The organism is Stenotrophomonas maltophilia, assembly GCF_023518235.1.
In the GTDB taxonomy this organism is placed as follows: Bacteria; Pseudomonadota; Gammaproteobacteria; order Xanthomonadales; family Xanthomonadaceae; genus Stenotrophomonas.
In genome coordinates this window covers 2833521-2887128 of the sequence record NZ_CP090423.1, presented here as the reverse complement: position 1 = coordinate 2887128, position 53608 = coordinate 2833521, and the positions used below count along the sequence as shown (strand labels likewise).

At 67.6% G+C, this 53608-nt stretch carries 54 protein-coding genes (1 of these 54 running past the window's edge); 30 read left to right on the top strand and 24 right to left on the bottom strand.

Annotated elements, in window-relative coordinates:
* Positions 1–56: 56 nt before the first annotated feature.
* From LZ605_RS13570 to LZ605_RS13560, 3 genes are read right to left on the bottom strand one after another with little or no spacing between them, the layout of a single operon-like run.
* Positions 57–272, bottom strand: coding sequence for a hypothetical protein (locus tag LZ605_RS13570; protein WP_249842096.1), 216 nt, complete (start codon positions 270–272; stop codon positions 57–59).
* A 55-nt stretch (positions 273–327) separates the two neighbouring features.
* Positions 328–1638 (bottom strand): McrC family protein, encoded by a 1311-nt coding sequence (locus LZ605_RS13565; RefSeq protein WP_249842095.1) that lies wholly within the window; start codon positions 1636–1638, stop codon positions 328–330.
* The gene (locus LZ605_RS13560; protein ID WP_249842094.1) at positions 1635–3680 is read right to left on the bottom strand and encodes an McrB family protein; all 2046 of its coding nucleotides are present in this window, start codon (positions 3678–3680) and stop codon (positions 1635–1637) included. Before LZ605_RS13560 ends, LZ605_RS13565 begins: the two co-directional genes overlap by 4 nt.
* 286 nt (positions 3681–3966) lie before the next feature.
* Between LZ605_RS13560 and LZ605_RS13555 the strand changes: the two genes are divergently transcribed.
* Together LZ605_RS13555 and LZ605_RS13550 are read left to right on the top strand one after the other, a co-directional pair.
* Positions 3967–5112 carry a YncE family protein gene (locus tag LZ605_RS13555; protein WP_249842093.1) on the top strand — a complete coding sequence of 382 codons (1146 nt, stop codon included), beginning with the start codon at positions 3967–3969 and terminating at the stop codon, positions 5110–5112.
* 175 nt (positions 5113–5287) lie between these two features.
* Positions 5288–5977: a hypothetical protein gene (locus tag LZ605_RS13550; RefSeq protein ID WP_249842092.1), complete on the top strand. Its 690-nt coding sequence runs from the start codon at positions 5288–5290 to the stop codon at positions 5975–5977.
* A gap of 84 nt (positions 5978–6061) precedes the next feature.
* On the opposite strand, the gene LZ605_RS13545 is transcribed toward LZ605_RS13550, so the two are convergent.
* Positions 6062–6541, bottom strand: a complete 480-nt coding sequence (locus LZ605_RS13545; protein WP_249842091.1) for a DUF4440 domain-containing protein — start codon at positions 6539–6541, stop codon at positions 6062–6064.
* Positions 6542–6761: 220 nt separating this feature from the next.
* Here LZ605_RS13545 and LZ605_RS13540 point away from each other — a divergent pair, with 220 nt between their 5' ends.
* Together LZ605_RS13540 and LZ605_RS13535 are read left to right on the top strand one after the other, a co-directional pair.
* Positions 6762–7586, top strand: coding sequence for an alpha/beta fold hydrolase (locus tag LZ605_RS13540; RefSeq protein WP_249842090.1), 825 nt, complete (start codon positions 6762–6764; stop codon positions 7584–7586).
* Positions 7587–7595: 9 nt separating this feature from the next.
* The gene (locus LZ605_RS13535) at positions 7596–7769 is read left to right on the top strand and encodes a hypothetical protein (protein ID WP_249842089.1); all 174 of its coding nucleotides are present in this window, start codon (positions 7596–7598) and stop codon (positions 7767–7769) included.
* A 27-nt stretch (positions 7770–7796) separates the two neighbouring features.
* On the opposite strand, the gene LZ605_RS13530 is transcribed toward LZ605_RS13535, so the two are convergent.
* Positions 7797–8477: a hypothetical protein gene (locus LZ605_RS13530; protein ID WP_249842088.1), complete on the bottom strand. Its 681-nt coding sequence runs from the start codon at positions 8475–8477 to the stop codon at positions 7797–7799.
* Positions 8478–8610: 133 nt separating this feature from the next.
* Between LZ605_RS13530 and LZ605_RS13525 the strand changes: the two genes are divergently transcribed.
* A complete protein-coding gene (locus LZ605_RS13525; protein ID WP_249842087.1) occupies positions 8611–9264 on the top strand; it encodes a hypothetical protein in 654 nt (217 codons plus the stop codon).
* A 66-nt stretch (positions 9265–9330) separates the two neighbouring features.
* Positions 9331–10299 carry a polysaccharide deacetylase family protein gene (locus LZ605_RS13520; RefSeq protein WP_249842086.1) on the top strand — a complete coding sequence of 323 codons (969 nt, stop codon included), beginning with the start codon at positions 9331–9333 and terminating at the stop codon, positions 10297–10299.
* Positions 10300–10302: 3 nt separating this feature from the next.
* Here the strand turns inward: LZ605_RS13520 and LZ605_RS13515 are convergent, their stop codons facing one another.
* The 3 genes from LZ605_RS13515 to LZ605_RS13505 form a co-directional block, all read right to left on the bottom strand.
* A complete protein-coding gene (locus LZ605_RS13515; RefSeq protein ID WP_249844916.1) occupies positions 10303–11208 on the bottom strand; it encodes a class I SAM-dependent methyltransferase in 906 nt (301 codons plus the stop codon).
* A 128-nt stretch (positions 11209–11336) separates the two neighbouring features.
* The gene (locus tag LZ605_RS13510; RefSeq protein WP_249842085.1) at positions 11337–11597 is read right to left on the bottom strand and encodes a hypothetical protein; all 261 of its coding nucleotides are present in this window, start codon (positions 11595–11597) and stop codon (positions 11337–11339) included.
* A 67-nt stretch (positions 11598–11664) separates the two neighbouring features.
* The gene (locus LZ605_RS13505) at positions 11665–12081 is read right to left on the bottom strand and encodes a hypothetical protein (RefSeq protein ID WP_107232164.1); all 417 of its coding nucleotides are present in this window, start codon (positions 12079–12081) and stop codon (positions 11665–11667) included.
* Positions 12082–12171: 90 nt separating this feature from the next.
* On the opposite strand from LZ605_RS13505, the gene LZ605_RS13500 reads away from it, so the two are divergent.
* A complete protein-coding gene (locus tag LZ605_RS13500) occupies positions 12172–12456 on the top strand; it encodes a hypothetical protein (RefSeq protein ID WP_249842084.1) in 285 nt (94 codons plus the stop codon).
* Positions 12457–12529: 73 nt separating this feature from the next.
* Here LZ605_RS13500 and dmeF read toward each other — a convergent pair whose 3' ends face one another.
* Positions 12530–13504: a CDF family Co(II)/Ni(II) efflux transporter DmeF gene (dmeF, locus tag LZ605_RS13495; RefSeq protein ID WP_249842083.1), complete on the bottom strand. Its 975-nt coding sequence runs from the start codon at positions 13502–13504 to the stop codon at positions 12530–12532.
* A gap of 50 nt (positions 13505–13554) precedes the next feature.
* Here dmeF and LZ605_RS13490 point away from each other — a divergent pair, with 50 nt between their 5' ends.
* Positions 13555–13839: a metal/formaldehyde-sensitive transcriptional repressor gene (locus LZ605_RS13490; RefSeq protein ID WP_106550496.1), complete on the top strand. Its 285-nt coding sequence runs from the start codon at positions 13555–13557 to the stop codon at positions 13837–13839.
* Positions 13840–13915: 76 nt separating this feature from the next.
* On the opposite strand, the gene LZ605_RS13485 is transcribed toward LZ605_RS13490, so the two are convergent.
* Positions 13916–14287 carry a MerC domain-containing protein gene (locus LZ605_RS13485; protein WP_249842082.1) on the bottom strand — a complete coding sequence of 124 codons (372 nt, stop codon included), beginning with the start codon at positions 14285–14287 and terminating at the stop codon, positions 13916–13918.
* Positions 14288–14356: 69 nt separating this feature from the next.
* Here LZ605_RS13485 and LZ605_RS13480 point away from each other — a divergent pair, with 69 nt between their 5' ends.
* A complete protein-coding gene (locus tag LZ605_RS13480) occupies positions 14357–15682 on the top strand; it encodes a GTP-binding protein (RefSeq protein ID WP_249842081.1) in 1326 nt (441 codons plus the stop codon).
* Positions 15683–15782: 100 nt separating this feature from the next.
* On the opposite strand, the gene LZ605_RS13475 is transcribed toward LZ605_RS13480, so the two are convergent.
* Together LZ605_RS13475 and LZ605_RS13470 are read right to left on the bottom strand one after the other, a co-directional pair.
* Entirely contained in the window at positions 15783–17390 is a 1608-nt protein-coding gene (locus LZ605_RS13475) for an ABC-F family ATP-binding cassette domain-containing protein (protein WP_249842080.1), read from the bottom strand.
* Between the two features lie 241 nt (positions 17391–17631).
* Positions 17632–18531 carry a LysR family transcriptional regulator gene (locus LZ605_RS13470; RefSeq protein WP_249842079.1) on the bottom strand — a complete coding sequence of 300 codons (900 nt, stop codon included), beginning with the start codon at positions 18529–18531 and terminating at the stop codon, positions 17632–17634.
* Between the two features lie 227 nt (positions 18532–18758).
* Here LZ605_RS13470 and LZ605_RS13465 point away from each other — a divergent pair, with 227 nt between their 5' ends.
* Together LZ605_RS13465 and LZ605_RS13460 are read left to right on the top strand one after the other, a co-directional pair.
* Positions 18759–19937 (top strand): serine hydrolase domain-containing protein, encoded by a 1179-nt coding sequence (locus tag LZ605_RS13465; RefSeq protein ID WP_249842078.1) that lies wholly within the window; start codon positions 18759–18761, stop codon positions 19935–19937.
* On the top strand, positions 19934–21118 hold the full coding sequence (locus tag LZ605_RS13460; RefSeq protein WP_249842077.1) for an MFS transporter: 1185 nt from the start codon (positions 19934–19936) through the stop codon (positions 21116–21118). The genes LZ605_RS13465 and LZ605_RS13460 overlap by 4 nt, the downstream gene beginning before the upstream one ends.
* 37 nt (positions 21119–21155) lie before the next feature.
* On the opposite strand, the gene LZ605_RS13455 is transcribed toward LZ605_RS13460, so the two are convergent.
* A complete protein-coding gene (locus tag LZ605_RS13455; protein WP_249842076.1) occupies positions 21156–22772 on the bottom strand; it encodes an EAL domain-containing protein in 1617 nt (538 codons plus the stop codon).
* Positions 22773–23000: 228 nt separating this feature from the next.
* On the opposite strand from LZ605_RS13455, the gene cycA reads away from it, so the two are divergent.
* Together cycA and LZ605_RS13445 are read left to right on the top strand one after the other, a co-directional pair.
* On the top strand, positions 23001–24374 hold the full coding sequence (gene cycA / locus LZ605_RS13450) for a D-serine/D-alanine/glycine transporter (protein WP_249842075.1): 1374 nt from the start codon (positions 23001–23003) through the stop codon (positions 24372–24374).
* 99 nt (positions 24375–24473) lie between these two features.
* Entirely contained in the window at positions 24474–25250 is a 777-nt protein-coding gene (locus LZ605_RS13445) for a lytic transglycosylase domain-containing protein (RefSeq protein WP_249842074.1), read from the top strand.
* A 92-nt stretch (positions 25251–25342) separates the two neighbouring features.
* Here the strand turns inward: LZ605_RS13445 and LZ605_RS13440 are convergent, their stop codons facing one another.
* Positions 25343–26863 carry a hypothetical protein gene (locus LZ605_RS13440; RefSeq protein WP_249842073.1) on the bottom strand — a complete coding sequence of 507 codons (1521 nt, stop codon included), beginning with the start codon at positions 26861–26863 and terminating at the stop codon, positions 25343–25345.
* A 164-nt stretch (positions 26864–27027) separates the two neighbouring features.
* Here LZ605_RS13440 and LZ605_RS13435 point away from each other — a divergent pair, with 164 nt between their 5' ends.
* Complete coding sequence (locus LZ605_RS13435; RefSeq protein ID WP_249842072.1) at positions 27028–29109, top strand: NHL repeat-containing protein; 2082 nt, start codon at positions 27028–27030, stop codon at positions 29107–29109.
* Here the strand turns inward: LZ605_RS13435 and LZ605_RS13430 are convergent.
* Positions 29087–29494, bottom strand: a complete 408-nt coding sequence (locus LZ605_RS13430) for a YciI family protein (protein ID WP_249844915.1) — start codon at positions 29492–29494, stop codon at positions 29087–29089. The two genes, LZ605_RS13435 and LZ605_RS13430, sit on opposite strands and share 23 nt — an antisense overlap.
* Before the next feature lie 720 nt (positions 29495–30214).
* Between LZ605_RS13430 and LZ605_RS13425 the strand changes: the two genes are divergently transcribed.
* From LZ605_RS13425 to LZ605_RS13390, 8 genes are all read left to right on the top strand, one after another.
* Complete coding sequence (locus LZ605_RS13425) at positions 30215–30628, top strand: YciI family protein (protein WP_107232177.1); 414 nt, start codon at positions 30215–30217, stop codon at positions 30626–30628.
* A 63-nt stretch (positions 30629–30691) separates the two neighbouring features.
* Positions 30692–31114: a VOC family protein gene (locus LZ605_RS13420; RefSeq protein WP_249842071.1), complete on the top strand. Its 423-nt coding sequence runs from the start codon at positions 30692–30694 to the stop codon at positions 31112–31114.
* A 34-nt stretch (positions 31115–31148) separates the two neighbouring features.
* A complete protein-coding gene (locus LZ605_RS13415; RefSeq protein WP_249842070.1) occupies positions 31149–31559 on the top strand; it encodes a VOC family protein in 411 nt (136 codons plus the stop codon).
* Between the two features lie 23 nt (positions 31560–31582).
* Positions 31583–31939, top strand: a complete 357-nt coding sequence (locus LZ605_RS13410) for a DUF1428 domain-containing protein (RefSeq protein ID WP_249842069.1) — start codon at positions 31583–31585, stop codon at positions 31937–31939.
* Between the two features lie 45 nt (positions 31940–31984).
* The gene (locus LZ605_RS13405; RefSeq protein WP_249842068.1) at positions 31985–33241 is read left to right on the top strand and encodes an RNA polymerase sigma factor; all 1257 of its coding nucleotides are present in this window, start codon (positions 31985–31987) and stop codon (positions 33239–33241) included.
* A gap of 98 nt (positions 33242–33339) precedes the next feature.
* The gene (locus LZ605_RS13400; RefSeq protein WP_249842067.1) at positions 33340–34989 is read left to right on the top strand and encodes a M28 family metallopeptidase; all 1650 of its coding nucleotides are present in this window, start codon (positions 33340–33342) and stop codon (positions 34987–34989) included.
* Positions 34990–35153: 164 nt separating this feature from the next.
* Positions 35154–36413, top strand: coding sequence for a sensor histidine kinase (locus LZ605_RS13395; RefSeq protein WP_249842066.1), 1260 nt, complete (start codon positions 35154–35156; stop codon positions 36411–36413).
* Positions 36403–37173: a LytR/AlgR family response regulator transcription factor gene (locus LZ605_RS13390; protein ID WP_249842065.1), complete on the top strand. Its 771-nt coding sequence runs from the start codon at positions 36403–36405 to the stop codon at positions 37171–37173. Before LZ605_RS13395 ends, LZ605_RS13390 begins: the two co-directional genes overlap by 11 nt.
* Positions 37174–37252: 79 nt before the next feature.
* Here the strand turns inward: LZ605_RS13390 and LZ605_RS13385 are convergent, their stop codons facing one another.
* Positions 37253–37867, bottom strand: coding sequence for a hypothetical protein (locus tag LZ605_RS13385; RefSeq protein WP_249842064.1), 615 nt, complete (start codon positions 37865–37867; stop codon positions 37253–37255).
* A 309-nt stretch (positions 37868–38176) separates the two neighbouring features.
* On the opposite strand from LZ605_RS13385, the gene LZ605_RS13380 reads away from it, so the two are divergent.
* Entirely contained in the window at positions 38177–39106 is a 930-nt protein-coding gene (locus LZ605_RS13380; protein ID WP_249842063.1) for an oxygenase MpaB family protein, read from the top strand.
* A 110-nt stretch (positions 39107–39216) separates the two neighbouring features.
* Here the strand turns inward: LZ605_RS13380 and LZ605_RS13375 are convergent, their stop codons facing one another.
* Positions 39217–41328: a M13 family metallopeptidase gene (locus LZ605_RS13375; RefSeq protein WP_249842062.1), complete on the bottom strand. Its 2112-nt coding sequence runs from the start codon at positions 41326–41328 to the stop codon at positions 39217–39219.
* A 177-nt stretch (positions 41329–41505) separates the two neighbouring features.
* Between LZ605_RS13375 and LZ605_RS13370 the strand changes: the two genes are divergently transcribed.
* On the top strand, positions 41506–44568 hold the full coding sequence (locus tag LZ605_RS13370) for a bifunctional diguanylate cyclase/phosphodiesterase (protein ID WP_249842061.1): 3063 nt from the start codon (positions 41506–41508) through the stop codon (positions 44566–44568).
* Between the two features lie 47 nt (positions 44569–44615).
* Here the strand turns inward: LZ605_RS13370 and LZ605_RS13365 are convergent, their stop codons facing one another.
* Positions 44616–45497, bottom strand: coding sequence for a LysR family transcriptional regulator (locus LZ605_RS13365; RefSeq protein ID WP_249842060.1), 882 nt, complete (start codon positions 45495–45497; stop codon positions 44616–44618).
* A gap of 96 nt (positions 45498–45593) precedes the next feature.
* Here LZ605_RS13365 and LZ605_RS13360 point away from each other — a divergent pair, with 96 nt between their 5' ends.
* From LZ605_RS13360 to LZ605_RS13350, 3 genes are all read left to right on the top strand, one after another.
* The gene (locus LZ605_RS13360; RefSeq protein ID WP_249842059.1) at positions 45594–46004 is read left to right on the top strand and encodes a DoxX family protein; all 411 of its coding nucleotides are present in this window, start codon (positions 45594–45596) and stop codon (positions 46002–46004) included.
* A 31-nt stretch (positions 46005–46035) separates the two neighbouring features.
* A complete protein-coding gene (locus LZ605_RS13355) occupies positions 46036–46824 on the top strand; it encodes a dioxygenase family protein (protein WP_249842058.1) in 789 nt (262 codons plus the stop codon).
* Positions 46825–46943: 119 nt separating this feature from the next.
* Positions 46944–48593, top strand: coding sequence for a Na+/H+ antiporter (locus tag LZ605_RS13350; protein ID WP_057498198.1), 1650 nt, complete (start codon positions 46944–46946; stop codon positions 48591–48593).
* 102 nt (positions 48594–48695) lie between these two features.
* Here the strand turns inward: LZ605_RS13350 and LZ605_RS13345 are convergent, their stop codons facing one another.
* Positions 48696–48944 (bottom strand): DUF3297 family protein, encoded by a 249-nt coding sequence (locus LZ605_RS13345; protein ID WP_012509930.1) that lies wholly within the window; start codon positions 48942–48944, stop codon positions 48696–48698.
* An 89-nt stretch (positions 48945–49033) separates the two neighbouring features.
* On the opposite strand from LZ605_RS13345, the gene LZ605_RS13340 reads away from it, so the two are divergent.
* Positions 49034–49576: a DUF6630 family protein gene (locus LZ605_RS13340; protein WP_107232295.1), complete on the top strand. Its 543-nt coding sequence runs from the start codon at positions 49034–49036 to the stop codon at positions 49574–49576.
* Between the two features lie 39 nt (positions 49577–49615).
* On the opposite strand, the gene LZ605_RS13335 is transcribed toward LZ605_RS13340, so the two are convergent.
* The 5 genes from LZ605_RS13335 to msrB all read right to left on the bottom strand — a co-directional run bounded on the left by LZ605_RS13335 (position 49616) and on the right by msrB (position 52852).
* Positions 49616–49891, bottom strand: a complete 276-nt coding sequence (locus tag LZ605_RS13335; protein ID WP_249842057.1) for a DUF4031 domain-containing protein — start codon at positions 49889–49891, stop codon at positions 49616–49618.
* A gap of 13 nt (positions 49892–49904) precedes the next feature.
* Positions 49905–50399, bottom strand: a complete 495-nt coding sequence (locus tag LZ605_RS13330; RefSeq protein ID WP_249842056.1) for a hypothetical protein — start codon at positions 50397–50399, stop codon at positions 49905–49907.
* 97 nt (positions 50400–50496) lie between these two features.
* The gene (gene motB / locus LZ605_RS13325) at positions 50497–51435 is read right to left on the bottom strand and encodes a flagellar motor protein MotB (protein WP_249842055.1); all 939 of its coding nucleotides are present in this window, start codon (positions 51433–51435) and stop codon (positions 50497–50499) included.
* 3 nt (positions 51436–51438) lie between these two features.
* Positions 51439–52293 (bottom strand): flagellar motor stator protein MotA, encoded by an 855-nt coding sequence (motA, locus tag LZ605_RS13320; protein WP_008264562.1) that lies wholly within the window; start codon positions 52291–52293, stop codon positions 51439–51441.
* 91 nt (positions 52294–52384) lie between these two features.
* Positions 52385–52852 (bottom strand): peptide-methionine (R)-S-oxide reductase MsrB, encoded by a 468-nt coding sequence (gene msrB, locus LZ605_RS13315; protein WP_249842054.1) that lies wholly within the window; start codon positions 52850–52852, stop codon positions 52385–52387.
* 139 nt (positions 52853–52991) lie between these two features.
* Here msrB and LZ605_RS13310 point away from each other — a divergent pair, with 139 nt between their 5' ends.
* Positions 52992–53363: a classical arabinogalactan protein 4 gene (locus LZ605_RS13310; RefSeq protein ID WP_249842053.1), complete on the top strand. Its 372-nt coding sequence runs from the start codon at positions 52992–52994 to the stop codon at positions 53361–53363.
* Between the two features lie 115 nt (positions 53364–53478).
* A protein-coding gene (locus tag LZ605_RS13305; RefSeq protein ID WP_180868863.1) for a lana protein crosses the window boundary here: on the top strand, positions 53479–53608 show its 5' portion. It continues 53 nt past the right edge of the window; the window shows 130 of its 183 coding nt (coding positions 1–130); its start codon is at positions 53479–53481; its stop codon lies off the right edge, out of view.

Sequence of the window (53608 nt, the reverse complement as noted above, 5' to 3'; positions counted from 1 at the left end):
AAAGCGACACTCAGCTCAAAGCGGCGGTAGGCGAGGCGTGCCAATTACGACACGGCTTAACGCTTCGGCGCTACGCCCGGCCGTGGCCACAAGGCATCGTCGCGCTCCAGGTCGTAGTCGCTGCCGAATGCCAGCGCCGCCTCGCGCGGTGGCAGATCCGCGTAGCAACCCAGCAGATACTCATCCATACCGGCATCGCCATGGTCGATGGCGAACAGATGCAGCAACTCCTTGTCGAACGCTTCCAGCCATGTGGCGTCGATTCGGGTCATGGTCATCCTCCAGTGGGACGGGAGGATGACGCGCCCTCGTCTCAAGATGTTGGATTCAACCCGCCACACTGTCCTCCGGCCATACCCACCCCTCAGGCAGCAATACCTCGGCCCGCGTCAGGCAGAACGGCAGCACCCACAACCGCAGCCCTTCGCTGCCCGGAAAGTCGAACACCGGCAGCGGCTGATTCAGCTTGTCGGTACGCGGGTAGACCAGCGCAACCACACCCTGTCCATCCAGATAGCTGCGCCCATAGGCGTGCAGCTGGTAGAAGTCATCCTGCTGCAGGCCGTACTTGTGGGTGCCATTGGCCTGGCCGGCGTCCAGCAGCTTCCACTTGGTGTCCAACACCAGTACGTCTGTCTTCTGCCGGCTCACCACCATGTCCGGGCGCAGCTGGAACCATTTCGCACCGCCGTGATGCACCAGATGATGCCGCCTTACCTGGGTATCCAGCGCAAGATGCGCCGGTAGCTGCTTCTGGAAGTGCCTGGCCACGTACGCCTCGAACAGCCGTTCCATCGGGAACAGCAACGATGGTGCCTGCTGCGCGCCCACCGCCGATGTGGGCGAGAGCCCTTGCAGGATCAAACGGGTCCAATCCAGCGCTTCGCGATAGGTGCGCATGTTGCGGTCCAGCTGCACCCGCTGCATGTCCTGGTCTGGGGTGTGGCTGACCGGCACCTCAGCGAAGAACGCGAGCAGCTCCCGCGCCAAGCGCTGATGGTTGGTCACCCGGGTCGCGCCAAGCACCCTGCGCAACGCCGTGTGGATCAGTCGGTTCTCCGGCCTGTCGATGCTGAATTCATCATGGGCGGTGTGGAAGCGATCGGCACGAACCAGATTGCGGCGTAGATGCTGGGCAACGAGCAGCCTTCCGCGCAGCGCGGGCAGGTCATCCTCGCGCGTCTGGTACTGGCCGCGCAGCCCGGTGCGGGTGACCGCCACCACCGTGCGCAGGAACTCGCCAACGAACACGTCCAGCAGTGGCATGCTGTCGGCGGCAAGCTGCGCATTGCCGAACCGAAGGTGCGAGAACTCCTGCAGGCAACGCAACATCCTCAACAGCAGGCCGCGCGCCTCACCGGCCCCTGCATCCAGCGCCTTGCCCACCTTGGGCAGGATCTCGATCTGTTGGCCGCCTGGCGCGGTAACCACGCCCACATGGCTGGTGACCTGAACACCGCGGCGGCAACGGCGCACCCATGGGGAGAGCTTGCCGTCGATCAGTTCCAACGACTGCCGTTCCAGCCACCGGTAAACGCCATCGGGTACGACGCGCGCACCACCGGGCGCCGTGCCCGATGATGACGCCGGTACGAGTACGTCGTACTCGTGCAGGGTGAGCGTGGCTGCCGTGCTCACTCGTTGCCCAGCAGCGTGTTGTAGATGCCCACGTAGGCGTCTGGCTTGCTCAGGGCATCCGGATTTCGATTGAAACGCGGCCGTGCACCCTGTCCCTCGGCCGCAGCATTGGCGCCGAACAGGCGTTCCAATGTCTGGTCATCGTTGGTGGTCTCCTGCACAAACTGCAGACTTGAATGCTTCTGGTTGTCGCCAAGCACCAACCGAATCTTCTGCCAGTCGTCGTAGAAGTACTCTTCCAGCAAAGGCAGGATCTGCTTCTCGAACAGCGCGGTCAGGGCGGTCATGCGCTCGCTGTCTTCCTTGATGTTCTTCAGTGGCATGAAGTAAGCATGGCCGATCAGATGCTCGCGATCGTAGAGTGCTTCGATGCGCTGGTTCATTGCAGCGAGCAGCTTTGGGATATGAATGGAGACGTCATCCCTGTTAACGCGCAGACCCCCCAGGGGAGCAAGGTCGCCGTCTTCTGAGTTGGGGAGCACTTCCTCAAACTCGAATCGGCGGCGAAGCGCGGTGTCCAGAGATGCCAGGGATCGGTCGGCCGTGTTCATGGTGCCGATGATGCTGACATTGCGCGGAACGGAGAACAGCTGCTGTGAGTAGGGTAGCGTGACCGAATGGCAGTTCTTCATGCCGGTCCGCTTGTCCAGTTCAATCAATGTGATCAGTTCGCCGAAGATCTTGCTGATGTTGCCGCGATTGATCTCGTCGATAACGATGGCGAACATTTCATCGGGATACTTGCGCGCACGCTCGCAGAGCTTCAGGAACACGCCCGGACGAACTTCATAGCGTACCTGGCCCTGCGCGCTATCCTCGATGACCGGGCGCAGCCCTTCGATGAAATCCTCGTAGCCGTAGGACTGGTGGAAGGTGACAAAGGTGTAGCGTTCGGTCCCGCCTTCAACCGCCGACTTCTCGTCCGCCTCAGCTGTGAACTGATCATCCAGCAGGAACTTGAGCTCGTACGTTTTGCCGGTTCCTGGCGGACCGAAGTAGATGCGATTGAACGCAAGCCTTTCCGCGACCTCGCTCTGCACCGCGGGCAGTCCTTCATCATTGTCGTCTACGTCCGACAGATCAGAGGTGGTAGACGCGTCATTGTCGGCCTGGCCAGGCCAGAAACCCTCGCGCTCTTCGTCGGTTCGAATCAGCTCCTGCAGGGCCTCATCATCGGCATCCAGCGCGGTCGCGATGTTGTCGACCATCTTCTCTGAGATGACCTTGCGAACGAACTTGGAAATGCTTGGCAACTCAGGTCGCCAGGTAACCCGGCAGGCGAGCGAACCTGTCACCAGCCCAACCACCGAAACGGCCCGCCCGCTGCCGGCGTTCTTCCGGCCAAAGCGCAGATGGGTGTGGGTACCTGCGAACCACCAGTCCATTCCCGAGTAATGCACCAGCCGAGCCAGTCTGCAGAACTGTGCTGTTTCTTCCGTGGTCCAACCCTTGCGCATGGTGCGGAAGTCTTCGTTGATATCGAAGTGTCTCAGCACGGCATCCGGCTCAACTTCATCGGGCTGGCCAATGCGCTTTGCCACTTCGTCGTAGCTCAGCCCGAACTCGGCGATGGCGTTCAAACTCCACGCCACCAGATCTTCCATGCCAAGCGACAGCCCTTGGTCGATCGGTAGCACTTTAACAATGGGTGAGGACTGGAACGGGCCACGCAACTTCAGATAGGCCTCACGCATGGGGTTGTTGTCTTGCAACTTCACCGTGTCGATCTTGACGACGAAGCCGTCATGGCCGTTGAGGCCAACGGTGTAGGCCAGTGAAGGCGGCGACGCGGCATCGGGATAAATCTTCGCCCAGTTGTAGCCAGCGAAGTGATTGCCCTGGTTGGTGGCGCGTCGGCGGATACTGACGCGGCCATTGGAGAAGCGCGCCGCCTTGATGCGGTTCGCCCAGTCCTGCGTCAAATCGTAGGCCTGGCGCAGCTTGTTGTAGGCGGTCTGATGCGCGGCATCGGTTTGATCGAACTTCTTCCCTTGCAGCGACTGCAGCAGGTTGAAATGTTCTTGTGTGAAGAATTCGGACATCGGGCCTTCCATTACTTGACGATGCGGGCGGACTCATTCCGCCTTGGGATGATTGCAACACCTAGTGCTAGGCGGCAGCAACGGGTGGAACTTTAGGGCGGGCCCCTGGGCGTTGCGCAGGGATTGCGCGGGCGCCCGGTATAGGAGCCCACCCCGCCCCCCTGTCTCCTGCTACCATTCCCCCCGCTAACCCAGCCAGCCCTTCCGTGCGCACACGCCGGAACGGCCGTCTTCGTACGGCCCAGCGAGCCAGGACACCCTCCCGTGCCCTTTCAAGGATGCTCGCATGTTCCGTCATTCCGCTTTCCGCTCGGCCGCCCTGGCCCTTGCCGTCTCGCTCAGCCTCGGCGCGCCCGCCGCCTTCGCCGATAATGCCCCCGCCGCCAGCGCCACCATGGCCGTGCAGCGCCAGGCCGTGGCCAAGGGCCTGTACGAGCTGGCCTACAGCCCGAAACAGAACGCCGTGTTCGTCGCCTCGTCGGGTGGCTTCGGCGATGACGCCGGCCCGGCCCAGGTGCTGCGCCTGAACCCGGCCACGCTGGCCGTCGAAACCCGCATCCCGCTGGAGCGCAAGGCGTTCGGCGTGGTGCTGGACGACGCCCACAACCGCCTGTACGTGGGCAACACCGTGGACCTGTCGGTGACCGTGGTCGATACCGCGCAGAACAAGGCCATCGGCACCATCCAGCTGATGGAAAAGAAGACCGGCAAGGATGGCAAGGCCGCCTACACCCACGACCTGCGCGAGCTGGTGGTCGACAGCGCCGCCAACCGCCTGTACGTGACCGGCCACAGCAGCCAGCCGGATGTGAGCAGCGTGCTGTTCGTGATCGACACCACCACGCAGAAGGTGATCAACACCATCGACGGCCTGGGCAATGCCAAGGCGCCGGGTCTGGCGCTGGATGCGGCCAACAAGCGCGTGTACACCAGCAACCTGCTGGCCGATCTGGTGGTGGTGGGCACCGATTCGAACAAGGTGGTGGCCCAGCACAGGATCGCCGCCGAGCAGCCGATGAACATCGCGCTGGACCCGGCCGGCAAGCGCCTGTTCGTGACCGACCAGGGATCGGAGATGCTGCGCGGCTACCAGGCCAAGAGCAGCGGCCTGGTGAGCAAGCACCCGGGCCAGCGCGTGCTGGTGCTGGACCGCAGCACCGGCAAAGAACTGGCCAGCATCCCCACCGACGCCGGCCCGCTGGGCGTCCTGCTGGACGCACCGCGCAAGCGCCTGTACGTGACCAACCGCGAAGCGGGCACGGTGACGGCCTACAACAGTGACAGCTACCAGAAGGTGGCCACCTACACCGTGCCGACCCACCCGAACAGCCTGGCGCTGGATGCGAAGAACAACGTGCTGTTCGTGAGCATCAAGAACGGCGAGAAGGATGCCAAGGACGCGAACGAGAGCGTGGCGCGGATTCAGTTGTAATGTGAATCCGCTGAGTTGATGGGCCCGTGCCGTCGGCCGTTGGCCGTGGTGCGGGCCCTTTCTCATTGATGCGGCTCGGATGGCGATGGACCAGGAAGTGTTGCAAATGGGGGGAGTGCTTGTTGAAGCCAGACGGGACGTGTAGCGTCATCGGGCTTTAAGGGGACACTTTTCCATGAGTACGTACACCACGCTCGTCGAGCTCGCATTTGAGAGGCTGAGCAAGGAACTCGGAATTCCGAAGGGATTCGTCGTGGCGCTCTATGAGGAGAAGGACTCGTGGAGCTTCATTTCCAAGCTCGCCCAGCTTGTCGAGGCCGTCTTTACCCGTGCCGTGGTCGATGCGCTGCGCGAGCCGCTGATAATCGATGTGATCAGTAATCTTCCGCAGGAGGTGAGGATCAATCTCCTGCGCAAGATGAACATCATCGACAGCGAACAGAAATCCATGTTCAAGGCCATCGCCGAGATCAGGAACCAGTACATTCATGATCTCTCCAATATCGACGTTCCGCTGGATGTCTACATCAGGAACCTGGAGGACGGTGCGAGGAAGGGATTCTTCAAACGGTTCAAGCCGTACATCGTCGACCCCAGGATGTCCGTTTCAGAGTTCATCCTGGAGTGCAGGCCGCAGGTGTTCCACGTGTGTGTACTGCAGCTGCTGGAGGTCCACGGCACGGTGTCCTCCATCAACAACCGGAAGGATCACGAGGCGTTCCGTCTTCAGCAGGCGGGAAGGCTGCTGCCGGCAAGGAAGAAAGGCGAGATGCTGCCGATGGATCGAGTGGCCGTGAGCGAATATGTCACGCAGGCAAGGGACGTCCTGAAGCGGGAAGGCCTGTTCGTGCCGCAGTTCGAGTAGCGGGATCGAATCGCCTCCGCGCCTGCTCACCCATCCGCGGCCCGGAATGTAGAGCGGGCCCGCGAACCATCGCCATGGCGTCCCTCAATCCGCCGGCCGATGGTCGTAACTGATCACCCGCTCCACCTGCCACTGCCCTTCCACGCGCCGCCAGACCTGGATGAAGCGCGCCTGCCCGGTCCAACGCTCCACGCCCTTCGCATCGCGCTCGTGGAAGCGGTGGTCGCCGATCTCCAGCGCCCGTTCGTCGTGCAGTGGAAACACCTGCAACGAGCTCTCCACCAGTTCGCGGCGCAGGCCCGTGTGGTTGGCGCGGGTGCTTTCGCACAGCGCGGCCACGCTGCGGCGGAAGTCGTCGCGGTTGCTGGCGGACTTGCCGGCCTTGTCATGGAAGAACTCCATGTCTTCGGTGGTCATCGACGCGGCCTTGTCGGCGTCGCAGGCATCGAACGCGGCGGCGAACAACTGCGTATCGGCCTGGCGGATCTGTTCGCGCAGGGTGTCCGGCGCGGTCGGGGCGGCGGCGAGGCCGGCGGCCAACAGGGGCAGGGTGAGCAGCAGCATGGGCAATCTCCCGGAAGTGGTTCACGCAGGCTGGCACGGCCCGCTGCGCCCCGCTGACGTGCTGCGACGAAACCGCCGCCGGGCGCGATGAAACCCGGTTTTGGCGGCACGGCCGCCCGGCCACCCTGTGCACGCCGTGTCACAGTGCGCCGCGATTCCCTCACGGGCGGCATAGGGATGGGGCTCTAGCCTGCAACTCTGCCCTTCCACAGGAGCCCCCATGTCCGCTTCCCCAATTCGCCTGCACGTCCGCCTGCACGTTGAAGACACCGGCGGCGATGGCCGCCCGGTCATCCTGATCCATGGCTGGCCGCTGTCGGCCGATGCCTGGAAATCGCAGGTGTCGATCCTGCGCGATGCCCAGTACCGGGTGATCAGCTACGACCGTCGTGGCTTCGGCCGCTCCGAAAAGCCCGCCGACGGCTATGACTACGACAGCTTGGCGGCGGACCTGGCGGCCTTGATCGAAGAGCGCGACCTGCGCGAGGTGACGTTGGTCGGCTTCTCGATGGGCGGTGGCGAGGTGGCGCGCTACGTGGCCAACCATGGTGAGGACCGCTTGCACAGCGTGGTGTTCGCTGCTGCTGTGCCGCCGTACCTGCTGAAAAGTGACGACAACCCGGACGGCCCGCTGACCCAGGACAAGGCCGATGAGATGCGCCGTGGCCTGGAGAAGGATCGCGAGGCGTTCTTCGATGGCTTCACCCGCGACTTCTTCAGCGCTGACGGCAAGCTGATGGTGACCGAAGATCAGCGCCAGGCCGCGATCGCGCTGTGCCATCAGTCCGACCAGACGGCCGCGCTGGGCTGCATGCAGTCCTTCGCCACCACCGATTTCCGCGATGACCTGAAGAAGATCACCGTGCCGACCTTGATCCTGCACGGTGACAGCGACGCCATCGTGCCGTTTGAGGGCTCGGGCGAGCGCACGCATGAGGCCATTGCGGGCAGCGAGGTGGTGATCCTGGAAGGCGCGCCGCACGGTTGCAACACCAGCCATGCCGACCACTTCAATCTGGCGCTGCTGAACTTCCTGAAGAAGTAAGCTGGCGCCATGCGCAAGACCCAGACCCCACCGTGGAAGAAGCCCAACCCCAAGGGCCAGAAATCCCAGCCGCTGTCGCCCGCACAGAAGGAGGCGGCGCGGCAGCGGGCGGAGGAGAACGGGCGCCCGTACCCGAATCTGGTGGACAACATGTGGGCGGCCAAGCTGCCGCGCGGTGATTGATGGTGGCAGCCGAGCGTGGGCTCGGCGCTACCTCTGGCTCAGTGGCGCCCAGCCGGCGTCGGCCCAGGGGGCTACGTCTGCCTGCTGCACCGACACCGCATTGGCCGGCAGGCCAGACAACCGTGCCAGTTCGGCCTGCAATGCAAGCGCATCCACAGCTGAGGGAATGGCCACCTGTAGTCGATCATCAAGGTGCCGAACTTGTACCGGCAGCACGGCGCGCGCTTCATGGTCGCCGCCGAAGCGGCCGATCGGGTAGCGCATCACGACCGGGCGCGCCAGCGGCGCCAGTGCGGGCTGCCATCGTTGCAGCGCCACCGGCTGCGCCGCCGCCGGAACGCGCACTTCGGCCATCGTAACCGGGTAGCCGCGCAGGCTCTCGACCATCACCTGGAAGCGTGCGCCATCGGGCATTGCCACCACCGTAGCCGCCAGCGCCGCCAGTGCGACCATCGTGCCGGCGAAGTACCAGCGACGCGGGGCGCTGGCGGGAACGATGGCGCTGCGCAGGCGCGGGCGGCGGCGCAGTGCGCGCGCGTACAGGCGGCGGTCCTTTCTGCGTGGACTGCGGCTGTGCGCGGGCAGGTTCAGTGGCACCGGCGGCAGGCGCGCGGCACGCGCATTGATCAGGCGCGACAGCAACCAGGCCACCAGCGCGAATGTCAACAGCGGCAGCAGCATGCGGACCGCCAGGTACAGCGTCACCATCGTGCGCACTCCTTGCACGCGTGCCTCTTTCCGAATGCACATCCTACCGATACGCGCCGTGCGTGTCGCATCTGCTAGCCGACAACACTGGCGCCCTTGGTTAGCATGGCCGCAGTTTGTAACGGATGTAACCATGCGCGCGACTGCCTCCCGTCTTGGCCGCCTGTTCGGGCCAGCGTTGATGTTGTTCCTGTTGCAGGTGCTCGCGTTGCTGGCGCTGGGCCTGGACGCCGGCTACTTCCATCATCGCGTCGCGCTGCTGCTGGAGCCGCTCAGCCCGGCCTGCGGCGGGCCGGATGCGGCGGCGCGGCTGCAGGTGGCCGAGCAGCTGATGGCCCGTGCCGAGGCGCTGGATGATTGGCAACCCCTGCGCTGGATTCCGCTGCTGGGCATCGTGCTGGCACTGTTGGGCGCCATGACGTTGTGCGCCAGCCAGGCGTTGCGCTTGCCCCAACGATGGCGCGCGGCGGGCGGGTCGCTGGCGCTGCTGCATGGCGCCGCATTGGCGTTGGCGAGCTGGACGCTGCACCTGTATGAGAACGCCTGGCGCAGTCTGGCCACCCTGTCACCTGCGACATGCCTGGTGGATCTGACCGAGCATGGCAAGGTGCCGCTGGCGCAGGCGCAGCAGGTGGTGTTCCACATTCTCACCCGCGAGCATGCGCCGCTGCAGCGCAACCCCGACGATCTGGCCCTGGTGCTGACCTCGCTGCTGTTGATGGCGATGGTGGCCAGCCTTGCGCTGTGGCGGGCTGTGGCACGCGGCAACGCATCCGTCGAGGGCTGAGGCCCATCTCGGCGAACGCCTGCATTCGCGCTACAGTCCACGCAGTGTCCTGACAAGGAAGTACCGATGCGTGCGTTGTTGCGAGCCCTGCCGTTGCTGTTGTTGTCACTGGCCGTGCAGGCCGCCGAGGTCGATCGTCGCATTGCGGTGACCATCGATGACCTGCCGTGGGCGCGGGTGGACGCGATCGTACCGGCCGATCTGCAGGCGCGGCACGCCGCGTTGATGGCGCAGCTGCACCAGGCCAACGTGCCGGTGGTCGGCTTCGTCAACGAGAACAAGCTGGAGGTGGGTGGGCAGGTGCAGCCGGCGCGGGTGCAGATGCTGCGCGACTGGCTGCAGGCCGGCTACGTGCTGGGCAACCACACCTATTCGCACATGGACCTCAATGCCAAGGGCGTGGCGGCGTTCCAGCAGGATTTCCTGCGCGGTGAAACCGTGCTGCGGCCGCTGCTGGCCGAGCGTGGGCAGACGCCGCAGTGGATGCGCCATCCCTACCTGCGCGCCGGTCGTACACCGGAAGAGCGCGCGCAGATGGACACGTTCTTCAAGGCGCATGGCTACCGCGTGGCACCGGTGACGGTGGACAACGGCGAATGGGTGTGGGCGTTCGCCTATGCCAACGTGATGAACGAACAACCCGATTCGCCTGCACGCGAGGCCACGCTGGCACAGCTGCGCAAGGGCTATGTGCCGTACATGCTGAACAAGCTGGATTACTACGAGAAGCAGTCGCAGGCGCTGCTGGGCTACGCGCTGCCGCAGGTGTGGCTGATGCATGCCAACGAACTCAACGCGGCCACGTTCGCCGAACTGGTGGCGGCGACCCAGCGCCGTGGTTATCGCTTCGTGTCACTGGACGAGGCGATGCGCGATCCGGCCTATGCGCGCGGCGCCGAAGGCTACAACGGCCGCTATGGCCCCAGCTGGCTGCACCGCTGGGCGATGGCGGAGAAGAAGCCGAAAGACTTCTATGCCGGCGAGCCGGTGGTGCCGGCGTGGGTGATGCAGCTGGCGAAAGTGGATTCGGAGTGAGGCTCAGCGCTTCACAGCCAGTACCCCATCCAGTGCCAGCTCTGCCTTGAAACCGGCCTTTTCCAGCCGCTTGGCCACTTCGCGGGGTACATCGCGGCCGCTGGTGAGCTTATTCGGTGCGCCGGTGTAGTGGAACAGGCGGCCGCCCTTGCGGATGACGCGGGCGAGGTGGTCGTAGAACGCCTGCGAGTACAGTTCGCCGGCAATGCCGAAGCGCGGCGGGTCGTGCAGGATTGCGTCGACGCTGTTGCTGGCCACCTGTTCGATCTGCTGCGAGACATCGCCGTGGCTGAACTGCAGGCGGCCCCCGGCAGCAGCCGAATCCGGATCGGGCGACCACGGGTTGAGCGTGCGCAGCCACATCACATCGGCGTTCTTCTCGAACGAGCGGATCTGGCCGACGCCCGCCTCCAGCGCGCAGGCGGCGAAGTAGCCCAGGCCGCCGCAGGTATCGAGGATGATCTTGCCGGCCGGGGCGACCAGCTCGACCTTGCGTCGCGCATCCTCGAACGGCGACAGCTTCGAGGTGGGCAGCATCTTGATGCCGTCGATCTCGAAGGTCGGCGCGCCCCATTCGGTGGGCACCAGCTTGATGAGTGAGCCGCTGTAGCGCGAGATCGGCGCGAAGTCCTCGCCATCCCAGTAGTACAGCGTGCGGTCCTTCAGCTTGCCCGGCCACGGGAAGTGCTGGTCGCGGAAGCCGAAGCCTTCGGCGTCCAGTGCAACCGTATCCTGGCTGCGCCCCAGATCGAGCGAGCCCTGCCAGTCGGTGGCGCCCTTGTCATGGGCACGGCGCAGGGTGTCGGCGCTGTCACGGGTCAGCAGGGGGCCGGTGTAATGGGGCACGGCGGGTACCGGGGCGGTTCGGGGGAGGGCATGGTACCGCAGCTGTTGTAGAGCCGAGCCCATGCTCGGCTTCACCGTGCCTGCATCCACGCATGGCGTGGATCTACCCCCTAAGGGCCGAGCCTGCGCTCTGTACGGGTACAGGTGAAGCCGTGCGTGCTGCCTGCCCCTGAGATGATGGCGACACCACGTCAGGGCTGCATGCCCTGCAGCGCGTATGAGCGACGGTGGGCATCCTGGGTCTCCGGAGGCTGCCGATGAAAGTCGTAGCGCATGCGGCCGTCTTCCAGCAGCAGCCAGTGCACGGTAACGCGCTCGTGGCTGCCGTTGCCGTGGTCCCAATCCAGTGTGCGCATCACCAGGGTCTGGCCATCGGGCATCTCGCGTACTTCGTCATACGCGCCTTGGGTTTTTGCGGTGCTTGTCGCAACCAGAAGGAACAGTAGCAGCATCGTCCACCGCCCAAAGAGGGCAGTGTGTGTTCGCCCGGCGGAGAGCGGCCATCAGAATCGTTGCAACTTACGGACACTTCACCGCATACACCGGCCCGGCGCCGATCAGCATCAGTGCCATGTAGTCGCTGTCGCTGGCCTTGCCTTTCAGCGTGGCGCCCTTGTTGAAGTGGAAGATGCCGAAGCCGCCGGCCATGCGGATCAGGGCGCTGTCGATCTGTGCGGCGTCATCGCGGAAGTAGCGGCCGATCTCGCTGGTGCTGGCCTTGTGCAGGGCATTCGGGTCGCGCTGCCACTGGCCATCGCGACCGAAGGAGACGAAGTACTGGCCGCCTTCCTTGTCGATGCGGAAATCGGCGGGCTTGCGCGCGCTGGTGGCGAAGCAGCCCTGCAATGGGTCGGCAGAGAAGGGAAGCCCTGCCTCACCACCGCAGGCGGTGAGCAGCAGGAGGGCACCGGGCAGCAGCAGGCGGAGCGTGCGCATGGGATGTCCCTACAGGGCGGGTGCGGCTAGTGTAGGCAGCAGTGGGGCGTGGCCCGTACAGAAATTCGGCAAGGTCAGAGGGGTTTTCGGATGGCGCAGGGCAAGGCACCGTGGTGCGGCGTGGCCAGTTGGCTGGGCATTGCAGTGGGCTGGGGCGCGGGCACGTTGGCGGCGCAGGCGTCACTGGCGGCCGGCGGCAATGGGCTGGCCGCAGGGCTGGGCGTGGGCGTGCTGGGGGCCGCGCTGGTGGGGTGCGGACTGGCGGTGGCCTCGCGCGTGCGCGGTGAGCGCTGGCCATGGATCGGTATTGGCGGCGCGGTACTGAGTGCGGCGCCGCTGCTGATGTACCTGCTGCGGATGCTGTTGAAGCTCTAGGGGTAGTGCCGGCCGCTGGCCGGCATTCGCAGTCCATGGGGTTGCCGGCCAGCGGCCGGCACTACCGATGGGTTCACGTGATGCGGTGGATCTCCACGGTGACGTGCACCAGTTCTTCGTGGATGGCCAGTGCCTGGCGCACGCTGTCGGCATCCAGCTGGGGGTCGCTGGTGACCACGCTGGCGCTGACCGCGTACTTGCCGCGGCCTACCTGCCAGACGTGCAGGTCGGCCAGGCGTGCCGGCCACGGGCCCTGCTCGATCACTTCGCGCACTTCGGCCACCACCGGCGCATCCATCTGTGCGTCCAGCAGGATGCGGCCGCTGTCGCGCAGCAGACCGATCGCCCACACGGTGACCAGCACCGCGCCGACCAGGCCCATCACCGGGTCCAGCCAGGTCAGGCCCAGCAGCTTGCCACCGAGCAGGGCGACGATGGCCAGCACCGAGGTGGCGGCGTCGGCCAGCACGTGCACGTAGGCCGAGCGCAGGTTGAGGTCGTGGCCGTGCGAGTGATCGTGGTGATCGTGATCATGCCCGTGGTGGTCGCCATGGTCGTGCCCGTGCCCGTGGTGGTGATGCGCATGCCCCGGGCTGTCATGCAGCCACCAGGCGCACAGCAGGTTCACGCCCAGGCCGACCACGGCGATGGCGATGGCTTGGTCGTAGTGGATCGGCGCGGGCACCCACAGCCGCTCCAGTGACTGCACCGCCATCAGCGCGGCCACGCCGAGCAGGGCGATGGCGCTGGTGTAGCCAGCCAGGATCTCGATCTTCCAGGTGCCGAAGGCGAAACGCGGGTCGAGCGCGTAGCGGCGCGCACAGCGGTAAGCGAACACCGACAGGCCCAGCGCCAGCGCGTGCGAACTCATGTGCCAGCCGTCTGCGAGCACGGCCATGGAGTTGAACCACCAGCCGCCGACGATCTCCACCAGCATCATGCTGACGGTGAGCCACAGGGCGCGGCGGGTATTGCGTTCGGCCAGCGGGTTGCCGTCGTCGAAGCGGTGTTCGTGACGACGGGCGGCGGCGAGGGCGTCCAGGTGCATGAGGAAACCAGAGGGTGGAAGGATACCCCCATAGGGTATACGATACGCAGATGGCCCATGTACACAAGAATCGAAAGCAGCTGCTGACCCGGGTGCGCCGTATCGGCGGCCAGGTGGCGGCGTTGGAGCAGGCGCTGGACAAGCCCGAAGGGGAGGCCGGTGACTGCGCGGACGTGCTGGTGCAGGTGGCCGCGGTGCGCGGTGCGGCCCACAGCCTGCTGATGGAGCTGCTGCACGAGCATCTGCAGGAGCATGTGGTGGGTGCCGAAGACCCGCAGCAGCGGGCCGCCGAGGCCGAGGTGCTGGTGGAGCTGCTGCGCCGCTACGGCAAGTGATGGGGTAGTGCCGGCCGCTGGCCGGCAATATCAGGTGGCGGCCGGCGTTCATGCGGTTGCCGGCCGGCGGCCGGCATTACCGATGGCGGTGCCGGGCGTTCCAGAGATGCGTTGCCGCCAGCAGCAGGCTGCCGGTGACGGTCATCGGGGTTTCCCAGTCATGCGAGGGCAGCGCCAGCGCGCCGGCCAGCAGCAGGCCCAGCCCGCTGCCGGCGGTGGCCCAGGCCAGCACGGGCAGGGGACGGCGACGCTCGGCGCGCCACAGCGCATAGCCGGTCAGCGGCAGGGCGATGGCCACGAACAGCAGGTGCACCCATTCCGCTTCGGCCCAGGCGCCGAACAGCGGCAGCGCGGCGGCCAGCAGCGGCAGCGCCAGGCAGTGCAGCAGGCACAGGCTGGACAGGGCGACCGCGCCGGCATCGAGCAGGGCGGCGGAGGAGGACTTCATCGGGGGAGGTTCCTTGCGCGGCAATTGTTATACAGTAACATTTCCGTTCCGCAGCCAACCCGCTCCGACATGAACACTGTTTCCCGCGCCGACCGTCGCCTTCCGGTCACCGTGCTGTCCGGCTTCCTCGGGGCCGGCAAGACCACCCTGCTCAACCAGATCCTGCGCAACCGCGAGGGCCTGCGCGTGGCGGTCATCGTCAACGACATGAGCGAGGTGAACATCGATGCGCAGTTGCTGCGCGAGGGCGGCGCTGAGCTGCGCCGTACCGAAGAAACGCTGGTGGAGTTCAGCAACGGCTGCATCTGCTGCACCCTGCGCGACGATCTGCTGCAGGAAGTGCGGCGCCTGGCCGAGGCCGGCCGCTACGACTATCTGCTGATCGAATCGACCGGGATCGGCGAGCCGATGCCGGTGGCAGCCACTTTCGCGGTGCGCGACGAGCACGGTTTCAGCCTGAGCGACATTGCACGCCTGGACACGATGGTGACCGTAGTGGACGGCAGCGCGTTCCTGGCCGACTTCGGTTCGACGCTGCGCCTGGCCGAGCGTGGCCAGCAGGCGGGTCCGGACGATGACCGTGGCGTGGTCGATCTGCTGTGCGAGCAGGTGGAGTTCGCCGATGTGATTGTGGTGAGCAAAATCGACCAGGTGGATGACGAGGTGCTGCAGGACACGCTGGCGGTGCTGCGTGGATTGAACCGTGATGCGAAGCTGCTGCTGTCCCGTTTCGGAGACGTGCCGCTGGCCGAGCTGCTGGATACCGGCCGTTTTGACTTCGAACGCGCGCAACGCGCACCGGGCTGGGTGAAGGAGCTGCGCGGCGAGCACACGCCGGAAACCGAGGAGTACGGCATCGGCAGCTTCGTCTACCGCGCGCGGCGTCCGTTCCATCCCATGCGCTTTGCGCGGGCACTGCAGTCGGGCATGCCGGGGGTGATCCGCAGCAAGGGCTGGTTCTGGTTGGCCAACCGCATGGACTGGGTGGGCGAGCTGAACAGCGTGGGCGCGGCCACCCGCACTCAGGCCGCCGGCTTCTGGTATGCGGCGCGCGAACGGGTGCGTGCCGGCCAGGAAGACACCACGCCGCTGCTGCCGCCCACGCCACTACCGTACAGCGATCTGGGCTGGGCACGGCAGCAGGCCGAATGCTGGAGCGCGCCGCTGCCCGGTGTGGAGGAATTCCCGGACAGCGCCGCACATTCGGCGATGGCCCGCCTGTGGCATCCGCTCTGGGGTGACCGTCGGCAGGAACTGGTGGTGATCGGCGTGCACATGGATGAGCGTGCGGTGCGTGCTGAGCTGGATGCATGCCTGCTCAACTACCAGGAACTACGTGCGGGGCCGTTGCTGTGGCAGCAGCTGCCGCAGGCGTTCCCGGTGTGGAAGCGGTAAGCGGAATGCCGTTGTAGCGCCGAGCCCACGCTCGGCTGCTGCTTCGGTAGATCCACGCCATGCGTGGATGCAGGCATGGCGGAGTCGAGCAAGCTCGACTCTACAACGCGTCGCGCCATTGCCAGCCATCGCTGCGGACGTGCAGCACCTGGGTGGGCTGCAGCGCCTGCAACAGGTGGTGGTCGTGGCTGACCATCACCAGCGCACCCGGCCAGGCCGCCAGCAGTTCTTCCAGTGCCTGCAGCGCGCTCAGGTCCAGTGCGTTGCCGGGCTCATCCAGCAACAACAGCTGCGGGGCAGGGGCGGCGTACAGCACGCTGGCCAATGCGCCCTTCACCCGTTCGCCGTCGCTGAGGCTGGCCGCTGGCCGTTGGATGCGCTGGGCGTCCAGCCCGAGCAGGGCCAGCCGCGTGCGCAGTTCGCCCGGATCGGCAGTCGGGTTCGCCGCCTGCACGGTATCGAGGATGCTGCGCTCGCCGGACATGCCCAGCAGCTGCTGATCCAGCAGTGCCAGCGGCGCGTGGCGCTGCACGTGGCCCGCGCGTGCCGGCAGCTGGCCGGCCAGCACGCGCAGCAGGGTCGATTTGCCGGTACCGTTGTCGCCGACCACGGCGATGCGTTGGCCGCGGCGAATGTCCAGCTGCAACGGTACGCCGCAGCCATGCGGCAGCAGCAGATCCTGCGCCTGCAGCAGGCGTGCGCTGCTGCGTTCACCTTCCACGGCGAACAGCGCCAGTTCCGGCGCCACGTGCACGGCCGAAGCGGCGGCCCGCAGCTGTTCGCTGCTGGCCTGCAGGCGCTCGGCCTGCACCTGCTGCGCGCGTGCGTGCGTGGCCTCGGCGCGCTGCTTCTGGCGGCCGAGCAGGATCGGCGCCTGGTTGGCCTGCTTCGCATCGCGGTTGCCGCGCGCCTGGCGTTGCTGTTGGCGCTGGTGCTGTTCGCGCGCGCTGCGCTGCTGCTGGCGGTGCTGCGCGCGCGCATGGTCGAGCTGTGCGATGGCGGCTTCGCGTTCGGCCGCGCGCGTATCGGCATAGTGCTGCCATGCGCCACCATAGCGATGCAGGCCGCGTGCATCGAGTTCGACGATCTGCTGCATGTGGCCGAGCAGCGCGCGATCATGGCTGATGGCCAGCAGGCCACCGCGCCACTGCTGCAACTGCGCGTACAACTGCTGGCGATGGTGCGCATCAAGGTGGTTGCTGGGTTCGTCCAGGATCAACCAGTCGGCACCGCTGGCCCAGGCGCCGGACAGCGCCACCTGCATGGCCTGGCCGCCACTGAGGCGCGTGGCAGGGTGAAGCGGATCCAGATCATCGGGCAGGCCCAGTGCCTGCCAGCGTTGCAGCAGGCGCTCGCGCAGATCCCAGCGGTCACCGATGCAGGCGAAGTCGGCCTTATCGACGCTGCCCGCTTCGATGCGCGCCAGCGCGGCCAGTTCCCGACCGACTCCCGCCAGTTCGCCGACCGTGCCGGCCGGAGGGTAGCCCGGGGTGGGCAGCAGGAACACACGGCCGCTGCCGCGCACCTGGCCGCTGTCGGGGGTGAGCCGGCCGGCCAGCAGGCGCGCGAGCACACTCTTGCCGGCGCCATTGGCACCGACCAGGCCGGTGGCCACCGGTTCGAAGGAAAAGGACAGATCGGAAAACAGCGCGCGGCCGTCGGCCAATCGATACGACACGCGATCGAGCGTGAGGGAATGCGGGGTCATGCGACCTCCAGGGATGCCGGGTTCTCCCCTGCGCGCAGGGGCGGGAAGAGTCAGGCCGTCTGTTGGGAAGACGGCGGCATCACTGGCGCATTGGTCGCGAGCCTCTGGGAGGAATGAGGGGGCCAGTATAGCGAGGTTGGCTGAATGGCTGCGTGCAGTTGTAGAGCCGAGCCATGCTCGGCTGGTTTTTGTTTGGGTTCCGATTAGTCGAGCATGAGGAGCATACGCGCATGGCCTGCATCTACGGCACGGTGCCCAGGCGTTCGCCGACGAAATCGATGAATACCCGCAGCTTGGGCAGCACGTGGCGGCCGGAGGGCCACAGCAGGTGGAAGGTGCCGCAGGAATGCACGTGTTCTTCCAGCACGGTCACCAGCTGGCCGTCGGCCAGCGCATCACGCACCGAATGCACCGGCACGAACGCCACACCGACATCACGCAGCGCCAGTGCCACGCGCGCTTCGATGGTGTTGGCCACCATGTGGACCGGCAGTTCCTGCGGCACTTCGTCATCGGGCCAGTGGATCGGCCACGCCTCCAGCTTGCCGGTGCTGGGAAAACGATAATGCAGCAGCGTGTGCTGCATCAGCTCCGCCGGCGTGCGCGGAACGCCGCGACGCTGCAGGTAGGCCGGCGAGGCGACGATGCGGCGCGGGAACACCCCCAGCCGTCGTGCGTTCATGCGCGAGTCGCTGGGTTCACCTACGCGCAGCACAGCATCGAACCCTTCCTCGATGACATCGACCAGGCGGTCGCTGAAATCCAGATCGAGCCGGATGTCCGGATACGCCGCCATGAACTCGGCCATCAGCGGCAAGGTCAGATCGCCCACCAGCGGCAGGCTGATGCGCAGCGTGCCGCTGGGCGTGGCATGCGGCTGTGCGAGTTCGGTGCGGGCGGCATCGCGCTCGTCGAGGATGCGCCGGCAGCGCGCCAGGAACAGCTGGCCTTCGGCGGTGAGGGTGATGCTGCGCGTGCTGCGGTGGAACAAGCGCACGCCCAGCGCGTGTTCGAGCCGGGCCACGCACTTGCCGGCGGCCGAGGCGGAGATGCCCTGCAGGCGTCCGGTCTCGACGAAGCTGCGGGTGTCGGCGGCATGCACGAAGGTCTGCAGGTTGGCGAGGTTGTCCAGGACTGACATGGGCGTGCGGGCAATGAAAGCGGCAGGGTAGGGGAAGGGCCCGCCGCCGGCGGCACGGCCACCGCAACGCTGTGGTGCGCGACCGGACGCGGGAGGTTGCGGCCCCGCAGTTCCGGCCATCATGCCGATTGCGGACTACACGGTCCACGATGCGCGGAGCGGTACCCCGCTTTTTGCGACGCGGCGGGCCGCCTAAGGTGGCGGGCCTCTCCCCACGGATCACCGCGATGAATGCCGCTCCTTCCGTTCCAGCCGCGCCGACCCTGCCCTCGGTGCAGCGCCTGTTGCAGCAGGTGCACCCGCAGCGCCTGGTCGGCGCGGTGGTGCGCGTGCGCCAGCACGGGGTGCTGCGCCATGCCAGCGCCACCGGGCTGTCCGATCGTGAAGCGGCCGCGCCGATGCGCGCGGACCAGCTGTTCCGGCTTGCTTCGGTGAGCAAGCCGCTGCTGACCACCGTGTTGCTGCGCCTGGTGGCCGACGGCGTGCTGGACCTGGATACGCCGGTGCAGCGCTGGCTGCCGCAGTTCCGCCCGGCGCTGGCCGACGGCAGCACCCCGCCGATCAGCCTGCGCCAGCTGCTCAGCCACAGCAGCGGGCTGGGCTATCGCTTCCTGGAAGCCGATGCCGATGGCCCCTATGCACGCGCCGGTGTCAGTGATGGCATGGACGCCAACCCGCTGTCCCTGGCCGACAACGTGCAGCGCATCGCGCAGGTGCCGCTGCTGTTCGCACCGGGCAGCCAGTGGCTGTATTCGCTGGGTGTGGACGTGGCCGGTGCGGTGGCCGAGGCGGCGACCGGCGAGACCTTGCAGGCCTTGTTCGCGCGGTTGCTGGCCGCGCCGCTGGGCCTGCGCGACACCGCGTTCGCCACGCGTGATGCGGCCCGCCTGGCTACGCCGTATGTGAGCGATGCGCCGCAACCGCATCGCCTGCGCGAAGGCGAGGTGGTGGCGCCGTTCGAGGGCACCGTGGGCATCGACTACAGCCTGGCGCGCGCCACCGATGCCAGCCGCTTCGCGTCGGCCGGCGCCGGCCTGGTGGGCACCGCCGACGAGGTGATGGCGGTGCTGGAGGCACTGCGTGATGTGCAGGCGTCGGGGCTGTTGCCGCCGGCACTGGTGGCACAGATGGGCACGCCGCAGGTGAGAGAACAGGGGCCGCCCGAGCCGGCCGGCTGGGGGTTCGGGCTGGGCTTTGCGGTCCTGCGTGATGCGGCGGCCAGTGGCACGCCGCAGAGCGTGGGCACCTGGCGCTGGGGCGGTGCCTATGGCCACAGCTGGTTCGTTGACCCGGCACGGGCGCTGAGCGTGGTGGCGCTGACCAACACCCTGTACGAGGGCATGGACGGTGCCTTTGTCGATGAACTGCGCGATGCGGTGTACGCCGATCTGGAGGCTGCGCGATGAGTAGCCATGCGATCGACGCGCGCAGCCCGGCCGGAGAGGCCACGCACCTGCCGTGGGCGGGCCTGCTGGCGCTGGCCGGCGGCGGCTTCATCACGCTGCTGACCGAGACCTTGCCGGCCGGCGTGCTGCGGCCGATGGGCGACAGCCTGGGCGTGAGCGACGCGGCGGTCGGGCAGCTGGTCAGCGTGTACGCGCTGGGCTCGGTGATGGCCGCGCTGCCGATGACCGCGCTGACCCAGCGCCTGCCGCGACGGCCGCTGCTGTTGGCGGCGATCGCCGGCTTCGTGGTGGTCAACACGCTGACGGCGATGAGCAGCAGCTATCCGCTGATCCTGGCGGCACGCTTCCTGGCTGGCGTCTGCGGTGGCCTGCTGTGGTCGCTGGTGGCCGGGTACGCCGCGCGCATGGTGGTGCCGTCGTTGCAGGGCCGGGCGATCGCGGTGGCGATGGTGGGTTCACCGCTGGCACTGTCGCTGGGCGTTCCGGCAGGCACGCTGCTCGGCCAGCAGGTCGGCTGGCGCTGGGCGTTCGCGCTGATGAGCGTGCTGGGTATCGGATTGCTGGCCTACGCGCGCTGGGCGTTGCCGGCGCTGCCCGCTGCCGGGGCCGGGCAGCGCACATCGCTGGGCACGGTGTGGCGCATGCCGGGGGTACGCAGCGCGCTGGCCGTGATGGCGTTGTACGTGCTGGCGCACAACGTGCTCTACACCTACATCGAGCCATTGGCCGTGGACGCCGGCGCCGGTGCGTGGCTGGACCGGCTGCTGCTGGCGTTCGGCGTGGCGGCGATCGTCGGCATCGGCATTGCCGGCTGGGGCGTGGATCGTCACCTGCGCCGGCTGGTCTGGGCGGCGGTGGTGGGCTTCCTGTTGCCGGTGCTGGCGCTGTTGCTGTGGCCGGGTGCACCGGGCGTGCTGCTGCCGGCCACGATTGTGTGGGGGGTGGCGTTCGGTGCGGTGCCGACGCTGTTCCAGACCGCGCTGGCGCGCCGCGCCGGGGCGGCGGCCGATCTGGCGCAGTCGATGCTGGTGACGGGCTGGAACCTGGCCATCGCCGCCGGCGGTGTGGCCGGTGGCGTGCTGCTGCAGGCCGGCGGTGCCGGCGTGCTGGGGTGGTTGCCGTTGCTGCTGCTGGTGGTCAGTGCAGGTTGGCTGCTGGCGCGGCCGAAGGCGTGGTTGTAGAGGATGATCGCGCCCGCAGCCGAGCGTGGGCGCGGCGCTACGCCTCCGGCTCCTGCTCGATCGGTACGCTGCGCGGGTTCTGCATGTGCTCGCGCGCAGCGCCGTACTGCTGCTGCCGCTTGTGATGGAAGGCCACGAACTCGTCGCGTGGCAGCGGCCGCGAGAACAGCCAGCCCTGCCCGAATTCCACATGCCGGCTGTGCAGGTAGGCCAGCTGTGCTTCGGTTTCCACGCCTTCGGCCACCACCCACAAACCCAGCTCCTTGGCCATGTCGATGATGTGCGGGGTGACCGGGCTGGTCGCACTTTCGGTACCGATCGCATCGATGAAGGACTTGTCGATCTTCAGCGCGTCCAGCGGCAGCTGCTCCAGGTACTGCAGGCTTGAGAAGCCCACGCCGAAATCGTCGATGGCCACGCTGTGCCCGGCGCGCCGCGCCGCCGCCAGCATGGTGCGTGCACGATCCAGGTCGAGGAAGCCGCGCTCGGTGGCTTCCATCCAGATCTGCTGCGGCAGGATGCCGCTGCCGGCCATGTGCTTGGAGATCATCTTCAGCGCGCGGCCACTGCTGATGTCTTCGGCGGCCAGGTTGATGGCGATGTGCGCGCTGCGGTCGGCCACCAGCAGGTCGCGCATGTCGCGCACCACGTTTTCGATCACCAGGTCGGTGACGTCGGCGATCATGCCGGCCTCTTCGGCCAGCGGAATGAACAGATCCGGCCGCACCTGGGTGCCATCGGGGCGCTGCCAGCGCACCAGTGCTTCGGCGCCGACGCAGATGCCGGTATCCAGTTCGATGATCGGCTGGTAGTGCAGGTACAGCTCGCGGCGGCGGATGGCCGTGGCCAGCTCGCCACGCAGCGACAGGCGGCGCTGCGACAGCCAGATCACCAGGCCGACTGCGGCGGCGGCCAGCAACAGGCCCAGCGGGACGTACAACCAGGCCTGCTGGCGGAACGTGGCGGCCAGTGCGGTGCGGGGCGTGGTGGCGATCGCCAGCCATTCCTCGTTGCGCGCAGTGGCGTACAGCGTGTTCTGGTCCAAGCCTTCGCCGGGGTCGCGCAGCAGTGCCAGCAGCAGGGTCGGGTCCACGCCGGACTGCTGGGCCAGCAGGCGCCCATCCGGGCTGGCCAGGGCCAGGCGCACATGCGGATCAACGATGACATCGACGAAGCGGCGCGGGTCGACCAGCACATCGTAGGAGCCGTACAGGATGGCCAGCATCTGGCGGCGCCCGCTCGCTTCGGGGCGCACGTCCACCGCGATGCCGGCGCCATCGCTGGTGACATGGTCGGGCTGGGGCTGGTCCACGTCGGACAGGAACGGCCCCCAGGACGTGCAGCGCAGTTTGCCGCCTTCGAAGTACCCCATCTGCTCGATCGACGAGGTGGTCATCACCAGCGTCTGCATGCGCCGGATGTGGTCGGCGCTGCACGGCACGTGGGCACCGGCCTCGACCGACTTCAACGCCGCCAGCGCTTCCTGGTAGGAAAGGTCCGAGCGGCGCAGGGTGCGCCCGGCGATATCGCGCAGGCGTTCCTGCTCGACACTGACCGCACGGTCCCAGGTGGCGTAGGCCATCACAGCGATGGGCACGGCCGCGGCCAGCAGCGCCAGCGCGGTGCCACCGATGATGACGCGCAGGCGGCTCATGGCTGGGGCTCCGGCGGGGCGGTCAGGGCTGGGCACATGGTCGGGCCGGTCCGTGGGCAGGTGCGGCTATCTGAACACGGTGCCGGTCCGGGCGGAATGGGATCAATACGGTATTCGGTCACATTGTGGTGAAAGCGACCCTCTTTGACGCAACAGGCCAGTCTGGCGCTGGCGCTCCGGGCCCCGGAGGACTACCGTCGGACGCTTCGCCCGCCCCTTCCCACGCCCATGACCGAGCCCGCAACGCCCCCCGAGCACCTGCGCCGCAGCCTGTCCAACCGCCACCTGCAACTGATCGCCATCGGCGGTGCCATCGGTACCGGCCTGTTCATGGGCTCGGGCAAGACCATCAGCCTGGCCGGCCCCTCCATCGTGTTCGTCTACCTGATCATCGGCGCGATGCTGTTCTTCGTGATGCGCGCGATGGGCGAACTGCTGCTGTCGAATCTGCAGTACAAATCCTTCATCGATTTCTCCACCGACCTGCTCGGCCCCTGGGCCGGATTCTTCTGTGGATGGACCTACTGGTTCTGCTGGATCGTCACCGCCATTGCCGATGTGATCGCCATCGCGGCCTACGCGCAGTTCTGGTTCCCCGGGCTGGACGCATGGATACCGGCGCTGGCCTGCGTGCTGCTGTTGCTGGCACTGAACCTGGTGACGGTGAAGCTGTTCGGCGAAATGGAATTCTGGTTCGCGCTGATCAAGATCGTGGCCATCTGTGCGCTGATCATCACCGGCGCCGGGCTGGTGGCCTGGGGCTTCACCTCGCCCAGCGGCCATATCGCCTCGCTGTCGAACCTGTGGAATGACGGCGGCATGTTCCCGATGGGCCTGGTGGGCTTCTTCGCCGGCTTCCAGATTGCCGTGTTCGCCTTCGTCGGCATCGAGCTGGTCGGCACCACCGCCGCCGAAACCGCCGACCCGGAGCGCAACCTGCCCAAGGCGATCAATTCGATTCCGGTGCGCATCATCATCTTCTACGTGCTGGCGCTGATCGCGATCATGGCGGTCACCCCGTGGCGCCAGGTGGTGCCGGACAAGAGCCCGTTCGTGCAGCTGTTCGTGCTGGCCGGCATTCCCGCTGCGGCCAGCCTGATCAACTTCGTGGTGCTGACCTCGGCGACGTCGTCGGCCAACAGCGGCATCTTCTCCACCAGCCGCATGCTGTACGGCCTGGCCGAAGAGGGCCACGCGCCGCGCGGGCTGTCGCGGTTGTCGCGCGCGGCGGTACCGGCGCGCGGCCTGCTGTTCTCCTGCCTGTGCCTGCTGGGCGGCACGCTGTTGATCTACCTGATTCCGAACCTGGTGACCGCCTTCACCCTGGTGACCACGCTGGCCACCGTGCTGTTTATCTTCGTCTGGTCGCTGATCCTGGTGGCCTACATGGTCTATCGCCGCCGCTATCCGGAGCGGCACGCCGCCTCGATCTTCAAGATGCCCGGCGGCGTTGCCATGTGCTGGGCGTGCCTGCTGTTCTTCGCCGGCGTGCTGGTGCTGCTGAGCCTACAGGGCGATACGCGCCAGGCGCTGATGGCCAGCCCGGCGTGGTTCGTGCTGCTGAGCGTGGGGTATTGGGTGCGGCGCAGGAACGCGACGTAAGCCGAAGGGTCAGATCCCGTTGGGTTGCCGACCAGCGGCGGCACTTCCTGGGCCCCATTCACCCGGCGTTAGCGGCTGCGGCCGGACCATCCGGCCGCCATGTTTCCCCGCCCTGCCGCCATCGCGCTGTTGCTGCTGTCCAGCCTCTGGCCGGGGCTGGCCGCTGCGCGCACCGTCTACCGCTGCGTGCAGGGCAACACGGTCAGCCTGGCGACGGCGCCGGAACCGGGCTCGCGCTGCACACCGAAGGAGATCGACGACAACGCCATCCAGACCCCGAACCTGTGGGGCAACATGGGGGTGTTCAGTGGCGTGCTGTACGAACGCGAGCAGGACGGCGCACTGGTCTATTCCACGCGCAACCTGCCCGGCTCGCGGGTGTTCCTGAAGTTCACCGTCGCCACCCCGCCGGGGGAGCCTGCCCACGAAGGCCTGGGCAAGGTCGGCGCGCCGCAGCTGGCGCAGCATGCCAAACAGTTCAAGGCGGCGGCCAAGGCCACCGGCGTCGACGATGCCTGGCTGCGTGCGATCGCGCATGCCGAAAGCAATTTCGATGCGTTGGCGGTATCGAGCAAGGGCGCGCAGGGCGTGATGCAGCTGATGCCCGAGACCGCGCAGGAGTTCGGTGTACGCGATCCGTTCTCTCCGCAACAGTCGATCGACGGCGGTGCACGTTACATGCGCGCGCTGCTGCGCCGCTACAACGGTGACCGGCCACTGGCCGCAGCCGCCTACAACGCCGGTATCGGCGCGGTCACCCGCTACAAGGGGGTGCCGCCGTATGCCGAGACCCTGGCCTACGTGGACAAGGTGATGGCGTTGTACGCGCGCTACCGCGAGGCGATGGGCATCCGCAACGAGGTGCCGGCGCGCTAGCCGGGTTCTGCGGGTGGTGTTGTAGAGCCGAGCCCATGCTCGGCTTGCGCCAACAGCCGCCGAGCGTGGGCTCGGCTCTACAGCAGAGCCGATCAGCGCGAGGTGCCGCTGCTGACCAGGTCGTAGCGCTCGACGCGGCCGATGCGGGCGATCTCCGCCTGCACGTCGGTGCGTTGTTTCAGTGCACGCCACGCCGCATCGATCTTCATGTCGCCGGGCAGCGACGGGTAGGTGCGCATGTCCTGCAGGGTGGCCAGTGTCTGGCCACGTTCAACCGGGGACCGCAGCTGTTCAATCAGCAGCGCAGCCGCGGCGTCCAGATCGCCTTCCTCCAGCAGCATCTCGCGCTGGAACAGGCGCGCGTCTTCGCCTTGGGCCAGAATCACCGCGCGCGCGGCCTGCGTGGCTGGCGCATCGCCGCGTTCGCGGGCGGCGGCGAACTGCACCAGCGCCTGCGCCGCCCTGCCGTAACCGGTCAGCCCCGCGATGTCATTGACCGCCGCGGCCCCCTCCTGCGCGCGTCCCAGCGAGATCAGGAAAAAGCCGACATTCAACTGGTGCTCGATGCCGTTGGCACTGGGTGCACCGATGCGCGCAGCCCACCTCGCCGTGGCCAGCGCATCATCGATGCGGCCCAGCCGGCGCAGCGCGGCGGACCGGCTGTTGAGCAGCCACGCCACCCATTGCGCCTCGGCCGCCGATGGCGACTGGCCTGCGGCGGCAGCGCGGGCCATGCCATCGGTCAGCGCCAGCACTTCCTCGCTGCGGTCGAGCATCAGCAGCGTGCTGGCGAAGTCGGCCATGCGCGCATCCAGTGCGCGATCGAGCAGGCCCGACACGCGCAGATCATCCAGGTGCGTCTGTGCCGCCTGGCGTGGATCAAAGCGCGGGTCATCGTGGTCGACATAGGGGTCGAAGCGCTTGTCGCTGCGCAGCCGGATGATCTCGGCCGGGCCCTTGATGCGGGCCAGCGTGGCAGGAATGTCATCGCCGCGACCGTGCTCGGCCTGCAGCGCGGCCAGTGCCAGCCACAGACCGCTGGGTTGCAGGCCGTCGCCCTTCCAGCCGTTGTCGAACAAGGCCTGCAACAGTTCCATGCGCCGCTGCGGCTGGTCGCGCAGGCGGTACTGCAGGTAGAGGACGGACTGCTGCTCGATCGGCAGCGGAGCCTGGGCGTGCTTCAGCGCCTGCAGCAGGTAGGTGGTGGCCGGTGCAGGCTGGTTGTCGGACAGTTCCAGCCATACCCGGGTGAGCAGGATCCGCGCATCGTTCGGCAGGGTCTGCTGCGCGCGCTGCAGGTAGCGGCGTGCCAGGGCCGGCTTCTTCTGCATCATCGCGGTCCAGCCGGCCGCCTGCGCAGCCCGGCCCTGTCGCTCGGCGTCGAAGTCGTCCAGCAGCGGATCTTCCATCAACCGTTCCATGCTGATCAACGCCGCCAGCGTGTTGCCGCTGTCCGACTGCTGGATCGCCTCATCCCAGCGGTTGGCATAGGCCACATGCACCGCATCGGTGGTGATGGACGGCTTCTGCGGCGCCACCGTGATCGATGCCGAAGCGGGTGCGCCGGCCAGTGCGGCCATCAGCACAACGGTGAGGGGGACGAGGCGGGGCATGAAGATCTCCATCCGTGGCAGCCCATTGAACCCGCTGCGCCTGGCAAGGACAAGCACGATGGATGCAACGTTGATGCTTGAGTGCCCGCTCGACCGTGGCGCATCACGCGCGCAGCGTCTATTGTCGGTGCCTCTTCAGGCAGCAGGCAGGGCGGCACGGCACGATGGCACGGTGGCAATGGATGGCGGCAGGTGTGGCGTTGGCAACGGCGGTGGCGTTGGCTGCAACGTGGTGGGAAACGCCGCTGCATACCCTCGCTGAACCGGCAGGCCCGCTGCCGACGCCGCTGGCCTGGACCGCGCAGATCGAGACGCTGGCCGGCGATGGCCATCCTGGTGATCGCGATGGCGCGTCGGCGCAGGCCCGTTTCGCCGATCCCTATGCGCTGCTGCGCGCGGCCGATGGCAGCGTCTATTTCACCGATGCAGGCGACAACAACCGCATCCGCCGCCGCCTGCCCGATGGTCGCGTCGAAACCGTGGCCGGGCAGGGCGAAGGACGCCTCGACGGCCCGGCGTTGCAGGCGAGCTTCAACACGCCCTCGGGCATTGCCGCCGATGCGCAGGGCAACCTGTACGTGGCCGACACCGGCAACCATGCGATCCGCCGCATCGGCAGCGACGGCCAGGTGACCACGCTGGCCGGCGGAGAGCAGGGCTACACCGATGGCCCTGCCGCGCAGGCGCGCTTCGATGCGCCGATGGGCATCGCGGTGGATGCGCAGGGCCAGGTCTTCGTGGCCGACACCTACAACGACCGCATCCGGGTGATCGGCACCGATGGCACGGTGCGCACCCTGGCCGGCGGTGAGCGCCCGGGGCTGGCTGATGGCACCGGTGCCGAGGCGCGTTTCGATACCCCGGTGGCGCTGGCCTTCGATGCGCAGGGCGCGTTGCTGGTGGCCGACCTGTTCAACAACGCAGTGCGCCGGGTCGGCGCCGATGGCACGGTCAGCACGGTGCTGGGTACGGGCGGTGTGATCAATGGCCCGCTGTCGCTGGCCACCACGCATGACGGTGTGCTGTACGTGGGCGATCTTGATGGCCGCATCGTGCAGGTGACGCCGCAGGGCCACCAGATCGCGCTGGTCGGCAATGGTCGCCTGCCGCGCCTGGCCCGCCCCAGCGGGCTGGCGGTGGATGCCGATGGCAGTGTGCTGGTGGCCGACGCGGCGGCCTATCGCCTGCACCGCCTGCGCCCGCTGCCGGTGGGCGAGCTGCCGGCGCCGGCGCTGGTTGGCCCCGCCGCCGATGCCGCGCTGCCCGATACCGGTGGCCGCTGGCCGCTGGCGCCGCAGCAGGGCTGGCATGAAGTGGTCGGCACGCTGGGCGAGGTGCGCGGCAACTTCAAGGGCGAGAGCCGCCATCACCTGCACGGTGGCTTCGATGTGCGTGGTGATGTCGGCCAGACCGTGCTGGCCATCGCCGAGGGCAAGGTCAGCAGCCCGGTGGCGGCGTGGAGCCTGGGCGGGCAGGCCGAGGGCCTGGCGGTGGATCGCCTCAAGTACATCCACATGCGGGTTGGCCGCACACCGCGCGATGAACCGTTCGACGCGCGCTGGCAGGTGCTGTACGACGAGCAGGGCAAGCTGGAGCGGATGCGCGTGCGCCGTGGCACCCGCATCCACGTGGGCGACCGGCTGGGCAGCATCAACAACCAGGCCCATGTGCACCTGGCGGTGGGCACCGGCGGCTTCGAGACCAATGCGGTGGCGCTTGGCTTCCACAACTACGCCGATCACTTCGCGCCACGCATCACCGATGTGGCGCTGCTGGACGACAACGACCAGCCGCTGGCCGCCGGCGCCGACGGCGTGGTGATGCTGGCGCGCCAGGGCCGTGGTGTGCAGATCGTGGTCGAAGCCTGGGACCAGGTCGACAACAACCTGCCGCGCCGTCGCCTGGGCATGTACCAGGTGGGCTACCAGATCCTCGATGCCGGCGGCCAGCCCTTGCAGGGCTACGAGCAGCCGCGCTGGAACATCGTGTTCAACCGCATGCCGCCGCAGATGGAAGCGGTGCGCGTGGCCTATGCGCCGGACAGCGGCATCACCGTGCATGGCAGTGCGGTGACCCGTTTCCGTTACCTGGCCACCAACACCGTGCGCGACGGCCTGATGGAAACCGGGCGCTGGCAGCCGGCGGCGCTACCGCCGGGCGAGTACATCGTGCGCGCCAGCGTGCGCGATTACAGCGGCAACGAAGGTGTGGGCCCGCGCGAGATCAGAGTGCGGTTGCTGCCATAGCGGCGGCCGGGGCGCCACAGCGTTCGCGCTCGGCGTCCATGTCTTCCAGTGGCCGCACTTCGATGCTGCCGAAGCGTGCCCAGGGGAAGTCGCGGGCGATGCGCATGGCTTCTTCGCGGTCGCGGGCCACGATCAGGTTGAAGCCGGCCAGCAGTTCGCGGGTTTCGGCGAACGGTCCATCGAGCACGCGGCTGTGGCCATCGCGCACGCGCAGGGTCTGCGCGGTTTCGACCGGTTGCAGTTTCTGCGCGGCCAGCAGGGTGCCTTCGGCCTGCAGCTGGTCGGCATGGGCCAGGCAGTCGCGCATCAGTGCGTTGAACTCGTCGCTGCTCAACCGCTGCAGCAGCGAGGGGTCGATGTAGATCAGGAGCAGGTACTGCTGCATGGCACGGTCCTGGCGGGGGCGGGTGCCCATGATGGCGCAGGTCTGCGCACGGGCATGTTGCAGCGCGGGAAGCGCGCCTTCGGCGGGTGGCGGCGAACGGCGGAGCCCCTCCGTGGTGGGGTGGGTGGGACGCTGAACGCGGGCTTCCTGCGGGTGGGCCGGGCGGGTGGGATTGGCGGGGACGCCGTGAACCCGTCCATGGGGGCTTAGCCGCGCCATCCATGGCGCGGATACCCCGCCAACCCCACCCGCCCGGCCCCGGACAGATTCCGGCGGCCGATCCACCACGGGAAATCAACAACAAGAGCAAAAAAGCGGGTCGCTGCGCTCGCAAAGCCGGGGCCGCCAGTCAATTGCTGTTGCTGTTGCTCTTGCCTTTTCTCTTGATCTTCCCGTGGTGCGTATCGGAGGCAGGAAACTGTCCGTGGCCGGGTGGGTAGGCGGGGCGGGGGTGTCCGCGGCATGGATGCCGCGGCCAAGCCCCCATGGACGGGTTTACGGCGTCCCCCGACCCGCCTACCCACCCGGCCCACCCACAGGAACCCGAGCTCTCAGCGACCCACCCACCCCACCACGGAGGGGCTCCGCCGTTCGCCGACCTCCGCCGAAGGCGCGCTTTCCGCGGAAGAAAAAAATTCCAACAGACGTGTCGATTCCCGGCCCGCTGGTTCGTTGTACCCAGTGAAGGGCACGCACCACGCGTCCCCACGGGAGACCGAAATGAAAGTGATGGTGATCGTGAAGGCCAACGCCGACTCCGAAGCCGGCCGCATGCCCAGCGAACAGGACCTGTCTGAAATGGGCGCCTTCAACGAGCAGCTGGTCGCCGCCGGCATCATGCTGGCCGGTGAGGGGCTGCACGCCACCCAGCGCGGCCGCCGCATCCATTTCGGCCACGGCGCGCCGAAGGTCGAGTCCGGCCCGTTCGGCCCGGCCGACCAGCAGATTGCCGGCTTCTGGCTGTGGAACGTGCGCTCGCTGGAGGAGGCGGTGGAATGGGCCAGCCGTGCGCCGTTCCGCAGTGGCGGCACGCTGGAAGTGCGTCCCCTGATCGCGCCGGAAGATTTCGGCGAAGCCTTCACCGCCGACTTACAGCAGCAGGAACAGCGTCTGCGTGCACAGCTGCAGGATTGACCCGGATTCCCCGCCGGGCGTGGCCCGGTGCAACCGACCTGAACCACACAACGGAGTAGTGCGATGAAACTGATTCCCTTCCTCGGCTTCAGCGGCCAGACCCACGATGCGATGGCGTTCTACGCCAAGGCACTGGGCGGCCAGGTCACCTCGGAAATGAAGTACCGCGACATGCCGCCCTCCGATGGCGCGCCGGGCTGCAATGAAATGCCGCCGGAAACCCTGGACCACGTGGCGCACAGCCAGCTGGAGATCGGCAACGCGATCCTGATGGCGGCCGACGGCCCCGGCGGTGGCGAGGGCGGCTCGACCACCATCAATGTCGATGTCGACAGCATCGAGGAAGCCGAGCGCGTATTCGCCGCACTGGCCGAAGGTGGCCAGGTGCAGATGCCGATCGCGGAAACCTTCTGGGCCCATCGCTGGGGCATGCTGATCGACCGCTTCGGCAAGCCGTGGATGGTCAACTGCATGAAGCAGCCCTGATCCCTCTGTCTTCCATCCACCAGGAGCGTTACCGATGAGTGCACCACAACCGCAGATGATCTTCGTCAACCTGCCCGTGAAGGATCTGGAAAAATCCAAGGCGTTTTTCACCGCGCTGGGCTACAGCTTCAATCCCACCTACACCAATGACGTTGCGGCCGGCATGGTCATCAGCGAGAGCATCTACGTGATGCTGCTGACCCAGCCTTTTTTCCAGCAGTTCACCAACAAGCCGATTGCCGATGCGCACACCCACACCGAAGTGATCAATGCACTTTCTGCGCCCAGTCGCCAGGCCGTTGACGTGTTGGTGGACAAGGCCCTGGCCGCAGGTGCCAGCGAACCGCAGCCGGCGCGCGACCTTGGCTTCATGTACCAGCGCGGCTTCCAGGACCTGGACGGGCACCTCTGGGAAATTGCACACATGGACGGCGAGCCGGGCTGACCGCCGCCGCAGGGAGAACCCTCATGGCTTACGTGGATGCTTACGTGCTGCCGTGCCCGCAGGACAAGGTGGCGGCCTACCGCCGCCTTGCCCGCAAGGCCGGCGCGGTGTGGAAGGAACAGGGCGCGCTGCAGTACATGGAGTGCGTGGCCGACGATGTGGAGCCGGGGAAGTCCACCTCGTTTCCGCGCGCGGTGAAGGCCAGGGCCGGCGAGACGGTGATCGTGGCCTTCGTGGTGTTCCGCTCGCGCGCCGCGCGCGACCGCATCAACGCGAAGGTGATGGCCGACCCGCGGCTGGCGTCACTCGGCCCCAAGGACATGCCGTTCGATACCCGGCGCATGTTCTGGGGCGGCTTCAAGCCGATCGTTGAAGCGTGAGCGGCGGCGCTTGTGCAGGCCGGGCGTGCGTGCTGTGATCGGCGCATGCTCGAGCCCGCACTGACGCAGCGTCTGGAAACCCTCTGGCGGATGGAGTCGCCAGTGTTGATCGCGCGCCTGGCGCGGCTGCTCGGCGGCGATGTCGGCCGTGCCGAGGAGCTGGCCCAGGACACCTGGCTGGCCGCGCTGGAGCGTTGGCCGGAGCAGGGCATCCCGGACAATCCCGGAGCCTGGCTGATGACCACCGCGCGCAACCGTGCCATCGATGTGCTGCGCCAGCACCAGCGGGTGGTGCAGCAGCACGCGCAATGGGGCGAGGAACTGCATCCGGCCGCGCTGCCGGCGCCGGATGACAGCCAGGCGCTGGAAGACGACCTGGGTGACGATCTGCTGCGGCTGATGTTCGTGGCCTGTCATCCGGTGCTGCCCGCCGATGCGCGGGTGGCGCTGACCCTGCGCCTGCTGGGGGGGCTGACCACGCTGGAGATCGCCCGCGCGTTCCTGCAACCCGAGCCGACCATTGCCCAGCGCATCGTGCGTGCCAAGCGCACGCTGGCGCAGAAGCAGGTGCCGTATGAAGTGCCACGCGCCGAGGCGATGCCCGAGCGGCTGGGTTCGGTGCTGGAGGCGATCTATCTGGTGTTCAACGAAGGTTATGCCGCCAGCAGCGGCGATGACTGGATGCGTCCGGCGCTGTGCGAGGAAGCGTTGCGGCTGGCGCGCATCCTGGCCTACCGCATGCCGGTGGCACCGGTGCTGGGTCTGCTGGCGTTGATGGAACTGCAGGCCTCGCGTGCGGCGGCGCGGGTGGATGCCCGCGGCGCGGCGGTGGTGCTGGACCAGCAGAACCGTGCCCGCTGGGACTGGTTGCAGATCGAGCGCGGCCAGCAGCTGCTGGCACGCGCGCTGGCGGCCGGTGGCAGTGACGATCCCTACGTGCTGCAGGCCCGCATTGCGGCCTGCCATGCCGGCGCGCGCCGTGCCGAGGATACCGACTGGCCACGCATTGCCTCGCTCTATGCGCAGCTGTTGCAGGTGCAGCCCTCCCCGGTGGTGGCGCTGAACCGGGTGGTGGCGGTGCTGCGCAGCGACGGCGCCTTCGCCGCATGGGCGCAGTTGCAGCCGTTGCTGGTCGAGCCCCGGCTGCAGGACTACGCGCCGTTACAGGTGGTGCGGGGCGAACTGCTGCAGCAGCTGGGTCGAACCGATGATGCCCGCCAGGCGTTCACCGCTGCCGCCGCGCTGACCAACAACGCACGCGAACGCGAGCACCTGCTGTCGCGCGCGCAAGGAGCGGGATGACCATTGGGGTCAGATCCCTCTCCCGTCGGGAGAGGGATCTGACCCCCTCTTTCCGAATCCCATTACACTCCGGAAGGATTTCCCTGCTGGAGAGAGCAATGAAGCGAGTAGCACTGGGCGTGCTGGCCCTGTCGGTGTCGAGCGCACTGATGGCGGCCACCCCGAAATTCGATGGCGCGCGGATCTCCGCCGACGTCAAGGAACTGGCCTCTGACGCCTACGAAGGCCGCTCGCCGGCCACCGCCGGCGAGGAGAAGACCGTTGCCTATCTCAGCAAGCAGTTCGCCGCGGCTGGCCTGCAGCCGGGCGGCGACCTGAAGGACGGCAAGCGCCTGTGGACCCAGGCCGTGCCGCTGCGCAAGGGCGACATCGTCGGCACCCCGCAGCTGGCGCTGCACCAGGGCGACAAGACCATTGCGCTTGACCAGGGCAAGCAGATTGCCGTGCGCGCGGCGATGAACGGCGCCAGCAACGTCGACATCAGCAAGGCACCGCTGGTGTTCCTCGGCTACGGCGTGAAGGCGCCGGAGCGCAACTGGGATGACTTCAAGGGCGTGGACCTCAAGGGCAAGATCGCCGTGGTGCTGATCAACGATCCGGACTTCGAGACCGGCCAGGGTGACTTCGACGGCAAGGGCATGACCTACTACGGTCGTTGGACCTACAAGTACGAGGAAGGCGCCCGCCAGGGCGCGCTGGGCGTGCTGATCGTGCACGAGACCGCGCCGGCATCGTACGGCTGGGCCACCGTGGCCGGCTCCAACACCAACACCATGTTCGACGTGGTGCGCGACAACCCGGCCGGCAGCCATCCGCTGCTGGAAGGCTGGATCCAGCGTGACCTGGCGGTGGAGCTGTTCCGCTCGGCCGGGCAGGACTTCGAGGCGCTGAAGAAGAAGGCACAGCAGCGCGACTTCACCCCGGTGGCGCTGACCGGCGCCAGCCTGGATGCGAAGTACGCGGTGAAGACCGAAGTGATCACCTCGCACAACGTGGCCGCACGCCTGGAAGGCAGCCGCCATCCGGATGAGACGATCATCTACAGCGCGCACTGGGACCACATCGGCGTGGGTGAACCGGATGCCCGCGGCGACCGCATCTTCAATGGCGCGCTGGACAACGCCAGCGGCACCGCCTCGCTGATCGAGCTGGCACGTGGCTTTGCCAAGGCCAAGCGCCCGGAGCGCTCGCTGCTGTTCCTGGCGGTCACCGCCGAAGAGAAGGGCCTGCTGGGTTCGGAGTACTACGCCACCCATCCGCTGTACCCGCTGGAAAAAACCGTGGCGGTGATCAACATGGATGGCATGGCGCCGTTCGGTCCGTCGCGCGATTTCGGCATCTACGGTGCTGCGCGCTTCGAGCTGTTGGACCAGCTGAAGGACGTGGCCAAGGGGTGGGACATCCGCTACACCCCCGACCCGAAGCCAGAAGCGGGCCTGTTCTTCCGCTCCGATCACTTCCCGTTCGCCAAGCGCGGCGTGCCGGCGCTGTCGTGGTCGGCCGGCCAGGACTGGGTGGACGGTGGCGTGGCCGCCGGCAAGAAGGCCTCGGAGGACTACACCGCCAAGCGTTACCACCAGCAGGGCGACGAATGGCAGCCGGACTGGGTGTTCGCCGGTGCCGCCCGCGACCTGGAGGTGCTGTACACGCTGGGCAACCAGCTGGCCAATTCCCGTGCCTGGCCGAACTGGAGCAAGGACGAGTCGTTCCGCGCCGTGCGTGACGCCAGCGCCGACCAGCGCAGGTAAGGGAATGCGGGGCGCGCTGCCCCGCCAGCCCTGGTAGCGCCGGGCCATGCCCGGCGTTGCACTGAAGGCTTCCATCCCCGCTTTCCGGCCCTTCGTCGCAACCCGCTTGTTTACCCGGCGGGCCGCCCTATGCTCGGCTCACCCCCTTCCTCCAAGGCGCTGCCGTGTTCGCCAGCCTCTCTCTCCTGATTCGTCACCTGCTGGCCTGGGCCGCCGCGCTGGTTGTTGCCGGCATGGTCTGGAGCGGCATCTTCAGCGGCATGAACGATGGCCCGGGCTGGGTGTTCGGCCTGCTGGCGATGTTCCTGATGATCTCGGCGCTGGGCAGCGCGATCACCCACATCCGCCGGGTCTGGCTGGTGGCCGGACGACTGGATGCGACCACTCTGTCCGGGCGCCAGCGCCGGCAGGTGGAACTGCCGATGGATGCCGGCCACGCCTACGCGGTGGTGGAAGCGGCCATCGCCGAACTGCCGCGTGTGGAAGAGGTGGAAAGCTCGGCCGGCAGCCTGCAGGTGCGCGCCTACGTGCGCCGCGTCGATCTCTGGAACGGCCGCCAGCCCTCGCGCTGGAACCTGCCGGCGCGGCTGGCGATCAAGCGCAACAGCGTGCTGGCCACGGTCACCCCAGGGCAGGGCACCAGCACCGTCACCCTGCTGTTTGAACCCGATGCCGGCTGGTGGGCCGACCTGCTGGCGCTGGACGAGGGCAGCAACTTTGAGAACGCCGAAGCGGTCACCCGCGCGATCAGCCGGCGCGTGGCCGACCAGCGTCGCGACGAGCAGGCGGCCGCCGAACAGACCCAGGTGGAAAAGGAGCTGTCGGTGGCGCGCTTGAACCTGCTGCATGCGCAGGTGGAGCCGCACTTCCTGTACAACACCCTGGCCAACGCGCAGGTGTTGACCCGCACCGATCCGGCGCGCGCCGAACAGATGCTCGGGCACCTGATCCAGTACCTGCGCAGTTCGTTGCCGCAGGTGGATGAATCGGTGTCGACGCTGGGCGTGGAGCTGGATCGCACCCGCGCCTACCTGGAGATCCTGCGCATCCGCATGGGCGCACGCCTGGCGGTGGAGGTGCAGGTGCCCAACGAACTGCATGGCGTGCACCTGCCGGCGATGGCGCTGCAGACGCTGGTGGAGAACGCGATCAAGCACGGCCTGGAGCCGAAGCCGGGCGGTGGCACGATCTGGATCCTGGCGCGTGGTTTCGAGGACCACGTGACGGTGACCGTGGCCGACGACGGCCTCGGTTTCGGCCAGGGCACCAGCGGCACCGGCATCGGCCTGAAGAACCTGCGCGAGCGCCTGCGCCTGACCTGCGGCGAGCAGGCCGGTGTGGCGATCGTCGCCAATTTCCCCAGCGGCGTGGCCGCGACCATGACCCTGCCGCAGTCGCACAAGGAGCGCAGCCATGCCGCTTGAAGCCCTGATCGCCGAAGACGAAGAACTGCTGCGGCAGTCATTGCTGGAACAGCTGGGCCGGCTGTGGCCGGAACTGAAGGTGGTGGCCGAATGCGAGGATGGCGCCAGCGCGCTGGAGCAGCTGGCCGAGAAGCAACCGGACATCGCCTTCCTCGATATCCGCATGCCTGGCATCAGTGGCATCGAAGTAGCGCGTTCGCTGTCCGAGCTGAGCCCGCGCACGCAGGTGGTGTTCGTGACCGCCTACGACCAGTACGCCATCGATGCGTTCGAGCAGGGCGCGATGGATTACCTGCTCAAGCCGGTCAGCGACGAGCGCCTGCTGGCCACCCGCGAACGCATCCTGTCGCGGCTGCCATCGACGCGCCAGGACGATGCGGTGCTGGAACGCCTGCTGCAGCGGCTGGGCCCGGCGCAGGGCGCGGCCGAACGCCCGCCGCTGGCTTGGATTACCGCCAGCAATGGCCGCGAGACACAGCTGATCATGCTGGAAGACGTGGCCTACTTCCGCGCCGACAACAAGTACACCACGGTGGTCACCGCCGCAGGCGAGAGCCTGCTGCGCACGCCGCTGCGTGAGCTGCTGGACGTGCTCGACCCGCAGCACTTCCGCCAGATCCACCGCTCGACCATCGTCAACATGAAGGCGGTGGCCGCGGTGAGCCGCGACGATACCGGGCGCGGCGTGCTGCGTCTGCGCGAGCGTGCCGAGACGCTGGTGGTCAGCCAGCCGTTCATGAGCCTGTTCCGCGGCATGTGATCCACGCCGGCGGCTGAAAGAACAATGCCACCGTGATCGCGCACGGTGGCATTGTGGGTCCCCCCGCTTTCCCGAAGGGTCAGTAGGCAGGCTGCAACGTCAGGTCGTGGTGATGCTCGTTCTCACCGACATGGTTCAAGCGGCCGACCAGTTCGGAGTGCTGCTTCATGCGCCCGATCTCGGTCATGATGCGGATGTCCTCGTGGCGCAGTTCGCGCTTGGCGGTGACCGCCTGCTTGTAATCCAGCACTTCCGGGTAGTGCTCGGCCAGGTCCAGCGCCTCGGCCACGTGTTCGACACTGTCGGCCTTGGAGCTGATGCGGGCGCGGCTGTTGAACGCTTTCATCCAGCGCTCGAAACCGGCCGTGCGGTCGAACATGTTGGCCATGAACCAGATCACGAACAGGATCGACACCCACGAGCCGAACACGATCACCACACGGGTGAAGGTGATATGGAAGTCGTCGCGCCACAGGTAGTTGGCGATCAGGCCCAGGATCAGCAGCGATGCTGCCTGCCAGCCGACGATCGAGGCGATCAGCCATTGGCACTTGGCCTGTGCCATCACCGCTACTTCATCGCGGATCTGCTGCTCGCTGAGATTGCGCCAGTGCGCGACCTGTTTGTCGAACGGGCTGCTGTAGAGCTCGTTGTCGCGAAGCAGAATTCCCAAACCCTTGAACAAAGCAATCATGGCTGGCTCCTTGTGGAACGTGCGTCGATCAGCATTTGACGGTGTGGCGGGTTCAGTTCTAGCACTTCCAGCGAGCGGTGCAATGGGCGCAATGCCAAGCGGGGCAAGGGTTTTGTCTGAATGGGTGAAGATTGATGCGGCGCAGCATCGGGGCCGCAGCCTGCGACAGGATGTCGCAGGGTGAAACGTGCTGCGGCCGCACATGAAACCGTGGCTGAGTGCGGAGGCTCGCCGCCGGCGTCGTGATCGCCCAGAATCGGGGCCGACCGCGCAAGGCGTGGACCTACTTCCGCCGTTTCTGGACCTGTGATGCCCGCTCTGCTGCAGCGACTGTCCCGCCCCGTCACCGCGCCGATCCGGCGCTGGGTGCTGGAGGCATTCCCGCGTGACCAGAGCGGCATCGATTACGACCATCCGCTGGGCGACCCAGGCTGGTTCGGCCCGGACAGCGTGACCTGGCGGCTGCATGCCGAACTCCCCTCGATGCTGGCCGGCGGGTTGTGCGCGCTGATGCTGCAGACCCTGCACCCGCGCGCGCTGGCAGGCGTCTACGACCACTCCAATTTCCGCCAGGACCTGGTGGGTCGGCTGCGCCGCACCACCGCGTTCGTCGCCGGCACCAGCTATGCGCCGCGCGGCGAGGTCGAGGCGCTGGTGAGCAAGGTGCGCCGCATCCATGCGCAGATCCGCGGCCAGACCGCACAGGGCGAGCCGTACGCCGCCGATGATCCGCAGTTGCTGACCTGGGTGCACGTGACCGAAGCGTTTGGCTTCCTGCAGGGCTTCCGCCGCTATGGGCGTGAGGTGCCGGAGCCCATCGCCGACCGCTACTACGACGAGTATCGCCGCGTGGCTGAAGCACTGGGCGCGGTGGATGTGCCGCGCAGCGAAGCGGAAGTGGCGGCGTATTTCTGCGCGCGGCAACCGCAGCTGCGGGTGGATGGGCGCTCGCGGGAAGTGCTGGAGGTGTTGTCCGGCGTGCGCTTGCCGGTACCTGTGCCGGGGCTGTCGCGCGAGGTGTTCCTCGGCGCCGGCGCGGCACTGCTGCCGGACTGGGCCGAGGCCATGCTGGAACGCACGGGCCGCCAGCGTGCGCAGGCCGCAGCGTCGGCGAAACTGATGCAGGGCATGGCACCGCTGTTCCGTCGCGCGCTGCCTGATGGCCTGGCCAGCCGCGCCTGCGCGCGCATGGGCGTGCCGGTGGAGATCCTGCGCGGTTGGCCCGACGTGCGTTGGTAGATGCCGACCCTGGTCGGCACGCATTTCGCGCGGTGCCGCAGAAGCGCCAGCCAAGGTCGGCGCATGTCCCCAATTGAAACGGGCGCCTTGCGGCGCCCGTTCCGGTTACATCACCACACCTTGACCCGCTTGTCCGGGGCCAGGTACAGCTTCTGGCCTTCCTTCACTTCGAACGCCGGGTACCAGGCGTCGATGTTGCGCACGGTCAGTGCGCGGAACTGGCCCGGTGCGTGCACATCGGTCAGCAGCGAGTTGCGCAGCGCCTGCTCGCGGCTCTTGCTGCGCCAGGCCTGGGCGAAGCCGAGGAAGAAGCGCTGGTCCGGGGTGAAGCCTTCCAGGGTCTGGCCCGGCTTGCCCTGCAGCGACAGCTGGTAGGCGTCGTAGGCGGTGCCCAGGCCGGCCACGTCGGCGATGTTCTCGCCCAGGGTCAGCTTGCCGTTCACATGCACGCCCGGGAACGGCTCGTAGCTGCTGAACTGCGCGGCCAGCGCATCGCCGGCGGCGTTGAACTGCTTCAGGTCCTCGGCGGTCCACCAGTTGTGCAGTTTGCCGGTTTCGTCGAACAGCGCACCGGCGTTGTCGAAGCCGTGGCTGATCTCATGGCCGATCACCGCGCCGATCGCACCGTAGTTCACCGCATCGTCGGCAGCGCCGTCGAAGAACGGCGGCTGCAGGATCGCGGCCGGGAACACCAGTCGGTTTTCCAGCGGCACGTTCATCGCATTGATGGTCTGCGGCAGCATCGCCCACTCGCTGTGGTCGACCGGCTTGCCCAGCTTGGCGATGTTGCGCTCGTATTCGAAGCGTTCGGCACGCTGTGCATTGCCCAGCGCGTCATCGCGGCGGATCTCCAGGCCGGTGTAGTCGCGCCACTTCTCCGGGTAGCCCATGCCCACGGTCAGGCCAGCCACCTTGGCCTTGGCATGCGCCTTGGTCTGCGGCGACATCCACGACAGTGCATCGATGCGCTTGGCGAAGGCGGCGATGATGTTCTTCGCCATCTCGTCAGCGCGCTCCTTGGTCTTGGCGTCGAAGTGCTTCTCGACGTAGCGCTTGCCGATGGCCTCGCCGACTGCATGGTTGGCATCGTCCACCGCGCGCTTCCAGCGGTCGCTCTGCTGCGGCGTGCCGCTCAGGGCGGTGCCGTGGAAGGCGAAGCGGGCATCGGCGAACTTCTTCGGCAGGTAGGCGGCGGCGCGGTCCAGCGCGTGGAACGCCAGGTAGTCCTTCCACACCTCCAGCGGCTCGGTGGCCACCAGCTTGGACAGGCCGGCCACGGCCTTGGGCTGCCACACGATGAAGTCCTGCTGCTGGCCCAGCTTGGCCGCCTCCAGGAACGCAGCCCAGTCCATGCCCGGCGCCTTGGCGCTGAAATCCGCCTGGGTCCACGGGTTGGCACCCTTGGTCACGTCGTTGGTTTCTTCCTGGGTGGCGTGCGCCTGCGCGATCTTCGTTTCGAGTGCGAGGATGCGCTGCGCCTTGCCGGCCGGGTCGGCCACGCCGGCCAGCTGCAGCATCTGCGCGATGTAGGCCTGGTACTGCTTGCGCAGCTCGGCCATGCGGCCGTCACCGAGGTAGAAGTCGCGGTCGGGCATGCCCAGGCCGCCCTGCACCAGGTAGGGCGCGTTGCGGTCCGGCTGCAGCAGGTCCACCGACACCCACAGGCCGAACAGGCGGTCGGTGTAGAAGTTGGTTGCGTTGAGCAGGTCGACGTCGGCGCGCACGTCGCCGCCGAGGGCACGGGCCAGGCCAGCCTTGTCGGCGATGGCATCGATCGCCTTCAACTGCGGCTGCACCGGCGCGACGCCGTGCTGCTCGATGCCGGCTTCGTCCATATAGGCGGCGTAGTAGTCGCCGATCAACTTGTCGTCACCGCTGGCCTGGGGGTTGCCGGCGGCGCCTTCGAGGATGGCGCGGGTGTCGGCCAGGGTCTTCTCGGCGATGACATTGAAACTGCCGAAGCGCGAGCGGTCGGCCGGGATTTCGGTGTTCTTCACCCAGGTGCCGTTGGCGAAGCCGAAGAAGTCGTCACCGGCGGCGATGCTGCGGTCCATGCCGCTGGCATCGAAGCCGAAGCTGCCCAGCATCGGCTTGGCGGCCGCAGGGGTGGCATCGGCCGGCGCGGCGGTGCCGGCTGCCGGATCGGCCGGGCGGTCGCAGGCGGCCAGGGACAGGCTGGCAACGATGGCCAGCGCCAGGGTGGGACGGCGCAGCTTGGACATGGACTTCTCTTGCAGCGGGAAAACACCAAGTCTAATCCGCCGCGGGGCGGCTGGCCGCTCCTGCGTGCCGGTCGTGCTGTGCAGCATCTGGCTGAACGCGCGGGCGTGATCTTCACGCCGTCATCGGTGTGGTGCATGCTGGCCGCTGGCGCCCTGCGCGGACACGGGGAGGTGACCATGCGGGGCAGGGTCAGGCGTCAAGAATGGCGTCCGCCGGCCGTTGAGGTCGGGGATGTGGAGGATTCGTTCGCGCATGAAGCCAGCCGACTGCACAAGGACACCCAACCGATGCCCGCGTTGAAACGGGCGTTGGCCCGACCCCTGCGCGCCATCACCTGGGGCGGCGTGCTGCTGGGGGTGCTGCTGGTGGCCGGCTTGACCACGATGCTGGTCAACGACCACCACCGCCGCCTGGAAGCCGCGCAGCGGCAGAGCCGTGCGCTGGCGGTGGGCAGCGAACGCCTGCTGGCGCTGGAGCTGCGCAATCTGGAGCGGGCGATGACCGGCATTGCCGGCGATACCGGCGAGCTGTTCCGCAGCGTGCCGGCACAGGCACCGGCCTTGCTCGATGCCGCCATCGGCGGCGTGCTGCGCCGCCACGCCGAGCTGCACAGTATCGTGGTGCTCGACCGCCATGGGCGCGCACTGACCGCCGGCAGCGGCGACCTGCAGCTGCCGCTGTGGACCGACCCGCAGCGACGCGGCCAGGGCAGCGCGCTGTACATCGGCCCGCCGCTGCGGGCCAGCGACGGCGGCTGGGTGGTGCCGCTGGCCTTGCCGATGAGCGGTGAGCGCTGGCTGCTGGCGCGGCTGCGCTGTGCCGAACTGCAGCGCATTGCCGGTGGGCTGGATGTGGGCCCGAACGGGCTGGTTTCGATCAGCGACGCCGAAGGCTACATGCTGGCCCGTGTGCCCGATCCGCATGGCACGGTCGGCCGCCGTTACGATCTTCCGCGACGTGACCTGCTGGGCCAGCAGACCGTGGTCGAACTGGGCAGCCTGGCCGGCGTGGTGGATGGCGTGCCGCGCATCACCACCATCAGCACGCTCGACCGCAGCCCGCTGGCGGTGCAGGTGGGGTTGGCCGACGAGGACGTGCTGGCGCCGTGGTGGCCGTACCTGCAGGCGTCGGTGGCGATCGTGCTGGCCTACGTGCTGGTGTTGCTGGTGCTGCTGTATGCGGTGCGCCGCACCACGCGCCGCCAGCAGTCGATGGCCGAGGAACTGAAGGCCGGCCATGCCGAGCTGCGGCTGGCCCACCAGGTCGGGCGGGTCTGCACCTGGTACGTGGACGAAGACGCGGCATTGCTGCGCTGGTCGCCGTTGGCGCGCGAAATCTTCGGCGTGCACACCGACGCGCTGCCGGTGGCGGACTTCTTCGCCCGCGTGCACCGCGACGACGCCGCGCGCCTGCAGCAGGCGTTCGACCAGGCCTTCGCCGGTGGTGCGGTGCTGGATGAGGTGTTCCGCCTGGTGCTGCCCGGAGGCGATGTGCGCTGGGTGGGTGCGCGCGGCCAGCGCGTGGAGGTGGCCGACAGCGAGCGGCGCATGATCGGCGCGCTGACCGACCTGAGCGAGCGCTACCAGGCGCGCGAACAGATGAGCCAGGTCGAACGCCGTTTCCGCCTGTTGTTCGACCGCAACCCGGCCCCGTTCTGGGTATTCGATCCGGACACGCTGCGCTTCATCGAAGTCAACGATGCGGCGGTGCGGCAGTACGGCTACAGCCGCGAGGAATTCCTGGCGATGAGCATTCTCGACATCCGCCCCCGCGAAGGTTGGGACGAGGTGAAGGGCGCCATTGCCAAGGCCCGCGTCGGCGAGCTGCAGGACGCGACGGTACGCCTGCATCGGCGCAAGGACGGCAGCGTGTTCGAAGTGCGCGCACATCTGTCCAAGCTCGATTTCGATGGCCAGCCGGCCTGTCTGGTGCTGGCCGAGGACGTCAGCGAACGCCTGGCCTACGAACGCGACCTGGCCTACCAGGCGCGCCACAACCCGGCCACCGGCCTGCTCAATGTGCGCGCGCTGACCGGGCAGCTGGACGAGCGTGATGTCGGCTACACCATCGCCTTCGTGCAGCTGCGCGGCCTGCAGCTGGTGGCCGATACGCTGGGGCGCGAGATCGGCGATGCCGTGCTGCAGTCGATGGCGACCCGGCTCGGTGGGCTGGGTGCCCGCTGCGGCACGCTGGCGTTCCAGCCGGCCGAGGACTTCGTGTTCGCCATCGCCGCCGAGCACGATACCCAGCGCGTGCTCGACGACCTGCTGCAGATCGTGTCGGCACCGATGCGCGGCAAGGATTCGCTGCACCAGTTCGAGCCGCGCGTGGGCGTGGCCGTGCATGTGGCCGGTGATGGCCACAGCGCCGAACAGGTGATCGGCATGGCCGCGCAGGCGGCGCATGCGGCGCGCGCCGAGGGCAACGTGGTGGTGTGGTTCGATGCCGCGGTGACCACACGGCTGGCCGACCGCCTGCGCCTGGCCGGACGTATCCATGCGGCCATCGACAACGAGTTCCAGCTGTACTTCCAGCCGATCCGGCACGCCGGCGACGGCAGCCCGGCGGCGCTGGAAGCACTGCTGCGCTGGCCACAGGCCGACGGCAGCTTCATTCCGCCCAACGAGTTCATCCCGTTGTGCGAGGACACCGGCCTGATCCTGGCCCTGGGCCGCTGGGTGATCCGCGCGGCGGCCAAGGCGCAGCGGCGTCTGGTCGAGGCCGGTTGGGGCGAGCTGCCGATTGCGGTCAATGTCTCGGCCGTGCAGTTCTTCAACAGCGATCTGGTGGCCGAGTTCACCCGCGTCCAGCAGGAGTTCGGCCTGGCCCGTGGTGCGCTGCATGTTGAACTGACCGAGAGCAGCCTGATGCGCAAGCCGGCGCAGGCGATGCAGACCATGCAGCGCCTGCACGAGCAGGGCATCAGCGTGTCGCTGGATGATTTCGGCACCGGTTATTCCAGCATGTCCTACCTGCAGCACCTGCCGCTGGACATCCTGAAGATCGACCGCAGTTTCGTCGCCGACGTGGAAACCAATCCGCGCAACGCCTCGATCTGCCGCGCGCTGCTGTCGCTGGGCCACAGCATGGGGCTGACCATCATCGCCGAGGGCGTGGAGACGCCAGGGCAGCTGGACTGGCTGGCCGCGCACGGCTGCGACCAGGTGCAGGGCTACCTGCTGGGACGGCCGGCACCGCTGGAACGGATCATCGACGCGTTGGATGAAGTCCCCGCCTGATCGGGTTTCGTATTTGCCGGCCGCTGGCCGGCAGACGCCAGGCCCAGCTACACCCCCACCTCCACCAGGTGGTCGATGAAACTGCGCACCTTCGGTGCCAGGTGGCTGCGGCTGGTATAGACGGCGAAGATGCCGATCGGCGCGGCTTCCCATTCGGGCAGGATGCGCACCAGCCGGCCATCGGCCAGTGCGTCGTGCAACAGGAAATCCGGCTGCAGGATCACCCCCATGCCGGCAATCGCCGCTTCGCGCAGCACATCGCCGTTGTTGGCGTGCAGCAGGCTGTGCACCGCCACTTTCACTTCGCCGCCCGGTCCCTGCAGCGGCCAGTGATCGCCGGCCGACCAGTAGCTGTAGCCCAGGCAGGCGTGCGCTTGCAGGTCCTGCGGGACCTGCGGGGTGCCGTGCGCGCCCAGGTACGACGGCGCGGCACACAGGCTCACCCGGGATTCGCCCAGGCGGCGCGCGATCAACGCCGGGCTCGGCTCGCGGGTGATGCGGATGGCCACGTCGTAACCTTCCTCGACCATGTCCACCAGCCGGTCGGATAGCGCCAGATCCAGTTCCACCTGCGGAAAGCGCTGGCGGTAGCCGGCCAGCAATGGACCCATCCGGGCGATGCCCCAGCTGACCGGTGCATTGATGCGCAGGGTGCCGGAGGGCTCCAGCGCCTGCGCGCCGATGCTGGCCTCCAGCGCGTCGAACTCGGCCAGCAGGCGCACGCACTGGGCGTAGTAGGCCGCGCCGGCACTGGTCGGGCTGACCCGGCGCGTGGTGCGGTGGAGCAGGCGGGTGGACAGGCGCTTTTCCAGCGCGGCCACCTGGCGGGTAACGCCGGCAGTGGACATGTCCAGGGCCTGGGCGGCGGCGCTGAAGCCGTTGCGCTCGACCACCGTCACGAACACGCGCATCGCCTCGAGGGTGTCCATTGTTGCGCCTTTTGAAATAAATACGGTCAAACGATCGTATTTATCGGCCGGTGAAGGCGCAATAACCTGTGCCCATTCCTTCCGAGGTGCTTCCCCATGCACACCACGACTGCTCCTGTTTCTTCGCTGGCCCCGTATGGCGCCACCCTGCTGCGCCTGGCCCTGGGCGTGCTGTTCCTGGTGCACGCGCTGACCAAGCTGCTGGTCTTCACCCCGGCCGGAACCGCCGCGTTCTTCGAGTCGATCGGCCTGCCCGGCGTACTCGGCTACCTCACCATCGGCGTGGAGCTGGCCATCACCGCTGCGCTGCTGCTGGGCATCTATGCGCGCTGGTTCGGCCTGGCCGGCGTGCCGCTGCTGCTGGGCACCATCGTTACCGTGCACGGCGCCAATGGCTTCAGCTTCGCCAACGCCGGCGGTGGCTGGGAATATCCGGCCTTCTGGGCACTGGCGCTGGTGGTGCTGTTCCTGGTCGGTGATGGCAAGTGGACCCTGCGTTCGCGCTGATCGCCGCCTGATCCTGCAACTGGAGAATTCCATGTCCCGTCTGCCTTCGCTGTACATCTCGCATGGTTCGCCGATGACCGCCCTGCATCCAGGCCAGGTCGGCGTGCGCCTGGCCGAGCTCGCGCGCGACCTGCCGACCCCGCGTGCCATCGTGATGGCCTCAGCGCACTGGCTGGGCCGGCAGCCGCTGGTCGGCGCGCATTCGCAGCCGCCCACCATCCACGACTTCGGCGGCTTCCCGCGCGCGCTGTTTGAACTGCAGTACCCGGCGCCGGGTGATCCGGCGCTGGCCGAAGAGGTGGCCGGCCGCATCGCTTCCGCCGGCCTGCCGGTGGCGCTCGACCCGCAGCGCGGCCTCGACCACGGCGCGTGGGTGCCGCTGCGCCTGCTGCGCCCGCAGGCCGATATCCCGGTGGTGCCGGTGTCGATCCAGCCACTGCTCGGCCCCGAGCACCAGTTCGCGCTGGGCCGGGCACTGGCGCCGCTGCGCGAGCAGGGCGTGCTGCTGGTCGGTTCGGGCAGCATCACCCACAACCTGCACGACTGGGGCGACTACCAGGACGGCAAGGAAGCACCGTACGTGCGGCCCTTCATCGAGTGGGTGGAACAGCGCCTGGCCGCCGATGACCGCCAGGCCCTGTTCGACTATCGCCGGCAGGCGCCGTTCGCCGAGCGCGCGCATCCAACCGACGAGCACCTGCTGCCGCTGTTCTTCGCGATGGGCGCGGCGGGCGAGGGCGGCTTCGGTGCACGTCGCATCGATGCCGGCATCGATGCCGGCTTCCTGGCCATGGATCTGTACCGCTTCGACGGGGCATGAGCCGGGGCTGACGCACGGCCGCGCCCGTTGTCGCGGGTGCGGCCGCGTGTGGTAGTTTTTCCCGGGTTTCCGGCGCTGGCCTTCGAGCCTCTCCCCGCGCGCCGCTTCCTGGAAGAAGCATGCATACCATCGAAGTCGTCCTGGCGATGCTGGTGGCCGTTGTTGCCAGCGGCTACCTGGTTCGCGTCCTGCCGTTCTCGTTGCCGCTGCCACTGGTGCAGATCGGTCTGGGCGCGGTGATTGCCGGGGTATTCAACCGTGGCCACGCGCTGGAGCCGGAGGTGTTCTTCCTGCTGTTCCTGCCGCCGCTGTTGTTCCTCGATGGCTGGCGCATTCCCAAACAGGGCCTGTTCCGCGACAAGGGCGCGATCCTCGAGCTGGCGTTTGGCCTGGTGGTGTTCACCGTGATCGGTGCGGGCTTCCTGATCCACTGGCTGATTCCGGTGATGCCGCTGGCGGTGTGCTTCGCGCTGGCGGCGATCGTCTCGCCCACCGACCCGGTGGCGGTCGGTGCGATCGCGTCCAAGGCACCGATCCCCAAGCGCCTGATGCACATCCTGGAAGGCGAATCGCTGCTCAACGATGCATCCGGCCTGGTCTGCTTCCGCTTCGCGGTGGCCGCGGTGATGACCGGCACCTTCTCGCTGGCCACCGCCTCGCTGACCTTCGTGTGGGTGGCAGTGGCCGGCCTGGCGGTGGGCGTGGCGGTCACCCTCGGCGTGTCCACCTTCCAGCGCTGGCTGTGGCGCCGCTTCGGCGAGGAGCCGGGCGCGGCGATGCTGGTCAACCTGCTCATTCCGTTCGCGGCCTATCTGCTGGCCGAAGAAATCCATGCCTCGGGCATCCTCGCCGCCGTCGCCGCCGGCATCGCGATGAGCTACGTGGAGCTGACCGGCCGCGTCTCCGGCAGCATGCGCGTGCAGCGTGCCGGGGTCTGGAACATGCTGCAGTTCAGCTTCAACGGCATCATGTTCGTGCTGCTGGGCGAGCAGCTGCCGGGCATCGTCGAACGCGCCACCACCACCATGAACGAGAGCGGCCACCAGAGCGCGTGGTGGCTGCTGGTGTACGTGGTAGTGATCAACCTGGCGCTGATCACCCTGCGCCTGCTGTGGGTGTGGCTGTCGCTGCGCTGGAACCTGCTGCGTGCACGGCGGCGTGGCCTGGAGCGCGGCGAAGCGCCGAACTGGCGCATCGTGGTGGCGACCTCGGTGGCCGGCGTGCGTGGTGCGATCACTCTGGCCGGTGTGTTGACCCTGCCGCTGTTCCTGCCCGACGGCAGTGCCTTCCCGGCGCGCGACCTGGTGATCTTCCTGGCGGCCTCGGTGATCCTGTTCTCGCTGCTGGGCGCCAGCATCGCGCTGCCGCAGCTGCTGAAGGGCCTGCAGCTGCCGGCCGATTCGGGCGAACGCAAGGAAGAGGACCTGGCGCGCCGGCTGTCGTCGAAGGCCGCGCTGGCCGGGGTCGAGCGCATGCGCCAGCAGCTGGTGATGAACCAGAACACCGAGAACGTGCAGCTGTACAACGACGCCGCCTCGCGGGTGAGCCTGCTCTACCAGCGCCACCTGGAGCGCGACAGCGAGGGGCCCGACGTGGACCCGGAGAAGGTGCGGCGGATGGAAATGGGTTACCGCCAGCTGCGCAGCGCCGGCCTCAATGCCGAGCGCGAGGAACTGTTCCGGCTGACCCGGCGCGGGGTGATCTCCGATGAGATCTCGCGGCGCCTGATCCGCAACCTGGACCTGCTGGAGTCGCGCAAGCGCGAATGACCCCTGAATGTAGAGTCGAGCCATGCTCGACTGCTCTTGTCCCAGGCGTCATGAACCCGGAACGGAAAGCAGTCGAGCATGGCTCGACTCTACAAGAGCCGCTTATTCCGGCTTCGTTTCCAGGAAATACGCCTCGACCTTGCCCTTGACCTTGATGGTCATCGGGTTGCCGCGGCGGTCGCGGGCCTTGCCCGCCTGCACGCGGATCCAGCCTTCGCTGACCGAGTATTCCTCGACATTGTCGCGCTCGACGTCGTTGAACCGCACGCCGACGCCGCGCTCCAGCGCCTGCGCATCATGGAAGGGGCTGGCCGGGTTGATCGCCAGGTGGTCGGGAGGAGTATCGCTCATCGCTTCATTCACAGTGACGGCCACCAAGGCCGGCTTCAGCGGCACAGGATAAACCGTAGAATGCCGGCCTGCCCCAAGGAATGCCGACCATGCCCGACAACAGCGACTATTTCGACTTCGAGGAAGACGCCCACGATTTCGACGAGGACGATTTCGAGGCGCGGGTCTGGAACCTGCTGGTGCTGATCAACCCGGGCGACGAGGAACTGGCCCTGCAGCAGTTCAACCGCTGGCGCGAGCACCTGGCCGAGGACGGGCAGCCGCTGGAAGCGGACAGCGACTGGCTGCCGGCGCTGTTCACGGCCATCGCCTGGCAGTCCGGTTTCGAGGTGGAGCGCGATGACCTGGAGTCGCTGCAGTCGGCGGTGAACGAGCTGTCGGCGCGCTTCAACCTGCAGCTGGACTGGGGCGGCGACCTGGACGATGAGGATTTCGCCGCCGATCTGGACGGGGTGCAGCTGATGTCCACCGCCTTTGATCGCCTGCGCGAGCACAACTACACGCTGTGGAGCGTGGATGCCGGCAACGGCGGCTTCAGCGGCGTGATGGCGCTGACCCGTGACGACGACGCGATGCTGGCGCTGTGTTCGCTGCTGAACGTGGAAATCCGGCTGGGCAGCGACCCGTTCTGATCGATGATCCGACGTGCCGGGCCATGCCCGGCGAGCACACTACGGCCGGTACTGTGCCCTGGCGTTGGCGATCACCGCTTTGACCAGCTCGCGGTCGGTGTGCCGGGAAATCGCCCGTGCACCGAGCGCAATGGCCTGCGCGCGCAGCTCGGCGGTGACATCGTAGTGGGCACCGCTGGCCTTGTTCTGGAAGGCCCGCGGTGGGATGCCGAGCTGCGCCGCCATCGCGTGCAGCTCGGCCAGGGTGTCGGCCATCAGGTGCGCCCAGCGCTGTCCGCGCCAGGCATGCACCGCGTCATCGACGTAGACCGTCACCGCCGCGGCCGGTTCAGGCCTGCGGCTTGCTGTCGCTGTCGGCGGCCGGGGCGGCCTCGGCGTCGGTAGCAGCGGCTTCGGCCGCGTCACCCTTGGCGTCTGCGTCGTCCTCGCCCTCGGCAGCTTCGACGCCTTCGAACTCGGCGACCAGCTTGTCCAGGTATTCGTCAGCGGTCTGGCCGGACTCTTCGGCCAGGGTGTCCAGCAGCTTCTGCAGCAGCTCGGAGTATTCCAGGTTGACCTTGCGGCCTTCCTTCTCCTGCACGTTGGCCAGGTGCTTGAGCATGGCCAGCATCGGCACCGGGTTCTCGGCGTTGCCCATGGTCTGGCCGCCGATGGCCAGCAGCCACTCACGGCCCTGCAGGCCGATGGCCGCGACCACCTGGCCGTCTTCGCTGGTCAGCACGGCATGGTTCTGCACCTGCTGCTGGGCGTTCAGACGGAGGAACGGGCGCTTGCCCTGCTGCTTCTTGCGCTTGTCGCGCTTGGCCTTGGAGTTCTGGGACATGAGGTGGGGTCACCTGGAAACGGAAAGACCGCCATTGTAGCGGCCGCGCGCAGGTGGGGTCAGATCCCTTTCCAGGGGAAGGGGATCTGACCCCGGTTCAGTGCGCCTCACCCTGCGCGGCCTGCACGTCCGGATCGGCGGTGGGCGCCGACAGCCCCACCTGCGGGCCGGCGCCGGCCAGGGCGGCCGCTTCGGCGGCCTGGGTCATCACCACGATGCTGATGCGGCGGTTGATCGGGTTCTGCGGGTCGGCCTTGTCAAACAGCACCGACGAGGACAGGCCGACCACGCGGGTGATCTTGCCGTCGTCCAGGCCGCCGTCGATCAGTGCGCGCCGTGCGGCGTTGGCACGGTCGGCACTCAGCTCCCAGTTGCCGTAGCCGTGTGCGGCCGAATACGCGGTGATGTCGGTGTGGCCGGTCAGGCTGATCCGGTTCGGCACATGGTTCAGGTAATTGGCCAGCTCGTGCAGGATCTGCTGCGTGTACGGCTTCAGCGTGGCGCTGCCGAGGTCGAACATCGGCCGGTTCTGCTTGTCCACGATCTGGATGCGCAGGCCTTCCGGGGTCAGGTCCAGCAGCAGCTGGTCCTTGAACGGCTCCAGTGCCTGGCTCTTGCTGATCGCTTCCTGCAGCTCCTTCATCAGCTGCTCCAGCTGCTGCTTGTCGCGCTGCTGCTGGTCCACCGGCTGCGGCACCGCTTCCTTCTGGTTCTGGAAGGGGTCGTTGCTGTTGCCGCGCGAGATGTCGGTGGCACCGCCCAGCTTGATCATCGAGGTACTGGCGCCGCCCGGGCCGGCCATGCCGGGGGCCGGCGTGGCGCTCTGCCCGCTCAACGGGCTGGGGTTACGGAAGTACTCGGAAATGGCGGCGCGGTCGTTCTTGTTGGTGGTGGCCATCAGCCACAGCACCAGGAAGAAGGCCATCATCGCGGTCACGAAGTCGGCGTAGGCCACCTTCCACGAGCCGCCATGGTGGGCGGCGTGGCCGGCCTTCTTGACCCGGCGGACGATGACGGTGGGCTTGGTCTCGGCCATGGCTTACTTGACCGTCTTCAGGTGCTGCTCGAAATCGGAGAAGGCCGGACGCACGTTCGAGGGCAGCGTCTTGCGGGCGAATTCCAGCGCGATCTTCGGGTTGTAGCCGCGCAGGCAGGCCAGCAGGGCGGTCTTCACTGATTCGTAGATGCGGCTGTCCTGTTCGGCGCGCGCTTCCATCGCCGCCGCCATCGGGCCGACGAAACCGTAGCCCAGCAGGATGCCGAGGAAGGTACCGACCAGCGCACCGGCGACGTGGCCACCGACCTCGACGATGTCGCCACCGATCGAGCCCATGGTGATGACGATGCCCAGCACCGCCGCCACGATGCCGAAACCGGGCAATCCGTCGGCGACCTTGGTCAGCACCTGCGACGGTGCCATGGCCTCGGCGTGGTGCTTTTCCAGCTCCAGTTCCAGCAGCGGCTCCAGCTCGTGCGGCTCGATGTTGCTGCCGATCATCAGGCGCAGGCAGTCGGTGATGAAGTCGATCAGGTGGTGATCGGCCTGCACCTTGGGATAGTTGCCGAACAGTGCGCTCTCGGCCGGGCGCTCGACATGGTCTTCCAGCGCCATGAAGCCCTCGCGGCGGGCCTTGTTGAGCAGTTCGTAGAGCAGGCTGAGCACATCGATGTAGTCCTGCTGCTTGTAGCGCGGGCCCTTGAACACGCCCACCATCGCCTGCAGGGTCTGCTTGACCGTCTTGGCCGGGGTGCCGACCAGGAATGCACCCAGCGCGGCACCGCCGATGATGACCAGCTCATACGGCTGCCACAGCGCCCCCAGGCGGCCATGTGCGCCGAGGTAGCCGCCCAGCACGCTGATGATGACAACCAGGAATCCAACGATGATGAGCATGGCGAAACGCAAGGAGCGGGGATATCTCCTTGTCGGCCCATCACCGGGTTTTCTGAAGAGGGAATTCTGTGAAATCGGTCAGCAGGGTGTTTCAGCCCGCCACGCCGCTTTCGGCGCCGCCACGCTGCAAGGGATCAGGCCAGGACTCGCCGTTGCCGGTGAACGAAAGTGAGACGGAGTTCAGGCAGTGGCGCTCGTAGGTCGGCGGCGGGCCGTCCGGGAACACGTGCCCCAGATGGCTGCCGCAGCGGGCGCAGGTGATCTCGGTGCGGACCATGCCGTGGCTGGTATCGCGGATCTCGCGCACATGCGCCGGGTCGAACGGCGCGAAGAAGCTGGGCCAGCCGGTGCCGGAATCGAACTTGGTGCTGGAGCGGAACAGCGGCAGCGCACACAGCCGGCAGCAGTAGACACCCTCGCGCTTGTTGTCCAGGAACACGCCGCAGAACGGAGCCTCGGTGCCGTGCTGCAGCAGCACGCGGCGCTCTTCGCTGCTGAGGCCGGCGACCAGCGCCTCGGTCTGGGTGGCAGTGGGGGGCGTCAGGTCGAAAGCGGTCATGGCGGCGCTCCGTGGGGTCGTGGCCTGGGGATGCGGGAAAAGGTGGGGGTACCGGCCCCGGCTTGCAAGTGTGATGGCCGTTCATGGGGGGCACACGCGCACGGGCGCAAGGTGGAGCCGATCCACGCTGGAGCGTGCCATGAAACCGACTCTTTCCCTGCTGTTGATCGCCCTGTTGCCGGTGCTTGCGCTGGCCCAGGTGCCCACCGCCGACCCGACCGCCACCCGCAGCAGCACCACCGTGGCGCCCGCACCGGTGCCACCGCCGCCACAGGCCGCGCGCCCGCAACCGCAGGTGCTGCCCTCGCCGCAGCCGGCGCAGCCGATCAAGTCCACCGGCCCGGCCCAGGTTGCGCCGATGGCGGTGCCGAAGCCGGCCGACAAGGTCTACGACCGCAACGGCCGCATCATTCCCGGGGTGCGCCCGGCCGGGCCGAACCGGGTGTTCGACTCGCGCACAGGTCGCTATTACGACAGCGTGCCGCAGGGCGACGGGCAGCAGGTCCGGTAGCGCCGGGCGGTGTAGCTGAACTGCCGAAAACAGCCTGCGGGCACTCACTGCTTTTTCGCCTGCGATTAACCGTTCCGGGACCACCGTGGCCGTGCGTCGGCACTCCTGCCGCCGCATGTCCTTCGTCCACTGGATCGCGATCATGAAAAACCAGCAGAACCGTCATCCCGGCAAGGAACCGCAGGGCCGCAACCCGCAGCAACAACAGCAGCAACAGCAGCAGATGGATCAGCAGCAGCCGCACA

What these genes read in the sequence shown, in the direction of transcription:
- LZ605_RS13570 (WP_249842096.1), bottom strand. Translation starts at nt 272, where the DNA reads ATGACCCGAATCGACGCCACATGGCTGGAAGCGTTCGACAAGGAGTTG.
- LZ605_RS13560 (WP_249842094.1), bottom strand. Translation starts at nt 3,680, where the DNA reads ATGTCCGAATTCTTCACACAAGAACATTTCAACCTGCTGCAGTCGCTG.
- LZ605_RS13555 (WP_249842093.1), top strand. Translation starts at nt 3,967, where the DNA reads ATGTTCCGTCATTCCGCTTTCCGCTCGGCCGCCCTGGCCCTTGCCGTC.
- LZ605_RS13550 (WP_249842092.1), top strand. Translation starts at nt 5,288, where the DNA reads ATGAGTACGTACACCACGCTCGTCGAGCTCGCATTTGAGAGGCTGAGC.
- LZ605_RS13545 (WP_249842091.1), bottom strand. Translation starts at nt 6,541, where the DNA reads ATGCTGCTGCTCACCCTGCCCCTGTTGGCCGCCGGCCTCGCCGCCGCC.
- LZ605_RS13540 (WP_249842090.1), top strand. Translation starts at nt 6,762, where the DNA reads ATGTCCGCTTCCCCAATTCGCCTGCACGTCCGCCTGCACGTTGAAGAC.
- LZ605_RS13535 (WP_249842089.1), top strand. Translation starts at nt 7,596, where the DNA reads ATGCGCAAGACCCAGACCCCACCGTGGAAGAAGCCCAACCCCAAGGGC.
- LZ605_RS13530 (WP_249842088.1), bottom strand. Translation starts at nt 8,477, where the DNA reads ATGGTGACGCTGTACCTGGCGGTCCGCATGCTGCTGCCGCTGTTGACA.
- LZ605_RS13525 (WP_249842087.1), top strand. Translation starts at nt 8,611, where the DNA reads ATGCGCGCGACTGCCTCCCGTCTTGGCCGCCTGTTCGGGCCAGCGTTG.
- LZ605_RS13520 (WP_249842086.1), top strand. Translation starts at nt 9,331, where the DNA reads ATGCGTGCGTTGTTGCGAGCCCTGCCGTTGCTGTTGTTGTCACTGGCC.
- LZ605_RS13515 (WP_249844916.1), bottom strand. Translation starts at nt 11,208, where the DNA reads ATGGGCTCGGCTCTACAACAGCTGCGGTACCATGCCCTCCCCCGAACC.
- LZ605_RS13510 (WP_249842085.1), bottom strand. Translation starts at nt 11,597, where the DNA reads ATGCTGCTACTGTTCCTTCTGGTTGCGACAAGCACCGCAAAAACCCAA.
- LZ605_RS13505 (WP_107232164.1), bottom strand. Translation starts at nt 12,081, where the DNA reads ATGCGCACGCTCCGCCTGCTGCTGCCCGGTGCCCTCCTGCTGCTCACC.
- LZ605_RS13500 (WP_249842084.1), top strand. Translation starts at nt 12,172, where the DNA reads ATGGCGCAGGGCAAGGCACCGTGGTGCGGCGTGGCCAGTTGGCTGGGC.
- dmeF (WP_249842083.1), bottom strand. Translation starts at nt 13,504, where the DNA reads ATGCACCTGGACGCCCTCGCCGCCGCCCGTCGTCACGAACACCGCTTC.
- LZ605_RS13490 (WP_106550496.1), top strand. Translation starts at nt 13,555, where the DNA reads ATGGCCCATGTACACAAGAATCGAAAGCAGCTGCTGACCCGGGTGCGC.
- LZ605_RS13485 (WP_249842082.1), bottom strand. Translation starts at nt 14,287, where the DNA reads ATGAAGTCCTCCTCCGCCGCCCTGCTCGATGCCGGCGCGGTCGCCCTG.
- LZ605_RS13480 (WP_249842081.1), top strand. Translation starts at nt 14,357, where the DNA reads ATGAACACTGTTTCCCGCGCCGACCGTCGCCTTCCGGTCACCGTGCTG.
- LZ605_RS13475 (WP_249842080.1), bottom strand. Translation starts at nt 17,390, where the DNA reads ATGACCCCGCATTCCCTCACGCTCGATCGCGTGTCGTATCGATTGGCC.
- LZ605_RS13470 (WP_249842079.1), bottom strand. Translation starts at nt 18,531, where the DNA reads ATGTCAGTCCTGGACAACCTCGCCAACCTGCAGACCTTCGTGCATGCC.
- LZ605_RS13465 (WP_249842078.1), top strand. Translation starts at nt 18,759, where the DNA reads ATGAATGCCGCTCCTTCCGTTCCAGCCGCGCCGACCCTGCCCTCGGTG.
- LZ605_RS13460 (WP_249842077.1), top strand. Translation starts at nt 19,934, where the DNA reads ATGAGTAGCCATGCGATCGACGCGCGCAGCCCGGCCGGAGAGGCCACG.
- LZ605_RS13455 (WP_249842076.1), bottom strand. Translation starts at nt 22,772, where the DNA reads ATGAGCCGCCTGCGCGTCATCATCGGTGGCACCGCGCTGGCGCTGCTG.
- cycA (WP_249842075.1), top strand. Translation starts at nt 23,001, where the DNA reads ATGACCGAGCCCGCAACGCCCCCCGAGCACCTGCGCCGCAGCCTGTCC.
- LZ605_RS13445 (WP_249842074.1), top strand. Translation starts at nt 24,474, where the DNA reads ATGTTTCCCCGCCCTGCCGCCATCGCGCTGTTGCTGCTGTCCAGCCTC.
- LZ605_RS13440 (WP_249842073.1), bottom strand. Translation starts at nt 26,863, where the DNA reads ATGCCCCGCCTCGTCCCCCTCACCGTTGTGCTGATGGCCGCACTGGCC.
- LZ605_RS13435 (WP_249842072.1), top strand. Translation starts at nt 27,028, where the DNA reads ATGGCACGGTGGCAATGGATGGCGGCAGGTGTGGCGTTGGCAACGGCG.
- LZ605_RS13430 (WP_249844915.1), bottom strand. Translation starts at nt 29,494, where the DNA reads ATGCAGCAGTACCTGCTCCTGATCTACATCGACCCCTCGCTGCTGCAG.
- LZ605_RS13425 (WP_107232177.1), top strand. Translation starts at nt 30,215, where the DNA reads ATGAAAGTGATGGTGATCGTGAAGGCCAACGCCGACTCCGAAGCCGGC.
- LZ605_RS13420 (WP_249842071.1), top strand. Translation starts at nt 30,692, where the DNA reads ATGAAACTGATTCCCTTCCTCGGCTTCAGCGGCCAGACCCACGATGCG.
- LZ605_RS13415 (WP_249842070.1), top strand. Translation starts at nt 31,149, where the DNA reads ATGAGTGCACCACAACCGCAGATGATCTTCGTCAACCTGCCCGTGAAG.
- LZ605_RS13410 (WP_249842069.1), top strand. Translation starts at nt 31,583, where the DNA reads ATGGCTTACGTGGATGCTTACGTGCTGCCGTGCCCGCAGGACAAGGTG.
- LZ605_RS13405 (WP_249842068.1), top strand. Translation starts at nt 31,985, where the DNA reads ATGCTCGAGCCCGCACTGACGCAGCGTCTGGAAACCCTCTGGCGGATG.
- LZ605_RS13400 (WP_249842067.1), top strand. Translation starts at nt 33,340, where the DNA reads ATGAAGCGAGTAGCACTGGGCGTGCTGGCCCTGTCGGTGTCGAGCGCA.
- LZ605_RS13390 (WP_249842065.1), top strand. Translation starts at nt 36,403, where the DNA reads ATGCCGCTTGAAGCCCTGATCGCCGAAGACGAAGAACTGCTGCGGCAG.
- LZ605_RS13385 (WP_249842064.1), bottom strand. Translation starts at nt 37,867, where the DNA reads ATGATTGCTTTGTTCAAGGGTTTGGGAATTCTGCTTCGCGACAACGAG.
- LZ605_RS13380 (WP_249842063.1), top strand. Translation starts at nt 38,177, where the DNA reads ATGCCCGCTCTGCTGCAGCGACTGTCCCGCCCCGTCACCGCGCCGATC.
- LZ605_RS13375 (WP_249842062.1), bottom strand. Translation starts at nt 41,328, where the DNA reads ATGTCCAAGCTGCGCCGTCCCACCCTGGCGCTGGCCATCGTTGCCAGC.
- LZ605_RS13370 (WP_249842061.1), top strand. Translation starts at nt 41,506, where the DNA reads ATGCGGGGCAGGGTCAGGCGTCAAGAATGGCGTCCGCCGGCCGTTGAG.
- LZ605_RS13365 (WP_249842060.1), bottom strand. Translation starts at nt 45,497, where the DNA reads ATGGACACCCTCGAGGCGATGCGCGTGTTCGTGACGGTGGTCGAGCGC.
- LZ605_RS13360 (WP_249842059.1), top strand. Translation starts at nt 45,594, where the DNA reads ATGCACACCACGACTGCTCCTGTTTCTTCGCTGGCCCCGTATGGCGCC.
- LZ605_RS13355 (WP_249842058.1), top strand. Translation starts at nt 46,036, where the DNA reads ATGTCCCGTCTGCCTTCGCTGTACATCTCGCATGGTTCGCCGATGACC.
- LZ605_RS13350 (WP_057498198.1), top strand. Translation starts at nt 46,944, where the DNA reads ATGCATACCATCGAAGTCGTCCTGGCGATGCTGGTGGCCGTTGTTGCC.
- LZ605_RS13345 (WP_012509930.1), bottom strand. Translation starts at nt 48,944, where the DNA reads ATGAGCGATACTCCTCCCGACCACCTGGCGATCAACCCGGCCAGCCCC.
- LZ605_RS13340 (WP_107232295.1), top strand. Translation starts at nt 49,034, where the DNA reads ATGCCCGACAACAGCGACTATTTCGACTTCGAGGAAGACGCCCACGAT.
- LZ605_RS13330 (WP_249842056.1), bottom strand. Translation starts at nt 50,399, where the DNA reads ATGTCCCAGAACTCCAAGGCCAAGCGCGACAAGCGCAAGAAGCAGCAG.
- motB (WP_249842055.1), bottom strand. Translation starts at nt 51,435, where the DNA reads ATGGCCGAGACCAAGCCCACCGTCATCGTCCGCCGGGTCAAGAAGGCC.
- motA (WP_008264562.1), bottom strand. Translation starts at nt 52,293, where the DNA reads ATGCTCATCATCGTTGGATTCCTGGTTGTCATCATCAGCGTGCTGGGC.
- msrB (WP_249842054.1), bottom strand. Translation starts at nt 52,852, where the DNA reads ATGACCGCTTTCGACCTGACGCCCCCCACTGCCACCCAGACCGAGGCG.
- LZ605_RS13310 (WP_249842053.1), top strand. Translation starts at nt 52,992, where the DNA reads ATGAAACCGACTCTTTCCCTGCTGTTGATCGCCCTGTTGCCGGTGCTT.